The organism is Acinetobacter sp. AS167, from assembly GCF_037152175.1.
In the GTDB taxonomy this organism is placed as follows: Bacteria; Pseudomonadota; Gammaproteobacteria; order Pseudomonadales; family Moraxellaceae; genus Acinetobacter.
The window spans coordinates 115,343-173,013 of sequence record NZ_JBBCMP010000008.1; the positions used below are offsets into that span (position 1 = coordinate 115,343).

Annotated in this window: 41 protein-coding genes (2 of these 41 running past the window's edge); 21 read left to right on the forward strand and 20 right to left on the reverse strand. The window is 39.2% G+C overall.

The features are described 5' to 3' along the window. Positions 1 to 1,279 carry the 5' portion of a penicillin-binding protein PBP1a gene (gene ponA, locus WFN33_RS14110; protein ID WP_336953690.1) on the reverse strand. It extends 1,265 nt beyond the left edge of the window, so only the first 1,279 of its 2,544 coding nucleotides appear in the window; the start codon lies at positions 1,277 to 1,279; its stop codon lies off the left edge, out of view. Between the two features lie 163 nt (positions 1,280 to 1,442). On the opposite strand from ponA, the gene WFN33_RS14115 reads away from it, so the two are divergent. The 10 genes from WFN33_RS14115 to WFN33_RS14160 all read left to right on the forward strand — a co-directional run bounded on the left by WFN33_RS14115 (position 1,443) and on the right by WFN33_RS14160 (position 15,629). Then, entirely contained in the window at positions 1,443 to 2,501 is a 1,059-nt protein-coding gene (locus WFN33_RS14115; RefSeq protein WP_336953691.1) for a pilus assembly protein PilM, read from the forward strand. Continuing rightward, positions 2,501 to 3,142: a PilN domain-containing protein gene (locus tag WFN33_RS14120; protein ID WP_336953692.1), complete on the forward strand. Its 642-nt coding sequence runs from the start codon at positions 2,501 to 2,503 to the stop codon at positions 3,140 to 3,142. Before WFN33_RS14115 ends, WFN33_RS14120 begins: the two co-directional genes overlap by 1 nt. Further along, a complete protein-coding gene (locus tag WFN33_RS14125) occupies positions 3,139 to 3,888 on the forward strand; it encodes a type 4a pilus biogenesis protein PilO (protein ID WP_336953693.1) in 750 nt (249 codons plus the stop codon). The genes WFN33_RS14120 and WFN33_RS14125 overlap by 4 nt, the downstream gene beginning before the upstream one ends. After that, positions 3,885 to 4,415: a pilus assembly protein PilP gene (locus WFN33_RS14130; RefSeq protein WP_336953694.1), complete on the forward strand. Its 531-nt coding sequence runs from the start codon at positions 3,885 to 3,887 to the stop codon at positions 4,413 to 4,415. Before WFN33_RS14125 ends, WFN33_RS14130 begins: the two co-directional genes overlap by 4 nt. A 21-nt stretch (positions 4,416 to 4,436) precedes the next feature. Then, on the forward strand, positions 4,437 to 6,638 hold the full coding sequence (gene pilQ / locus WFN33_RS14135) for a type IV pilus secretin PilQ family protein (protein ID WP_336953695.1): 2,202 nt from the start codon (positions 4,437 to 4,439) through the stop codon (positions 6,636 to 6,638). 36 nt (positions 6,639 to 6,674) lie between these two features. Next, complete coding sequence (gene aroK / locus WFN33_RS14140) at positions 6,675 to 7,217, forward strand: shikimate kinase AroK (protein ID WP_004725433.1); 543 nt, start codon at positions 6,675 to 6,677, stop codon at positions 7,215 to 7,217. A gap of 36 nt (positions 7,218 to 7,253) precedes the next feature. Then, positions 7,254 to 8,333, forward strand: coding sequence for a 3-dehydroquinate synthase (gene aroB / locus WFN33_RS14145; RefSeq protein ID WP_336953696.1), 1,080 nt, complete (start codon positions 7,254 to 7,256; stop codon positions 8,331 to 8,333). 16 nt (positions 8,334 to 8,349) lie between these two features. Next, on the forward strand, positions 8,350 to 9,216 hold the full coding sequence (locus WFN33_RS14150) for a hypothetical protein (protein WP_336953697.1): 867 nt from the start codon (positions 8,350 to 8,352) through the stop codon (positions 9,214 to 9,216). Between the two features lie 425 nt (positions 9,217 to 9,641). After that, positions 9,642 to 14,117, forward strand: coding sequence for a glutamate synthase large subunit (gene gltB, locus WFN33_RS14155; RefSeq protein WP_336953698.1), 4,476 nt, complete (start codon positions 9,642 to 9,644; stop codon positions 14,115 to 14,117). Positions 14,118 to 14,207: 90 nt separating this feature from the next. Beyond that, on the forward strand, positions 14,208 to 15,629 hold the full coding sequence (locus WFN33_RS14160) for an FAD-dependent oxidoreductase (protein ID WP_004725441.1): 1,422 nt from the start codon (positions 14,208 to 14,210) through the stop codon (positions 15,627 to 15,629). A gap of 74 nt (positions 15,630 to 15,703) precedes the next feature. Here the strand turns inward: WFN33_RS14160 and WFN33_RS14165 are convergent, their stop codons facing one another. Further along, positions 15,704 to 16,252 (reverse strand): NAD(P)H-dependent oxidoreductase, encoded by a 549-nt coding sequence (locus WFN33_RS14165; protein WP_336953699.1) that lies wholly within the window; start codon positions 16,250 to 16,252, stop codon positions 15,704 to 15,706. Positions 16,253 to 16,343: 91 nt separating this feature from the next. Between WFN33_RS14165 and WFN33_RS14170 the strand changes: the two genes are divergently transcribed. Next, positions 16,344 to 16,697, forward strand: coding sequence for a winged helix-turn-helix transcriptional regulator (locus WFN33_RS14170; RefSeq protein WP_336953700.1), 354 nt, complete (start codon positions 16,344 to 16,346; stop codon positions 16,695 to 16,697). 565 nt (positions 16,698 to 17,262) lie between these two features. Then, a complete protein-coding gene (locus WFN33_RS14175) occupies positions 17,263 to 18,153 on the forward strand; it encodes a metal-dependent hydrolase (RefSeq protein WP_336953701.1) in 891 nt (296 codons plus the stop codon). A gap of 44 nt (positions 18,154 to 18,197) precedes the next feature. On the opposite strand, the gene WFN33_RS14180 is transcribed toward WFN33_RS14175, so the two are convergent. From WFN33_RS14180 to WFN33_RS14220, 9 genes are all read right to left on the reverse strand, one after another. Continuing rightward, entirely contained in the window at positions 18,198 to 18,824 is a 627-nt protein-coding gene (locus WFN33_RS14180; protein ID WP_336953702.1) for a riboflavin synthase subunit alpha, read from the reverse strand. Between the two features lie 311 nt (positions 18,825 to 19,135). Then, the gene (locus WFN33_RS14185) at positions 19,136 to 19,516 is read right to left on the reverse strand and encodes a Na+/H+ antiporter subunit G (protein ID WP_034615073.1); all 381 of its coding nucleotides are present in this window, start codon (positions 19,514 to 19,516) and stop codon (positions 19,136 to 19,138) included. A gap of 23 nt (positions 19,517 to 19,539) precedes the next feature. Beyond that, the gene (locus tag WFN33_RS14190) at positions 19,540 to 19,815 is read right to left on the reverse strand and encodes a monovalent cation/H+ antiporter subunit F (RefSeq protein ID WP_004816687.1); all 276 of its coding nucleotides are present in this window, start codon (positions 19,813 to 19,815) and stop codon (positions 19,540 to 19,542) included. After that, positions 19,812 to 20,333, reverse strand: coding sequence for a Na+/H+ antiporter subunit E (locus WFN33_RS14195; RefSeq protein WP_336953703.1), 522 nt, complete (start codon positions 20,331 to 20,333; stop codon positions 19,812 to 19,814). Before WFN33_RS14195 ends, WFN33_RS14190 begins: the two co-directional genes overlap by 4 nt. Then, positions 20,334 to 22,136 carry a monovalent cation/H+ antiporter subunit D gene (locus tag WFN33_RS14200; RefSeq protein WP_336953704.1) on the reverse strand — a complete coding sequence of 601 codons (1,803 nt, stop codon included), beginning with the start codon at positions 22,134 to 22,136 and terminating at the stop codon, positions 20,334 to 20,336. It abuts the gene before it with no gap. Then, complete coding sequence (locus WFN33_RS14205) at positions 22,136 to 22,501, reverse strand: Na+/H+ antiporter subunit C (protein WP_336953705.1); 366 nt, start codon at positions 22,499 to 22,501, stop codon at positions 22,136 to 22,138. Before WFN33_RS14205 ends, WFN33_RS14200 begins: the two co-directional genes overlap by 1 nt. Before the next feature lie 3 nt (positions 22,502 to 22,504). Further along, the gene (locus tag WFN33_RS14210) at positions 22,505 to 25,342 is read right to left on the reverse strand and encodes a monovalent cation/H+ antiporter subunit A (RefSeq protein WP_336953706.1); all 2,838 of its coding nucleotides are present in this window, start codon (positions 25,340 to 25,342) and stop codon (positions 22,505 to 22,507) included. Between the two features lie 451 nt (positions 25,343 to 25,793). Further along, positions 25,794 to 27,167 carry an ATP-binding protein gene (locus WFN33_RS14215; RefSeq protein WP_336953707.1) on the reverse strand — a complete coding sequence of 458 codons (1,374 nt, stop codon included), beginning with the start codon at positions 27,165 to 27,167 and terminating at the stop codon, positions 25,794 to 25,796. A 93-nt stretch (positions 27,168 to 27,260) separates the two neighbouring features. Further along, positions 27,261 to 28,754, reverse strand: coding sequence for a UvrD-helicase domain-containing protein (locus tag WFN33_RS14220; protein WP_004725463.1), 1,494 nt, complete (start codon positions 28,752 to 28,754; stop codon positions 27,261 to 27,263). 261 nt (positions 28,755 to 29,015) lie between these two features. Here WFN33_RS14220 and WFN33_RS14225 point away from each other — a divergent pair, with 261 nt between their 5' ends. Continuing rightward, on the forward strand, positions 29,016 to 31,013 hold the full coding sequence (locus tag WFN33_RS14225) for a PhoX family protein (protein WP_336953708.1): 1,998 nt from the start codon (positions 29,016 to 29,018) through the stop codon (positions 31,011 to 31,013). Positions 31,014 to 31,070: 57 nt separating this feature from the next. On the opposite strand, the gene hisIE is transcribed toward WFN33_RS14225, so the two are convergent. From hisIE to WFN33_RS14260, 7 genes are all read right to left on the reverse strand, one after another. Next, positions 31,071 to 31,856, reverse strand: coding sequence for a bifunctional phosphoribosyl-AMP cyclohydrolase/phosphoribosyl-ATP diphosphatase HisIE (gene hisIE, locus WFN33_RS14230; protein WP_336953709.1), 786 nt, complete (start codon positions 31,854 to 31,856; stop codon positions 31,071 to 31,073). Between the two features lie 166 nt (positions 31,857 to 32,022). Beyond that, positions 32,023 to 33,312 carry an FAD-dependent oxidoreductase gene (locus WFN33_RS14235; RefSeq protein ID WP_336953710.1) on the reverse strand — a complete coding sequence of 430 codons (1,290 nt, stop codon included), beginning with the start codon at positions 33,310 to 33,312 and terminating at the stop codon, positions 32,023 to 32,025. A gap of 310 nt (positions 33,313 to 33,622) precedes the next feature. After that, positions 33,623 to 34,705 carry a patatin-like phospholipase family protein gene (locus WFN33_RS14240; RefSeq protein WP_336953711.1) on the reverse strand — a complete coding sequence of 361 codons (1,083 nt, stop codon included), beginning with the start codon at positions 34,703 to 34,705 and terminating at the stop codon, positions 33,623 to 33,625. 129 nt (positions 34,706 to 34,834) lie between these two features. Further along, on the reverse strand, positions 34,835 to 36,454 hold the full coding sequence (locus WFN33_RS14245; protein WP_336953712.1) for an ABC1 kinase family protein: 1,620 nt from the start codon (positions 36,452 to 36,454) through the stop codon (positions 34,835 to 34,837). Between the two features lie 3 nt (positions 36,455 to 36,457). Continuing rightward, complete coding sequence (locus WFN33_RS14250) at positions 36,458 to 37,123, reverse strand: ubiquinone biosynthesis accessory factor UbiJ (RefSeq protein WP_336953713.1); 666 nt, start codon at positions 37,121 to 37,123, stop codon at positions 36,458 to 36,460. A 32-nt stretch (positions 37,124 to 37,155) separates the two neighbouring features. Further along, complete coding sequence (gene ubiE, locus WFN33_RS14255; protein WP_336953714.1) at positions 37,156 to 38,100, reverse strand: bifunctional demethylmenaquinone methyltransferase/2-methoxy-6-polyprenyl-1,4-benzoquinol methylase UbiE; 945 nt, start codon at positions 38,098 to 38,100, stop codon at positions 37,156 to 37,158. A 152-nt stretch (positions 38,101 to 38,252) separates the two neighbouring features. After that, entirely contained in the window at positions 38,253 to 38,960 is a 708-nt protein-coding gene (locus WFN33_RS14260; protein WP_336953715.1) for an FFLEELY motif protein, read from the reverse strand. Between the two features lie 199 nt (positions 38,961 to 39,159). Here WFN33_RS14260 and pap point away from each other — a divergent pair, with 199 nt between their 5' ends. Both pap and WFN33_RS14270 read left to right on the forward strand, forming a co-directional pair. Next, complete coding sequence (gene pap, locus WFN33_RS14265) at positions 39,160 to 40,578, forward strand: polyphosphate:AMP phosphotransferase (protein ID WP_336953716.1); 1,419 nt, start codon at positions 39,160 to 39,162, stop codon at positions 40,576 to 40,578. A 21-nt stretch (positions 40,579 to 40,599) separates the two neighbouring features. Next, positions 40,600 to 41,478 (forward strand): hypothetical protein, encoded by an 879-nt coding sequence (locus tag WFN33_RS14270; protein ID WP_336953717.1) that lies wholly within the window; start codon positions 40,600 to 40,602, stop codon positions 41,476 to 41,478. Between the two features lie 77 nt (positions 41,479 to 41,555). On the opposite strand, the gene WFN33_RS14275 is transcribed toward WFN33_RS14270, so the two are convergent. Beyond that, positions 41,556 to 42,062, reverse strand: coding sequence for a hypothetical protein (locus WFN33_RS14275; RefSeq protein WP_336953718.1), 507 nt, complete (start codon positions 42,060 to 42,062; stop codon positions 41,556 to 41,558). 184 nt (positions 42,063 to 42,246) lie between these two features. Between WFN33_RS14275 and WFN33_RS14280 the strand changes: the two genes are divergently transcribed. The 3 genes from WFN33_RS14280 (at position 42,247) to recD (ending at position 51,644) form a co-directional block, all read left to right on the forward strand. Continuing rightward, entirely contained in the window at positions 42,247 to 46,011 is a 3,765-nt protein-coding gene (locus WFN33_RS14280; protein WP_336953719.1) for an exodeoxyribonuclease V subunit gamma, read from the forward strand. A gap of 2 nt (positions 46,012 to 46,013) precedes the next feature. Continuing rightward, positions 46,014 to 49,802, forward strand: coding sequence for a UvrD-helicase domain-containing protein (locus tag WFN33_RS14285; protein WP_336953720.1), 3,789 nt, complete (start codon positions 46,014 to 46,016; stop codon positions 49,800 to 49,802). A 96-nt stretch (positions 49,803 to 49,898) separates the two neighbouring features. After that, positions 49,899 to 51,644 carry an exodeoxyribonuclease V subunit alpha gene (gene recD, locus WFN33_RS14290; protein ID WP_336953739.1) on the forward strand — a complete coding sequence of 582 codons (1,746 nt, stop codon included), beginning with the start codon at positions 49,899 to 49,901 and terminating at the stop codon, positions 51,642 to 51,644. A 1,094-nt stretch (positions 51,645 to 52,738) separates the two neighbouring features. Here the strand turns inward: recD and WFN33_RS14295 are convergent. Beyond that, on the reverse strand, positions 52,739 to 54,037 hold the full coding sequence (locus tag WFN33_RS14295) for a serine hydrolase domain-containing protein (protein ID WP_336953721.1): 1,299 nt from the start codon (positions 54,035 to 54,037) through the stop codon (positions 52,739 to 52,741). A 269-nt stretch (positions 54,038 to 54,306) separates the two neighbouring features. On the opposite strand from WFN33_RS14295, the gene rpsO reads away from it, so the two are divergent. The 3 genes from rpsO to WFN33_RS14310 form a co-directional block, all read left to right on the forward strand. After that, positions 54,307 to 54,576 carry a 30S ribosomal protein S15 gene (gene rpsO / locus WFN33_RS14300; RefSeq protein ID WP_004725514.1) on the forward strand — a complete coding sequence of 90 codons (270 nt, stop codon included), beginning with the start codon at positions 54,307 to 54,309 and terminating at the stop codon, positions 54,574 to 54,576. A 255-nt stretch (positions 54,577 to 54,831) separates the two neighbouring features. After that, the gene (pnp, locus tag WFN33_RS14305) at positions 54,832 to 56,919 is read left to right on the forward strand and encodes a polyribonucleotide nucleotidyltransferase (RefSeq protein WP_336953740.1); all 2,088 of its coding nucleotides are present in this window, start codon (positions 54,832 to 54,834) and stop codon (positions 56,917 to 56,919) included. 148 nt (positions 56,920 to 57,067) lie between these two features. Then, a protein-coding gene (locus tag WFN33_RS14310; RefSeq protein WP_336953741.1) for a magnesium transporter CorA family protein crosses the window boundary here: on the forward strand, positions 57,068 to 57,671 show its beginning. The gene runs 620 nt beyond the window's last position; only the first 604 of its 1,224 coding nucleotides appear in the window; its start codon is at positions 57,068 to 57,070; the stop codon falls past the right edge of the window.

Sequence of the window (57,671 nt, forward strand, 5' to 3'; positions counted from 1 at the left end):
TGATAGCGATGAGTTGACCCTGTGCTTTCGGCGTTTGAACCAATGACCACGCTGTTTTACTATCATTGGGACGTAAACGAATAATATCTTTGACGTTTACAATCTGTGAAGCACGGCTTGGTGCTCCACCCACTGCATTGGCATTGATATATTTTCTTGCCCAAGACATACCAGACCAAGGTACTGTCACTGTTGAACCATCTTGCATTTTGGCATCAAAACTATTGCTGCCTACTTTGATGACTTCAGCAGGGTAGGTATTGGCATAAGGAATAAATTCTTTTAACGGTTTGTCATGAGCTTCAGCACCGCGCCATCCATGACGCCGATCATAATCTTCCAAGCCTTTTTGTACAGCATCTTCCGCATATTGTTGGCGTTGGCTGTTTACAGTTGTATAAACTTTATAACCTGAATCAATTGCTTGATCGCCAAATTTTTCTACCAGTTCTGACCGAACCATTTCTCCTACATAGGGAAATCGATTACTTAGGCCTCGATCAGGCATACTCAAATTAATTGGTTCAGCTACGGCTTTTTCATATTCTACTTGTTTGAGATAGCCGAGTTGTAACATACGACCTAGAATCCAGTTACGACGTTCTAATGCACGTTCAGGATTGACCACAGGATTATATTTTGACGGTGCTTTAGGTAGACCTGCAATCATGGCCATTTGAGCAACACTGAGTTGATCTAAACTTTTGTCATAGTAAATTTTTGCAGCAGCAGCAATACCATACGCATTTTTACCTAAAAAGATTTTATTGACATATAAAGACAAAATTTCTTCTTTCGATAGATTTTGTTCTATTTTACGTGCCAAAAATACTTCTGTAAGTTTGCGTTTTAGCGTCCGTTCAGGTGATAAATAATAATTTTTAGCAACCTGCATGGTAATTGTTGAGCCACCTGTTTGTACATTTGACCCAGTTACACTTTCACTCACTGCTCGACCTAAGCCTTTAAAGCTAATCCCGCTATGTTCGAAGAAAGAAGAGTCTTCGGCAGCAAGGAAGGCGTGAATGAAATGAGGAGGGATCTGATTGTACTCAACAGGGACCGAAAGCTTGCCACCATATTCAGCGATCAGCTGATTATCTGCTGAATAAACTTGCAAAGGTTTAAGCAATGGCGCCTTTTTTAAAGAGCTCATTTCTGGTAGTGATGGCGCGATATATAGATACATTCCATAAAAGCCCATCGGAATTGCGACTAAAATAATGATAATCAGCAAAAAAAAGGGATGAATATAACCTGAACAAGATAGCTTTTTCATAACAAGTAAGTTTTAATAATAGCTAATGGCAAACTAATTGCGTTCAGTATAGCTTCTCATGTGACGGATTGTTAGATGGGATATTGTATCTGTAAAAAATTAAGACCAAATGCAGTCAGTTTGTGTTATTTATTGGGGATAAAAAAATAATAGGAATTCAATCGTGCTTAGACTATATCGTAAGCCAAATAAGGGGTTAATAGGAGTAGATATTAGTTCTACTACTGTAAAGATTTTAGAGCTCTCTGTTAAGAACGGTCGTTACTGGGTTGAAAGTTATGGGTTAAGCCCTCTGCTGGATGGGAGTGTTGTTGAAAAAAACATTCTTAATCCTGAAGCAGTGGCTGATGCGTTGGAAAGGGCAGTCAATATTGCCAATCCTCAATCACAAAATGTCGCGGTTGCTGTACCTACTTCTATGGTGATTCACAAAATCATTGAAATGGATGCAGATATGTCGGATGAGGAGAGAGAAGTTCAGATCCGAATGGATGCTGAACAATATATTCCTTTTCCATTAGATGAAGTCAGTTTAGATTTTGAAGTTTTAAAAGATAAGCTAGCAAATCCAAATCGAGTCAATGTATTACTCGTTGCAACACGTGCAGAAAATATCGATTCTCGTGTTGAAGTTTTAGAAATCGCAGGCTTGTCACCCAAAATCGCAGATGTAGAAAGCTATGCAATTGAGCGTGCTTTTGATGTCTTTTCTGATACCTTGCCAATTGGTGTAAATCTTGTGGGTATTCTAGATATTGGTCATACCATGACGACTTTGTCTGTGATGCAAAATGGCAAGATCATTTATACCCGAGAACAAGTTTTTGGTGGCAAGCAGCTGACTCAAGATGTACAGAACCGTTATGGTTTGTCTTATGACGAAGCTGGTCGTGCCAAAAAAGATCGGACTTTACCTGATGATTTTGAAACAGAAGTTTTAATGCCGTTTTTAGAAGCAGTTGTACAACAAGCTGCTCGTTCATTACAGTTTTTCTTTTCATCTTCTCAGTTTAATGAGATTGATCATATTTTACTGGCTGGTGGGAATGCTAATATTCCTGGTTTGGCAAAATTATTACAACAAAAACTAGGCTATCGCGTCACGATTGCAAATCCTTTCTTGCAGATGGGATTTTCACCACAAATTGACTTAAGAAAAATAGAAAATGATGCACCTTCTCTAATGGTTGCGTGTGGTTTGGCGTTAAGGAGTTTTGATTAATGGCAAAGATTAACTTACTCCCTTGGCGTGATGAGCTAAGAGAACAGAAGAAAAAGCAATTTGTTGCGATATGTGTTGGGGTTGCACTGATTGGTTTAGTTTCCGTGTTATTGGCATGGTTCTATTTTGATCATAAGTTACAAGATCAAGAGCAGGCTAATCAATTGGTGACCAGTACCAATCAAAATTTAGATACGCAACTCAAAACTTTAGATGGTTTGCAAGAGCGCCGTAATGCAATTATTGAGCGTATGAAACTTATTCAAGGCTTACAGGGTCAGCGTCCTGTGATTGTTCGCTTAGTTGATGAATTAGTCCGTATTGTTCCTGCACAAATGTACATCACAAAATTTAGTCGTGTAGGTGATAAGTTTACGATTGAAGGAAAAGCAGAGAGCCCAAACACAGTTGCTGAATTGCTACGTGGCTTAGAAGCTTCTGAATGGTATCGAAATGCGTTTATGAACTCGTTCTTAGCCGCAGATGAAAATAAAAATAAAGGGCAAACTTCGGTTATTCCTCGTGTGGAAGAATCATATGGAAGTTTTGTTGTGACTGTAGATATCGGTGAAATAGCTGCAACTACAGATGCAGATACAACTAAAGCTGAACAAGTTCCAGCTGCTGGGGGGGCAAAATGAGTCGAGAAGATTTTGAGCAATTAGATTCATCTGTAAATGATGCTCCAAAAAAGAACAAGATGACTTTTGAGAAATTTTTACAACAATTCAATACTTTGGATATGAATAACTATGGCACTTGGCCCTTATCCGTTAAAGTAACATGTTGGGTCTTCTTATTTTTCTTGGTTTGTGCAATTGGTTATTTTTTAGCAATTAGACCTAAATTAGAGGCAATTGACCAAGCACGTACAGTTGAACAAAACTTATTAAATGAGTTTAAAGAAAAAGATTCCAAATTACGAAATTTGCAGCAATATCAAGCGCAATTACAACAAATGGAAGCGAACTTCAATCAGCAATTAGAACAGCTTCCCAAAGAAACTGAAATTCCAAGTCTGGTTGAAGATATTAACGTGACAGGGGTGAGTTCTGGTTTGAAATTTAAAAATATCAAATTAGAACCAGAAGTGAAGCAGGAGTTCTTTATTGAGCAGCCGATTTCGATTGATGCAACAGGGGATTATCATTCATTTGGCAGTTTTGTAAGTAGTCTGGCGGCATTACCTCGTATTGTGACTTTGCATGATTTCACAATTACAGGAACACCAAGTCAAGATAATAAATCTGATGTGCCGGTGATTGACTATACCATTAAAGCAAAAACGTATCGTTATATTGGAGCCGATGAGCAGAAAACAAATAAATCTTCGAATGCTGTTGCACAGAAGACAACGACACCTCAGCAAGGAGGGAAGCCACAATGAAGCAGCTCATTAAAATAGTTTGTGGAATCTCATGTGCGGTGCTGTTGGTGGGGTGTGATTCTCGAATTGATGCCGTAAATCAAGAGATGGCAAATATTCGAAATCAGCAACCATTACCGATTGAGCCTGCGCCAGTATTTAATCCGGTACCAAGTTTTAATTATTCAGCTCAACAATTACGTAGCCCATTTTTACCGAACTCATTGGCAAATGAGTTGAAAGTTAAGTCAGGTAAGCAAGTCTACCCTAATTTTTCAAGACAGCCACAACCACTTGAAAGTTATCCTTTAGAGTCATTAACACTAAAAGGAAGTATGAAAGGAACAGTTGGGCAGACAGTGGGTTTGATTAAAACACCTGATGGCGAGGTTGAGCGGGTACAACGTGGGAATTACATGGGGATGAATCAGGGGCGAATTATTGAAATTACGCCTACCCGTATTGATTTATTGGAAATTGTTCCAGATGGTCGAGACGGTTATATAGAAAGACCACGAAGTCTAGTTCTAATCGGTCCAATAGATTAAAAACGGAATAAAGGAATAAAAATGAAAAAGAGTTTGAAAAATATCTTTAACGGGGATGGTAAGTTTATGAATAGTCAACTTCGTCAATTTACTATGGCGGCAGTGTCAATTGCGATTATGCAGGTTGCAATAGCGCAAACAACTATGACCAATATTGTACCAATGAAAATACCAGGGCAAGGTACAGAAATTCGTGTCATGTTTAATGGTTTACCTCCACAGCCTCAAGCCTATCAATTGGACAATCCATCTCGACTGATTTTGGACTTTGATCAGGCGAAGCAAACGATCAATCAATCATCCATTGCTGTGGCAAGTGAAGAAGCGTCTACGGTGGATGTTGCGGCCGATGATCAACGTTCACGCTTAACCGTAAATTTAAAAAATAGTGGTTCTTTTACAACGCGTGTTGAAGGGAATACTTTTATTTTAAAAATTAATAATAATGCTAATCAAGCGACTGCATTACCCACTTATGCTGCATCTTCGCTGAATAAGCAAAATCAAGGCATTGCAGATATCGGTTTTCAGCGTGGGGCTTCTGGAGAAGGACAGGTTATTGTGAATCTCTCAGGTGCAAATACGCCTGTAGATGTACAACAACAAGGCAGTAAAGTTGTTATTCGAACTTTGGGAAATAAAATCCCAGCGCATTTAATCCGTCGTTTAAATGTGAATGATTTTGCAACGCCAGTTTCTTCTGTAGATGCTTATAATGACGGTTCAAATGGCGTCATTACCATTCAATCAAGTGGTAGCTATGAATATATGGCTTTCCAAGCTGAAAACAAATTGACAGTGAGTTTAAAGCGTCCCGCAGAAAGCAAAACAAATCGTCCAAATTCAAGTCAGTCTTATACGGGTAAGAAAATCTCGCTTGATTTTCAAGATATAGAAGTACGACGTGTTCTACAGCTACTTGCTGATTTTACTAGTATCAATATGGTGGCAGCAGATTCAGTTCAAGGTAATATTACTTTGCGTCTAAAAGACGTACCTTGGGATCAGGCCTTAGATATCATTTTGAAAACAAAAAACTTGGATAAGCGTCGCAATGGCAGCGTAATTTGGATTGCACCTGTAACTGAGCTAATTAAGGCAGAAGAAGATGAAGCAAAGGCTTTAGCTCAAAGTGTTAAATTAGCACCAATCCAAACTGAATATATTCAGTTGAATTATGCTAAAGCTACGGATATCGAGAAATTAATCACAGAAGGTAAAAATTCTAAAAATACAAATAATTCAAATACAAATAGTTCTAATAGTTTGGATTTAAATAATTTAGATCCATATGGAAATAATGTAGGAAGTTTATTAAGTCCTCGAGGTACGGTTACTGTAGATGCTAGGACAAATACACTGATTATTACAGATACAGCCGTAAAAATTGACCAAATCCGTAAAATGGTTGATTTACTAGATATTTCCGTAAAACAAGTCATGGTTGAAGCGCGAATTGTTCGGGCAACAACAGATTTTACTAAAGAAATGGGGGTAAAGTGGGGGATTTTATCTCAAGGGGTTACCAAGAATAATGACTTACTTGTTGGGGGAAGTGATCAAACACTTTGGGATTTAAAAACCCCAGATAGTAATGGCAAATATACTATTACACGCCCTGATAATTTAAATGTAGATCTTGGCGTGACGACTCCCGGTGCAAGTAAAATTGCATTTGGTCTAATTAGTCTTTCTGATTTTATGTTGGATCTAGAGTTATCAGCATTACAGGCTGATGGTTATGGTGAAGTGATTTCAACGCCAAAAGTAATGACTGCGGATAAACAAAAGGCCAAAGTGGCATCTGGTCAACAAATTCCGTATCAATCAACTCAAACAGCAGGGGGGAGTGCAGTTGCAACGACTGAATTTAAAGATGCTTTGTTAAGTCTAGATGTGACACCGAGTATTACCCCGGATGGAAAAATCCAAATGCAGCTCAACGTCACAAGCGATTCAGCAGGTCAAGTAGTAAATGGAAATGTTGCAATTAATAAAAATGAAATTAATACCAATGTATTGGTTGATAATGGCGAAACAGTGGTGCTAGGGGGGATTTTTGAACAAGAAACTAAAAATAGCCAAACCAAAGTTCCATTTTTAGGAGATATTCCATATCTTGGTCGATTATTTAGAAAAGATGTTAAGTCTGATAATAAACGAGAATTACTAATCTTTGTGACACCAAGAATTGTTAATGACAGTCGTACGAGAAATCATTAATATACTTTCAATGAAAGCAATTCAATAGGTGACTCCTTGCCAAGCAAAGAGTTGGAAACCCTACCGAATATTTATTTGGTAGGGCCCATGGGAGCAGGAAAAACAACAGTTGGTCGGCATCTAGCGGAACTGTTAAGTCGTGAGTTTTTAGACAGCGATCATGAAATAGAAAGAAAAACTGGGGCATCTATTCCTTGGATTTTTGAAAAAGAAGGCGAACAAGGTTTCCGTACAAGAGAAACTATCGTGATTGATGAACTCACATCAAAAAAAAACTTAGTGGTTGCAACAGGTGGCGGTGCAGTGACTCAAGCCATGAATCGGGAATATCTCAAACATAGAGGTATTGTGATTTATTTATATACGCCTGTAGAAATCCAATTATTACGTACGCATCGAGATAAAAATCGCCCCTTATTACAAGTTGAGAATCCTGAGCAAAAGTTAAAGGATCTACTTAAAGCACGAGATCCACTGTATAGAGATGTCGCGCATTATATTATTGAAACGAATCAGGGAGCTGCGCGAGATTTAGCGCTGAGAATATTGCAGTTAATCGTTTCAAAAGAAATTATTTAGTCAGTAAATTATCATTCATTGTTATTTGGCAGAATCATGCAAACTTTACATGTTGAACTGGGTGAACGTCGTTATCCAATTTTTATTGGTAGTCATTTGAATCCGCAAGAATTGCTTGAACCTTATATTAAGGGACATCAAGTTATGATTGTTACAAATACCACAGTTCAGCCCTTATATTTATCGCACTATGTTGATGCAATTCAACAACTGGGTAAGCAGGTTACAACATGTGTTTTGCCTGATGGTGAAAAATATAAAGATATTCAGCACCTCAATTTGATTTTTGATGCTTTGCTTCAAGCTGGTTTTAATCGTGATTGTACGGTTTTAGCTCTAGGTGGTGGAGTGATTGGTGACATGGCAGGTTTTGCATCAGCTTGTTTCCAGCGAGGCGTATATTTTATTCAAGTTCCGACCACATTATTATCTCAAGTTGATTCGAGTGTTGGTGGAAAAACAGGAATTAATCACCCATTAGGTAAGAATATGATTGGTGCATTTCAGCAACCTCAAGTGGTTTTGGCTGATATGGCACAACTCAGAACACTGCCTGAACGTGAGCTTTCAGCTGGTTTGGCAGAGGTGATTAAATATGCGCTATTGGGTGATTTAGAATTTTTAACATGGTTAGAAGATCATATGGATGGGCTGATTGCCCAAGATCCAGAATTCTTGGCTGAAGCGGTTTATCGTTCTTGTGCACATAAAGCAAGAATTGTGGCTAATGATGAGAAAGAACAAGGCGAACGCGCTTTATTGAATTTAGGTCATACTTTTGGGCATGCTATTGAATCGTATCTAGGCTATGGAGTTTGGTTGCATGGAGAAGCGATTGCAACGGGTATGGTGATGGCTGCTGATTTATCTTATCGTATGGGGTGGATTTCACACGATGATCTGGAACGTACAAAAAAAATCATACAACGTGCCCAATTACCTGTAGCATGTCCTAAAATTCCGCTTGATGAATTTTTGGCATATATGTCACATGATAAAAAAGTATTAAATGGTCAACTTCGTTTAATATTGATAAAACAACTCGGACAAGCCATCATAACCAAAGATTTTGATGTCGAGTTGATGAAACAAGCGATTCTCGCGAATCAGATATAGAAAAGGTTAGTTCCAAATGGCAGCAATTCGTACAAATTGGCAAAATATTCGACAATATATTTGGTTGGTTGGTGGATTAATCTGTCTTTTGGTAGCACTGATTTTTTGGGTAGTGACTGACACGAAAGATCTAGTCACTGTCGTCAATCCTATCGAAGAGGCACAAGTTCAAATTCAGCCTGAAAAAGTTGCTGCGACATCGCACTTAGGTGCTTTGATGGATGAGGTGCGCCCACTTGAAATGACCACACGTATCGTGACTGCAGGTAACCATGATGTAGAGTTTCGTGGTACAAAATTTTTTCAAGAAAATAAGAAAGCTTGGATGATAGAACTATTTAAAACCTCAGATGAAGATGTCATTCTTGGGTTTTTACAAAAACAAGCGGATCGTAAAAATTTTATTTATTTTCGTTTAAGTGGTGAAGATCAAACAGAGCAATATGTTTTAGCCTATGGCGTATTTAAAAGTGATGAGCAGGCGAAAAATCAGTTACGACAGTTAAATTTAAAATTACCAGCATCTATACATCCGCAGGCCATTCAGTTTGAAAAATACATTCCTTTAGTCAATGATCTAGGCTCAGATGAAATGGCAGGTACAAATAAACTCTATCAAGTGAAGTTAAAGTCTGCACCTTTGCCTGTTGTTGATGAAACACTACTGGCGCAAGCAAAATCGGCATTGTCATCTTTAACAGGTTCAACTCCTACGAACCAGACCACCAAAACTACAATCACTCGTCGTGATGCATCTGGCAATGTAGTGGATGTACAAAAGTCGCAATCTCATGCACAGACTTCAGGCAATACAAAAGAGCCAGCAGGCAATTCTTCTGATAAAAAGCCAACTGAGCATGAGGTAAGTGACCCTTTTAATTAAAATAAGCTCTAAAATGAAGCGAAATTAATTATTTAATTTTATATTTGCACAAAAATGGTGCTATATATGCCTTTATAAGAAGCTTAGAATTTTAAAGAATATCTTTATTTCACTATCTTTTAGTGATTTGGTGAACAAAAATAAAATTTGGCATATTTTTTGCTTTATTGTTGCGCTAATTGAGTTGATTGTCCCTGTTTTGGAGCGAAATGATTCAGTTGGTGTGCGATTTAAGTCTGGTTGAGTGCTTTATTTCAGTGCGGAAGTTGTAAAACAATCTTGCAATTAAAGTAAAAACAGACTGGTATTCGATTCTGTCTAAGTGGTTTACTTGGGATAAGAAAATACTTAAAAATCGTAATTTAGTGTTCGAATGTTTTTCGCCCTCCCATGGGCCTATGTAGAAAGAAGGGTACGCTATGCACATGCCATCGCCTAACACTGTAGCTCCCGCTCAAGGTTTATACCAACCGGATGAGTTTAAAGATAACTGTGGTTTCGGCTTGATTGCCCATATGCAGGGTGATGCGAGTCATGACTTAGTCAAGACCGCAATTCATAGTCTAAGCTGTATGACGCACCGTGGTGGTATTGCCGCAGATGGTAAGACCGGTGATGGTTGTGGTTTGCTCTTGGCTATGCCTAAAGCATTTTTCCGTGAAGAAGCAAAAAAAATCAGTGACATTACACTGAGTGAAATTTTTGCAGTAGGGACTATATTTTTAAATTTAGATCCAGCACTTGCGGCCCATGCAAAGCAAATTCTAACCCATGAAATTGAAGAAGAAGGTTGTCGAGTCATTGGTTGGCGTGTAGTTCCTACCAATAATGATGCATTGGGTTCAATCGCAATGCAGTCTTTACCTGCATTTGAACAAATTTTTGTAAATTGCCCAATGGGTGTGACTGAGGTTGAATTTAACCGTAAGTTACTTATGGCACGTCGTCGTGCAGAACAACAATTAACAACAGATCCATATTTTTATGTGACAACACTGTGCTCTACAGTGATTACATATAAAGGCTTAATGATGCCTGCATATATTGCAGAATTCTATACAGATCTTGCCGATGAACGTTTAGATTCACACATTGTGGTATTCCATCAGCGTTTCTCGACCAATACTTTACCACGTTGGCCATTGGCACAGCCTTTCCGTTATTTGGCACATAATGGTGAAATTAATACCATTACTGCAAACCGTAACTGGGCAGTAGCACGTACACCAAAATTTGAAAACCCATTATTACCAGGCATTACTGAGTTGAATCCGATTGTAAATCGTACTGGTTCAGATTCATCAAGTATGGACAATATGCTTGAGCTACTTGTGGGTGGTGGCATGGATCTATTCCGTGCATTACGTATGCTTGTTCCACCAGCGTGGCAAAACGTTGAAACATTAGATGCGGATTTACGTGCATTTTATGAATTTAACTCTAAGCATATGGAAGCTTGGGATGGTCCAGCAGGTCTGGTGATCCAAGATGGTCGTCATGCAATTTGTATGCTAGACCGTAATGGCTTACGCCCTGCACGTTGGGTGATTACTAAAAATGGTTATATCACTTTGGCATCAGAAATTGGTGTGTGGGGTTATGAACCTGAAGATGTGATCTCTAAAGGCCGTGTGGGCCCTGGTCAAATTCTTGTAATTGATACGTTGACTGGAAAATTGCTGGATACCAAAGATGTGAGTAATCATCTGAAAAAAATGCGTCCTTACCGTGAATGGTTACGTGAAAACTCAGTTCGCTTGCAAGGTAGTCCAGAGCTTGAAGAATATTTATGTGATCAAGGCTTAAAAGGCGATGACCTAAAAGCAGCTCAAAAAATGTTCATGGTCACATTTGAAGAGCGTGATCAACTGCTTCGTCCAATCGCTGAAAGTGGACAGGAAGCGGTAGGTTCAATGGGTGATGATACACCAATGGCGGTATTGTCTCGTCAAGTACGTCATGTGACAGATTATTTCCGTCAGCAATTTGCGCAAGTGACTAATCCACCGATTGACCCATTACGTGAATCAATAGTCATGTCATTGGAAACATGTTTTGGGCGTGAGCAAAATGTATTTGAACAAGGCCCAGAGCACGCAGATCGTTTAATTGTATCGAGCCCAGTCCTTTCAAATTCTAAAATGCATCAGATTCGTACCCTTGGCCGTAAAGGTTACGAAATTGCAGATATCGATTTGAATTACCCTGTGGCTGAAGGTCTTGAAGCCGCAATCTCACGTATTTGTGAAGAAGCAGCACAGGCGATTCGCGATGGCAAAACCTTATTGGTCATTTCAGATCGTAAAATCCGTGAAGGCTTTTTACCCGCAAATGCTGCAATGGTGACTGGTGCAATTCATCACTTCTTGATTAATGCTGGTTTACGTACCGATGCAAACATCATTGTTGAAACAGCACTTGCCCGTGATGCGCATCAGTTTGCCGTAATCTTAGGTTTTGGTGCAACTGCGATTTATCCATATTTGGCTTACGATGTGATCAATGATTTGATTGCTAAAGGTGAATTATTAGGTGATCCAATTCATGCCCAAGCGAACTTCCGTAAAGGTATTGATAAAGGTTTACTTAAAGTCCTTTCAAAAATGGGGATTTCAACAGTCGCATCTTATCGTGGTGGGCAGTTATTTGAAGCAGTAGGTTTATCTGAAGAAGTTGTTAGTAAGTGCTTTACAGGGGTGCCAAGCCGTATTAAAGGTGCAACATTTATTGACCTTGAAAATGACTTGAAAAAACTAGCAGACATTGCTTGGAAAGCACGTAAGCCAATTGAACAAGGTGGTTTGCTCAAGTTTGTGTTTGATAAGGAATACCATGCATTTAATCCTGATGTGATCAATGCGTTGCATAAATCTGTACGTTCAGGTAATTATGCTGACTTTAAAGAATACGCAGAATTGGTGAATACACGTCCAATTGCGACGATTCGTGACTTATTGAAACTAAAAACTGATCATTCTATTCCTTTAGAAGCAGTTGAATCAGTTGAAGAAATCCTGCCACGTTTTGACTCTGCTGGTATGTCTTTAGGTGCATTGTCACCAGAGGCACATGAAGCCATTGCGATCGCAATGAATACGATCGGTGGTCGTTCGAACTCAGGTGAGGGCGGTGAAGATCCTGCACGTTATGGTACCATCCGTAACTCTAAAATTAAGCAAATTGCTTCAGGTCGTTTTGGTGTAACACCAGCATATTTAACCTCTGCTGAAGTGTTACAGATCAAAGTAGCGCAAGGTGCAAAACCTGGTGAAGGCGGTCAGTTACCTGGCGGTAAAGTGAATGGATTAATTGCACGTTTACGCTACTCGGTTCCAGGGGTGACTTTGATTTCACCACCACCGCACCATGATATTTATTCTATTGAAGATTTATCGCAGCTGATCTTTGACTTAAAGCAAGTCAATCCACAAGCCATGGTATCTGTAAAACTAGTATCGGAGCCAGGAGTGGGGACAATTGCAGCAGGTGTTGCAAAAGCCTATGCAGACTTCATTACCATTTCTGGATATGACGGTGGTACAGCTGCTTCACCTTTATCGTCTATTCACCATGCTGGTTCGCCATGGGAATTGGGTCTTTCAGAAGCGCATCAAGCACTTCGTGTTAATGACCTGCGCGGTAAAGTACGTGTACAAACCGATGGTGGCTTGAAAACCGGTTTAGATGTAGTAAAAGCTGCGATTCTGGGTGCGGAGAGCTTTGGTTTTGGTTCTACCCCAATGATCGCGCTTGGATGTAAATATCTGCGTATTTGTCACTTAAATAACTGTGCAACAGGTGTGGCAACTCAGCAAGATCATTTACGTCAAGAACATTATATTGGCGAGCCAGAAATGCTGATTAATTTCTTCCACTTTATTGCGGAAGAAACACGTGAATGGTTGGCGGCTTTAGGTGTTGCATCATTGAAAGATTTGATCGGTCGTACTGATCTACTTGAGATGTTGCCGGGTGAAACGGATAAACATGCGCATTTAGATTTAAGTGCATTGTTAGAATCACACCCATCTGCGGAAGGCAAAGCGCAATATTGCCAAGTACAAGGCAATGAACCATTTGATAAGGGTATTCTTGCCGAAAAAATGGTGGCAGAAATGCTACCAGCGATTGAAGCAAGTACTGGTGGTGAGTTCCATTTTACCGTGGGTAACTGTGACCGTTCAATTGGTGCGCGTCTCTCAGGTGAAATTGCCAAACGTTATGGCAACCTCAGTATGGAAGCACATCCTGTTAAAGTGAATTTAAAAGGAACTGCGGGTCAGTCATTGGGTGTATGGAATGCTGGTGGTTTGCATATCAGCCTTGAAGGTGATGCAAACGACTATGTGGGCAAAGGTATGGCAGGTGGTCGAGTATCGATCTTCCCACCAAAAGGTTCACCATTCCAAACTCAAGAAACGGCAATTATCGGCAATACCTGTTTGTATGGTGCAACAGGCGGTAAATTATTTGCTGCGGGTACAGCGGGCGAGCGTTTTGCTGTACGTAACTCTGGCGCGTTTGCCGTCATTGAAGGTGCAGGCGACCATTGCTGTGAATATATGACAGGCGGTATCGTGACTGTACTGGGTAAAGTTGGACACAATTTTGGTGCAGGTATGACCGGTGGTTTTGCTTATGTACTTGACTTGGATAACGACTTTGTTGATTACTACAACCACGAATTGATTGAATTAAACCGTATTTCTACAGAAGCGATGGAAGAACATCAAGAATTCTTACTTCGTATCTTAGATGAACACATTGCTGAAACAGGTAGTGCTTGGGCGTACAAGATTCGCAACGAGTTTGATTTCTATAGCCGTAAATTCTGGCTTGTGAAACCAAAAGCGGCTAATTTACAAACGCTTTTGAAAACAACTCAAGCAGATCCACAATAATTCCACTACTCAAATTTTAGGTAGGTGTGGATAACTTCGCAGATATACACAAGCGAATGAAGTTATCCACGCTCACCCACGGAGAGAGACATGGCTGAACGCCTGAATAATGACTTTCAATTTCTGGATGTAGCACGCCAAGATCCAGAGAAAAAAGATATTAATGTCCGCAAAGCAGAGTTTGTGGAAATTTATAAACCTTTTACAGCGGAAGTTGCAGCAAACCAGACCCACCGTTGTTTAGGCTGTGGTAACCCATATTGTGAATGGAAATGTCCTGTACATAATTATATTCCAAACTGGTTAAAACTGATTGCAGAAGGACGTATTTTCCAAGCGGCTGAGCTTTGCCATCAAACCAATACCTTGCCAGAAGTATGTGGTCGGGTATGTCCACAAGACCGTTTATGTGAGGGTGCTTGTACCCTGAATGATGGTTTTGGTGCTGTGACCATTGGTAATGCAGAAAAATATATCAATGATACCGCCTTTGCTTTGGGCTGGCGTCCAGATATGTCATCGGTAAAATGGACCAACAAAAAAGTTGCCATTATCGGTGCAGGTCCAGCAGGCTTAGGGTGTGCAGATATTTTAGTGCGTAATGGGGTAAAACCTGTTGTATTTGACAAGCGTCCTGAAATTGGTGGATTGCTTACTTTTGGTATTCCAGAATTTAAAATGGAAAAAGACGTGATGAAACGCCGCCGTGAAATTTTCACAGGTATGGGGGTTGAATTCCGCTTAAATACTGAAATTGGTACAGATATTACGATTGACCAACTGCTTGCAGACTATGATGCTGTATTCATGGGTATGGGAACTTATACCTATATGAAAGGTGGTTTTGCAGGTGAAGATTTTGATGGTGTTTATGATGCACTTGATTTCTTAATTGCAAATGTTAACCGCACACAAGGATGGGAAAAAGACCCGTCTGAATACATCAGTGTTCAGGGCAAAAAAGTCATCGTTCTAGGCGGTGGTGATACGGCAATGGACTGTAACCGTACTTCAATCCGTCAGGGCGCAGAATCAGTAACCTGTGCTTACCGTCGTGATGAAGAAAATATGCCAGGCTCACGTCGAGAAGTGAAGAATGCGCGTGAAGAAGGGGTGGACTTCCAGTTCAACCGTCAGCCGATCGAAATCGTCGGTGAAAATGGTAAAGTGACGGGTGTAAAAGTTGTGACTACCCAGTTGGGTGACCCAGATAGCCGTGGTCGTCGTAGTCCTGAGCCGATTCCAGGATCTGAAGAAGTTTTACCCGCAGATGCGGTATTACTGGCTTTTGGTTTCCGTACTAGCCCAGCAGAATGGTTTGCTGGTGCAAATATTGGGCTAGATGGTTCTGGCCGAGTCATTGCTGCTGAAAAACAACAATTCAAATTCCAAACCTCTAATCCAAAAATCTTTGCGGGTGGAGATATGGTACGTGGTTCTGATTTGGTGGTGACTGCAATCTGGGAAGGTCGTGAAGCTGCTGAAGGGATTTTGGATTATCTTGATGTTTAATTTTTAGATACTAAATAACAGCTATTTAAGAGCCCGCAGTCATGCGGGCTTTTTAATGCAGCAAACTCAAAAAATTAATTTGAGTCAATCATTTGCAGATAATGATTTAACTTTAAGCTATGTTGTTTTGCTCGAGTTCTTATTTCAGCATGTGTATGCCCTAAAACAGTTGAAATATTATATAAGAACACGGGTTTTAAATATTCCATTCCGGTATAAAGCGCTGATTTTTGAATTGGAGATAAAAAGTCCTCCAATAATGAATGCTGTTGTTCCGTATTAAAATTCTGCTCAGGTTGACCAATGGTCATACTCAGCAAAAGCTTTTTATGTTTAAGCTTGTCTCCTTTAGAACCATAGGCAAATTGATGTGTAAATACCTGATCAAACCAAATTTTTAAAATGGCAGGTATACTGAACCAGTACATAGGACATTGTAAAATAATCAGCTCATGTCTTAATAGCGCGCTTTGTTCAGCAGCAATATCAATTTGATAATCTGGATATAAATCATGAATATGACGAATTTCTAAATCAGTTTGAGTTCTTGATAATTCATCGACAATGGTTTTATTTGCGACAGATTCAGTAAAACTGGGATGCGCTAAAATCAGTAATGCCATCTTGGTTTTTCCAACTATAAAAATTATAGTGAATATAAATATTATAGTTTTTATGTACAATAACTATCCATTTTGATAGCTGGATGAAAAAATGAATACTGAGCAAAATACATGTGAAGTGACCTTTCACGATAAGACTTATCACTGTCCGATTAGCATGGTGATGGATTTAATCGGTGGGAAATGGAAAACCGTGATTCTCTATTACTTAAAAGAGCAATCAAAACGCTTTAATCAACTTAAGCGTGATATGCCAGATATCACAGAAATGACCTTAAGTTTGCAACTTAAGCAACTGGAAAAGAATGGTTTTATTTCCAGAACCGTATTTGGTGACAAGCCTCCAGTCAAAGTGGTGTATGAATTAACTGCATTTGGTCAAACATTTATTCCTGTACTGGATGCTTTATCTGCTTGGGCACATGGTTTTTCAGCGCAAAGCTAATTCAAAGTGATGGCGTTAAAAGAAGCAGTTTTAAAGATTAAATCAGCTATAAAAGGCGATGAGTAGAGTGGTTTGGTCATAAAATTTGCCAATCACACTAAAGCAACAATTTGTTTTTTATACAAAAAATTCCTAGACGAATCCTGTTTGTTTGAGTTCTATAAAACACATGCTTTTTTGAATGTTTATATGACGTTGCAAGCATAAATATTTATAAATTGAGTTCTAATTTTGAATGGATCCTATGTGATTGTTTTAAAAATTAAAACATAATTCAATCTGATTGAAAAATGTCATTTAAGTCAATAAAAGCATGCTTATAAATCTCGATTTTAGGCTTTGTGTAAACGATAAAGCACTTTTTGTGAAGATAATAAATATATTTATTTTTAATAAATTTAATTTTATCAATATCTTATATTTTTAATTTTTTTGGATTTTTAATTGAGCCATGTGTTTTCTTGAAAATGATATTTTAGGTCAACTGTGTGGATGATTCTGCAATATACAAATATTGAGATTGTGCCAATATAGCTTAAATTCAGACAAATGTAGGATTATCCTTATGTCAACAGTTCAAGCGACGGCAGAAAAATCATATTTAAATCGTCCTAAAGCTATTGGTATCAAAGTCCGTAAACCAAGCTTTAACCCAAAAGCAATTCGCAGACATTTTTTTGCCAATTCTCCTGTGATGTCACATTTATTGACTGCGCTTTCTTCAACATTTCCGATTGGTGAGCAGTTCTTTGTACATAGTGTGCGTAATGTACGTGACAAAATCACGGATGAAAAATTGCAAGCGCAAATTGCAGCATTTATTGGTCAAGAGGCCATGCACTCCAAAGCCCATACGGAATTCAATGATGCATGGCGCCGTGATGATTATAACTTAGACAGTTTCCAAGCATGGTTGGCGCGTCGAGATACACTGATTAAAAGTGTACATCCGAAATTACAACTTGCTGTTACCGCAGCTTTTGAACATTTTACTGCATTATTGGGCGGCTATATTCTTCGTCACCCTGAAGTTTTAAGCACTCTAGATGATGATGCCGTTAAGCTTTGGGTATGGCATGCAATCGAAGAAATTGAGCATCGTGCAGTGGCATTTGATGTATATCAGGCGATTTATAAAGATGATCGTACTCGTCGTACAGTAATGCGTAATGTGACTACGGGTTTTGCAAGTTTAACGTTTTATTCGGCTACCCGTTTGTTTATGCAAGACTGGAGAAAAAGTCTACCAAAAGTGCCGCAAAATATCTTTGGAGTATATATGATTTCTAAAATGTTGATTTCACTGATTCCTGAATATTTATCTTATTACAAATCTGACTTTCATCCTGATGAAATTGATTATTCGAAGATTGTGGCGTACTGGAAAGAAAAGCTGGCAGATGATTATGGAATGGAAAGTTTCCAAGAAGAAGTTCATCTGCCGTTATATAGTTAAGACAATGCTTTAGATCAAAGGGCTAATTTATATGATTGGCTCTTTTAGTTTTCTTGCTGACGTTGATGGATACTTTCTAAAGTATCGACCATAGTGCGGGTCATTTGGTCAATTTCATAATTGAGTTTGCCACCAATTTGGACATGTTTAAATGTCGTCAAACGTAAGGTTTCTGGGATTAAATCCACTGAAATTTCATTGGTTTTCCGATCCACACGATTGACTGTTAAACTACAACCTTGCAGTCCAATAAAGCCTTTTTTAAAGAAGTATTTGATATTGTCATCTGGAATAACGATATCAATGTGTAGTGTTTCACCGGTATGAACCACATCTTTAATGGTTGCCATACCTTCGATATGCCCAAAAATATTGTGCCCACCGTTTTCCATGCCAGCTTTGATAGATCTTTCGATATTGACTTCATCACCAATTTTTAAAAATTGTAATGTGGTGAGAGACGTGGTCAATGCTGAAACATCGAATGAGGCTATATTTGCAACAGCATCAAAACTTGTTGCGGTTAGGCATGTACCATCGATTGCGACACTGGCGCCAATAAAAACATCATTTAAAAAGCCATTTTCATTGGAAATATAAAGGGTTGTAAAATTATCACCTTGTTGGATGTTTACAACTTTTTCTAAGCCTTGAACGATACCTGTATACATCGCTGATCTCTTTTATTTAGCTGATTTTTATTGTACAGATTTCATTGAAGAGGACTAGGGCTGAATTTTAGATTTATGTTGTATAGAAGAGTCTAACATCATACTTAGATGACTTTTTAAAAGAGAATGAATATAGCAGTAAGGATTGCAAAGACTTATTTTATAGTGAAAAGTTTATATAGTTTGATGATAATGTATTTCAGACGATCTAAGCTTGATTGTGGCTTAAATTGGACTAAGTCAGTATGTACCTAGACTCAGTCCAATTTAATTTAGCCAACCAACCAATCAACAATCAGTCAGAAAATGAATTAAATCTTATCTTTAAACTGTTTTATGATTTTTTGACGTTGCCATGGTAAAGGACGATTAATCGCTTCAGGTACATCACCAGAGGTTGAACGTAGACGTAAATGAATTGCCGCCTGCGCAATCAAATTTGCCGATACGGGAGCTGTAATAAAGGCAAGCAGTGTGATCAATAACTCTGCAAAACCTAAACGACTGTTAAATGCTGCGTAAATCATTCCTGCAATTAAAAAACTGCCTAAACCCAAGGTACTGGATTTGGTCGGTGCATGTAGACGCATAAATAAGTCTGGTAATTTGACCATACCTATGCCACCCACCAAAGTAAAAAACGCACCAACAATCAAGAAGAATGAAACGATGATTTCCATGACAATTTGCATATTATTTTCCATGTACTTTCTCCTTAATCAACCACATGACCCGTTGTAAAATAACGAGCCAGTGCAGCAGTTGAAACAAAGCCCAGCATTGCAACCAATAATGCGCCTTCAAACATTGAGGTACTTGCCCAATAAATGCCAAGAATGACAACTAAGCAGGTTGCATTTAAAAACAATGTATCCAATGCCAGTAATCGATCTACGATAGAAGGGCCCATCACCAAACGGACCAAACATAACAACATGGAGATGGTCACTGCGAGCAGGCAAATACCAAGTGCATAAGGTAAAATACTCATGAACGTGCTCCTCGTTGCAGGTCAAAGATTTCGATTAAAGGAACTTCATAGCGGGCTTTAATCGCTTGAATTTCTGCGTCTACATCATCACAACTTAGTGCATGAACCAAAATATCACCACGTTCTTGATCAATCCCAGCACTGACTGTACCTGGGGTCGTGGTAATGATCATCGCCAATAAAGTATTAACATGTTCATGGTCGGTTTCCAAAGGAACTCGAAACCATTTCGGGGTGAGATTTTTGGTTGGACCTAAGACTTGTTTAGCAACTTTGATATTACTGATGACGATGTCCCATAGCACCACAAAAAATAATTGAATGGCGCTTTTCCAATGAATATTGGGCGTATGAATGATAAAAGGTTGAATCAGTTTAGGGATGAGTAATCCCAAGCTAATCGCTACAACAATATCAAAACTTTCAGCGCTATGATTCAACATGAGCCAACTCATTGCCACAATTACCGACACAAAAGGATGGGGCAAAATACGAGCGAATAATGATTTATTTTGCATTTATTGCTCCATTGGCTTAAGTTGAGTATTTTCAACATGTTGTTGCTGTTCTTGTCCCTGAATTTGACGTTGTTTAAATTCAGAAATATGTTCACCTTTTAAGGTTTCAGGGCTAATAATATACGGAATATAGTGTGCATTTTGATCAATCATTTCACCGTTGTATTTTGTTTCAGGGACATAGTTTGGATCGAAGGGCTGTACACTAATGGTTTCCCCATGCCCATCCATTTTTAAAATACTGTGTTGATAAATAGATGTATCAGAAATTTGCAACGCTGTTTTTTCAATATAATTTAAAATCGGAGCTGCACAAACCACATAGGCAATCAGTCCTGCCAGTAATAGGTAAACGCTTTTGTCGTTACGTACAGGGGCTTGCTCGGGTAAAGCTTGATAGGCTTTATAAGCATCTTCTTTCGGATTGTCTTCAGGTGTTGTTGCTCGCCAAAATAAGATAAATCCGACGCGTGTAAATGCAACAATACTTAAAAAACTCACAATCAAGATAATTGCAATAATCCAACCTTGCGCAGCCAAATTTGCAGTTGCCTGTAAGATTAAGACTTTACCTAAAAAACCGCTAAATGGTGGTAAACCTGCCATTATCAAAGCGATGAGGAAGAACGTTATGGCAATGACTTTATCTTGCTTCATCTTCGGCGCCACTTTGAGATGATCTTTGAATGCGCCACGCTGTGAGGTAATCCAACCACAAAGCAAATAGAATGAGGCCGCAATGATGGTACTGTGAACGAGGTAATATAACCCAGCCGTCCATGCTTTTATGTTAAACATGGCAATGGCAACTAAAATAGTTCCGACTGAGGATAACACCATAAAGCCAACAAAGCGGCGTAAGCGTTCAGCTGCAAGCGCACCAATCACACCATATAATGAAGTTACTAAACCAATTGGTAATAAGTAATTGCTAAAGATCGTTTGACCAAGTTCATCATTAAAGACAGTGCCATTGACCCGTAAAATTGCATACACACCTACTTTGGTCATAATAGTGAAAATAGCAGCAACGGGTGTCGCGGCAACAGCATAGGTTTTTGGTAACCAGAAACCCACAGGTAACATCGCTGCTTTGATGCCAAATACAACAAATAGAAGCAAACCACCTGCTATAGCAAGACGATGTTGATCATGTTCCAAGGTTGGTAATAAACGGCCGACATCCGCCATATTCAAACTGCCCACACTGCCATAAATCATGCCTAAACCGATGAGGAATAGGGCAGAAGCCAGTAAGTTGATGGTGACGTAGTGAATACCTAATTGAAAACGGGCTTTACCTTGACCATGTAACAGTAAGACATAAGATGCCATTAGTAATATTTCAAAAAATACAAAGAGGTTAAATAAGTCACCTGTTAAGAATGCACCACTCAACCCCATTAACAGAAGATGAAACATGGCATGAAAATAACGACCACGTTCGTCCCATTCTTTGCTGGCAAACCATAATACAGGCGCTGCAAGAGTGTAGGTGAGCACCAACATTAACGCGGATAAGCGATCCAGTACCAAGACAATCCCAAAAGGTGCCGACCACTCAGCGAGTTGATAAACAAAGATTTTCCCTGTATTGGCTTGAATAAGATAAGCAATAGCAGTGGCAAGTCCAAGGATAACCGAAATTAAGCTAATGCCACGACGCCAAGGTTGGCGCCAATCATGTTTTAAAGCACCAGAACCAGGATTGCCTAATAAAATCAGCAAAAAGCCTGTAAATGCAGGAATCAAAATACTCAGGATTGGAGAGTGAGCATACCAAAAATCTAAAAAGCTGGTCATTATGGCTCATCCTCACGTGGGTCAAAATTACTCGGTTCCTCTTTGGTATCGACATGGTCTGTTCCTGACTCATAACGACTGCGTAATGCTAACTGAACAATAAAAGCAGTTGTCGCAAAGCCAATAACAATTGCAGTTAATACCAAGGCTTGGGGCAAAGGGTCAGTGACTTTGGTCGCTTGAGTTAAAATTGCAGGTGAACTGATTTGTATTCTTCCCATTGCAAACAGGAAAATATTGACTGCATAGCCAATCATTGCCAATCCAAGAACAACAGGAAAGGTACGGGCACGAAGAATGAGATAAATTCCTGAGGCAACCAATAATCCAATCGCAGATGCAATTAAAAATTCTAAACTGATCATGCATTACTCCTTGGGTACTGGACCAGACATACTTGAATGTCTGGAGTCGCCTAAAACAGAAATGAGAAGCATTGCTGCACCAACAACCGTGACGTATACGCCAAGATCAAAACCAGCAGCAGAGGCAAAATGGAATTTGCCAAACAGTCCTGATTCCACATAAACATGTGCACTGGTGAGAAATGGACGTGCCCAGAACCAAGATGCAAGGCCTGAAATTCCAGCAATGATCAGCCCTAAACCAATCCAGATTTCATATAAACGACCCGATTGAGCACGTAGCATTTTTTCAGCATGATCTTGTCCCATCGCAATATATTGAATGACCAATGCCATAGAGGTAATCAAGCCTGCAATGAAACCACCACCAGGATAATTATGTCCTCGTAGGAAGATATACAGACTTACCACAAGCGCAACCGGTAGTACCCATGAAGCCGTCATACGGAACATCAACGGAGATGGATTGAAGCGATAGCTCAGACCTTGAGTGATGGTGGTGCCATGTGCCCGCATTCCATCCATCATACATAGTGCACCAATGGCTGCGATGCCCAATACAGCAATTTCACCAAATGTATCAAAACCACGGAAATCAACCAAAATGACATTGACGATGTTTGAGCCGCCACCTAAAGGAATGGACTGCTGAACAAAGAACCATGAAATCGAATTATGATCACGTGTCATGATCAACCATGTAATCCAACCGATACCAATACCACCACCAATTGCAATGATTGCGTCACGCCAACGACGTGTTTGGCTGGACTCATAAGGGGTTAATTGAGGAAGTAGTGATAAACTCATCAATAGCAGAACTGTTGTGACAACATCCACGGTAATTTGTGTCAGTGCTAAGTCTGGCGCAGAGAGAGTGATGAAAATCATTGTCACGACCAAACCAATTGCACCACTAATCAGAACCGCTTTGATACGTTCATGGTGAAACCACAGCATCATCCAGCAGGCAGAGAACAATAACAACCACAGCACGATTGCAGTAAAGGGTGCATGTGTGAGTTCACGTGTTCCTGTCGTTAAATTTTGGTTGATCAATGGTGTGGCAACCACGGCAATACTTAAGGCCAAAATCCACAATAAATAGTTCTGTAATGAGCCAGTTTCAGTTTTTTTCTTAATTTTGCGTGAAATCAGCAGGAGATTTTTAAGGAAATCTTCAAATAATAATTTGCCTTGGAAACGACCTAAGCGTGGATCAAGATCAATTTCACGAATTCGCCCGCCTTTGGCCATGGCGAAATAGAAAATTACGCCACCAATTAAGGCAATTGCGCTCATCAGTAACGGTAAATTAAAGCCATGCCAGATGGCTAAATGAACCCCTTCAAAACTTGCAATTTGTGTTGATGCGCGTGTTCCGGCATTGACAATGTTTTCAACCAACAGCGCAGGAATGATCCCCACTAAAATACATAAAGTTGCCAATATGATTGCTGGAATTCGCATACCGATTGGCGGCTCATGGGCATTTTTATTGGGAACATCACGCCCCACATCACCATCAAAAAACACACCATGTACCAAACGAACTGAATAAGCAACCGCAAATAAACCTGCCAATGTAGCGATAATCGCTGCCAACACAACATAGCCACCAGATAAGTTTGCCAATAGCTCAGTAAAGAACATTTCTTTCGAGATAAAGCCATTGGTCAAAGGTACACCGGCCATACTTGCAGCGGTAATCATGGTTAATGTTGCTGTAAATGGAAGAAATTGCCATAGTCCACTTAACTTTCTTAAATCACGTGTACCAGACTCATGGTCAATGATCCCCGCCAGCATAAATAATGCCGCTTTAAAGGTTGCATGATTGATGATATGGAAAACTGCAGCAGCCACGGCTAAAGGTGAACCTATACCCAAAAGGCACATGATCAAGCCTAAATGACTGATGGTTGAATAAGCCAGTAAGCCTTTTAAATCTTCTTTAAAGATGGCAAAAAATGCCGCCATACATAAGGTCAGCAGACCAATTGTGGTGACAAGATTATGGAACAATGCCGAGCCAACAAAGATTGGCAATAAGCGTGCAACCAGAAAAATCCCTGCTTTTACCATAGTTGCTGAATGCAGATAGGCGGATACAGGGGTTGGTGCTGCCATGGCATTGGGGAGCCAGAAATGGAAGGGAAATTGCGCACTTTTAGTAAACGCACCCAATAAAATCAACAATAAAGCGGGAACAAATAAACCACTATTTTGAATTGTACTCGCCATCATGGTGAGTTGGTCAATTTGATAGGTTCCTGCGATTTGACCAATCAGAATAAAGCCACCCAGCATGGCTAAGCCACCCATACCAGTGATGGTCAGCGCCATCCGTGCACCACGTTGCGCAGCGTCGTAGTTACTCCAATAGCCCACCAGCAAGAACGATGAAATACTGGTCAATTCCCAAAAAACCAATAAAATAATTAAATTATTCGACAAAGAAATGCCCAACATTGCGGCCATAAACAGCATCAACAATGCATAGAGCTTACTCAGAGAATTTTTCGGGTTTAGATAATAATAGGCATAGATATAAATCAGTGTACCGATCCCCGTGATCAGCAATGAAAAAATTAAACTTAAAGCATCTAATCGGAAACTAAAATCAATACCAATTTGAGGTAGCCATTGCCACTGCTCTAAAACGGCTTGTCCACTTAATACTGTTTTCGCTTGAGTCAGTAGCAGGATAAAACTGCTTAAACTGACCCCGATTGCCCCTAAAGCTGTTACCCCGCGAGAGAATTGCTTCAGCCACAGAACAACGATAGTGCCAAGTATTAATGGTAAAAGAATAATAATCGGAAGCACACGCGTATCCATTGTCGTGAATAGGTCGTGAAACCTATGTGAATCTTATCTTTCAAGGATTTGAGGAATGCAAGGAACAGTCCAATAACTTAAATCTTGAAAGCCGAATTAAATTAGTAATTAAAAAATGAGTTGTGTTGCGCAACTTGAGAAAGCGATTAGAAAATCAATTTGCATTGAAAAATCTAATTTAAATTGATTTTTTCATCTTATTACATGAGTAGAATAACATCAATTTATTTTGTCGTTTTTTACGCAAACATTTGTAATTATACGCTTCATATGACTTTTTGCTGCTTGAAAATCATGCTGTAACAATCAATCTATGTTGTATTGAATTTTATACAACAATGAATATGAACGTGAATATATTCATGATTTGAGAAAGGAGTATAAAAGACAGTGTCATGCGATTAATGATCATTCATTGTCTGATATTGACGTCTTTAGGCTGAGTTATTTCTTATAATAAGAACTTATGTGAAGCTTGGTCATCACCAGATTGGATTAAACGTTTTAATTCGGTTTTTTGTTCTTCAGTAAGGTGTTTAAACTGCTCAAAAAGTTGTTGAACATTGACTGGCAGATTGGGTTCGGGTTCAAGTAAATCTTGTTCAGAGGTTTCTGGGATTTCTTTGAGCAAGTTTGCATAAATATCTTGGTATTCTTGCCATACTTTATTGTTCTGAATTTCATAAAGCTTTTTATTGTCCAATTTAAAACATTGATATTCGTCGGCTTGCTCAAGCAGTTCTTCATGACTGGCTGTGGCAATGATCTGTAAACGAGGAAAGGCTTGATTTAAACGATCGAGAATTAACTGAAGGCCAAATTGGTCTAAATCAACATCAATTTGATCAATCAGTAAGATGCCTTCACCTTCTTCACAAGGATAAAGACTTAAAGGATTGAGTATGCACATACGACGCACCAAATCACCGACTAAGGCCAGCCAATTTTTAACCGTATTCGACAGTTGTGAGTAAGTCAGACTTTGATTTTTATAAGTGACCATCAGTTGTAATTTGGGCTGATACTCTAAATAGAGATCTGTGACTTCAGGAAGGACAATACTCAAGCTTTGCTTTAAGGCTTTTAAGCTGGGTGCATGTAACTGAGCACGGGCTTGAAATAAAATACTTTGAAAATCCTCATCGCTTTGATTTGAAGATTCTTTTTGCGCTAAAACACTTTGAAAAAGTTGTGCGATTTGTGCATTTTCAATATCACTGATTTCGCGAAACCATTCGAAAAATCGTGCAAAGGTGGTATATGGAATCGGTACTAATTCATAGGCATAGTGCGCTTGTAAAATAATAGGATTATTTTTATTGAGAATATTCACTTCATTTACAAATCGTTCAGCAGGGTAGTAGGCAATTAAAGGTAAGCCTTGAACAGGATCTTTTTTGAGTACTAGATTATAACGTTCTACCAGCTGTTCGAGTTGTGCTAAGTCAACTTTACTCAGACCAACACCAGAACTATTTAAGGTTTTATATAGTTGCCAATGACAAGTTTGCGGATCTTGTTCTGCTGTTGCAGTGCTTTCTGCAAGTTGACCAAACTCTATTGGGAATTTGATTTTAACATCTATTTTGGATTGTACTCGATCTTGCATAATGTCTTGGTCGAGCATTACCACACCAGGGGTGCGCAAATCTTTTAGACGTGCAGGAAACCAAGTCAAAGCTTGGTAAATATTTTTAATAATTGCCGTTTTACCACTGGCTTGTTCGCCAACAATTAAACTGATTGGTTTGTTTTTATAATTAAAGTCTATTTTTAAATCAGCAAAATGGTATGTGTGGCGAAAATGAATTGCTGCTAGTTTCATAGGATACCTGAAAATTGACTGACAGCATAAAAAGCTGTTGATATTTTCACCTTGCGATTTTTTTCGCTGATACAGATGAGTGAGTCAAAAACCTTATGCTGTTGCTTTATTTTTAAATGGCGCTTTTACTTTCAATTGTTGCACGAGATCATAGATGTGATGAATATTTAAGCTGACCTTTGCCCGTGTACAGGCGACATATAACAGCCTTAATTCTTCATCGCTGATTTTATGTTCTAAACCGTTTATTTTAAATTGGTAATCATCTTCGATATGTACACGATTCCATTCTAGCCCTTTGGCCTTATGTGCAGTTGAAATCACATAATCAGCTTGCTCTATTGGGGTTATTTTAGCAAGTGCTTTTTTGAGAGGTTCCGTACCGTGATCGTCAACCAATTTGACTAAGGGTTTGATATCACTGCCATCGTTGGTTTCACAGTATTCATGTACATCATGCCAAGAGTTAAACCAAGCCAGTTCAGGCACATCAACAACACGTTTGCCTTGTTTAAGCAAACTTGCCGCATCAACAAAACGGTTGAGTTTTGCATGATCGGCTTGTAATCCAACCTTATCGCCTTGCACGAGACCAGAAAGTAGTAACTCCATTGCGCGTGCATTGGTACGACATAAAATCGCATCACGCATTTTGGTATGTGGTTTATTGACCACACTCGATTTCATTTCAGGGTTGCCCAATAAAGGCACAGTTTCATCCAATGCACCGAGCAAATGATTGGCCACATCTGCAATCGCATCACCAAAACGGAATGAAGTGGTTAAACGAGATTCAGGAAGTGGCATTTGTTGCATGGCATTGACCGCACCACGCCACGCATAAATTTGTTGATGTGCATCACCCACATAAATCACTTGAGTATTACGCTGGCGCAATAAAATACCAAGCATTAATGGATCGGCATCTTGTGCTTCATCAAAGAGTACATAATCTGCTGGAATAAATGGGTCTGATAATGCCCAGAGTTTTAAATAAATATCATGACCTATGCCTGCTTGATGATTGGTATCAATCGACTCTAACCAACGTCTTTCTACAGCAGGGTAAAGGTGTTTTTGTAAAGACTCGATATCATCTGCATGCAGCCAACTTGGTGCTTGGATATGACGTGGTGCTGGATATTGTGAGCTGGTCGAGCAGAAATAACTTACAGCATTGGCCACTAAACTCGCTAAACGACTGGGCATTAGCACATATTTTTCATAACGCCCGCCCATTAAACGTCTAAGTGTGATGGGTTCGAGGCGATATTCTTTGGCAATAAAACTGGGACTTAAACGCGGCAGGCGTAATTTATCGGTGACTCCACGCGACACACTACGAAACGCCAAAGAGTGGAAGGTGCGGCAATCTACATTTTGATGAAATTTATTCTGTGCTTCTGTGGCAATTGCCTTATTAAAGGCCAAATACATCCCACGGCGCTCCGTCATCGCATCACTGATTAACTGCAAAGTCGTGGTTTTACCTGTGCCAGCATAGGCAATCACTTTAAATGATTGTCCTTTTTTCGCTTCTGCGATTGCAAAGCTTTGCTCAGATGTGGGTGTAAAAGAATAAGGCACAGTATTTATAAAATCTTATTAGCTTGAAAATTCAATATGGGACAGAGTATAGCAAAAATTGCTCAGCACTAGGGTGAAATCTAACAAGATGTTATTTAAACGACTGTGCTAAGAATCTGTGGAGCGTATCCTGATCATTTTTATCATAATATGAGGTATTGGGGCTTTTGTCTTTAAAATGACTTAAAAGTGAAACTAGATTGTCATAACTGCTTTCTAAACTGAGCAGGGGAAAATTCTAAAACATATTCGGATAAAGTTATGACAAATTCAGCCAGCCGACATACACGCCGTGAAGTGCTTACTTGGTTAGCCAGCATTCCATTTCTTCCACTTGGGGCAATGGCAACTTCAGCCACACTAGCAGGATGTAACGATGATGATAAAAATACTGCAGTTAAACCGCCGATCAATCCAGCTAAATTAAAATCTGCAACATTTACGCCGATGGATGCACCAACATTGGCAAATGCAGCAGCAATGGCAACAACAACAGTTGCTTCAGGCTTGGCTGTAACTTGGGATGACAATACCAAGACTGACTACAAACTTGCCTATAAAACCTTCTTCCAAACAGGCGATATGATCAATGATGGAAAAGGTGGGAAGATCTTGGCTGGTGGTTATTATGATATCAAAAACCAACCAATTATGGATAAATCTGTAGCAGGCAAAGAACGTCAATTCTTTTCAGATTGCCCAGATGGTACTTCATTATTGACAGTCAAAGATGCCAAGGTTGATGGTGTAAAAGGCAACCCTGTATTTGCGGTGGTGCAATTTGAATATACGACTCGTGATTTAGCTGGCAATGATATGTATGGTAAATTGCCATCACCGATTGGGGTAATTTCACTGGATCAAGATCCGAAAACAGGTCATTTAACTTTAGTTAAATATCATAATGTCGATATGTCTAAAGCACATGGTTTATGGATTACGTGTGGTGCGAGTTTATCACCTTGGGGAACACACCTTTCAAGTGAAGAATACGAGCCAGATGCATTTGGTCAGGGCTTAGGCACGGATATGGCAACAATGAAAGCCTATAGTAAAAACGTCTATGGTGATGAAACCTCTGCAAAACCTTATAACTATGGACATTTGCCTGAAATTACAGTGAACAAAGATGGTACAGGTACTGCAAAAAAACATTATTGTTTAGGTCGTATCTCACATGAACTAATCCAAGTTATGCCAGATAATCGTACTGCGTTAATGGGTGATGACTATACCAATGGTGGCTTGTTTATGTTTGTTGCAGATAAAGAAAAAGACTTATCTGCGGGAACATTGTATGTGGCGAAGTATTTGAATGAGTTAAATGAAACCTCAACAGCACAAATTCAATGGATTAAGTTGGGTCATGCAACTAGCCAAGAAATTGAAGATTTGGTGAATGTTAGAAATATTCAACCAACAGAGATCATGGAAAGCTTGGACAAAGATCCACAAGATGTAAGCTATACTAAAATTATTCTGCAAAAGAAAACCATTTGGGTGAAAGTTAAACCTGGAATGGAAAAAGCAGCAGCATTCTTAGAAACCCATCGTTACGCTGCTTTGATGGGCGGTAGTATGGCATTTACAAAAATGGAAGGCACAACAGTCAATGCCAAAGACAAAGTTGCTTATTCTGCTTTAGCCAATATTCAAGATTCAATGATCAAAGGCAATGCGGCTTGGGTCGATACGCATAACGTGTCATTCGCTAAGAAAATTTCAGCAGGTGGAATTGTTGCACATGATCTAGCAGGGTCTAAGAGTGATAAATCAGGTAGTCCAATCGTCAGTGAGTGGGTACCTTATCAATCGCATATGCTGTTAATCGGGAAGGATATTGATGCAGCTGCTGATCCACTAGGTATTGGTAACACTTCTGATCCAAACACGATTGCAAGTGCGGATAACTTAAAGTTCTCTGAAACATTCCGTACCTTATTCATTGGTGAAGACAGTGGTAACCATGTGAATAACTACTTATGGGCGTATAATGTAGATACCAAGAAATTAGATCGTATTCTTTCTTGCCCAGCAGGTGCTGAATCTACAGGTTTACATGCAGTCGATTCAATCAATGGTTGGACTTATATTATGAGTAACTTCCAGCATGCAGGGGATTGGGGTTCTTTACATAGTAAGGTTCAAGCAACTTTAGATCCTTTGATTCGAGCGAATTATAAAGATCGTTTTGCAGCAGCAGTGGGTTATTTAACAGCAGACCCAGTTGCACCTTCGGTTGAGAAAAAATCTTCATAATTTTAGTTTTAAATAAAAAAGCAGCGATATTTCGCTGCTTTTTTTATAAATACCCAATTAATGATCTCGATTGGCTTTTTCAACTAGGCCAGAAAGCCCTTGACGGCGTGCAAGTTCGTTGAGTACCAATTGCACATCCAACTCAAAATAACCAAGCATCACAATGGTATGGAACCATAGATCTGCAACTTCATAGATCAGATCATTTTTATGATCTTCACACGCTTCAGATTTAAAATCTTTTGCAGCAATGATGGTTTCGATACTTTCTTCACCAATTTTCTCTAAGATTTTATTTAAACCTTTGTGGTAAAGCTTTGCCACATAAGAAGAATCTGGATCAGCTGCTTTACGTTCAGCCATCATTTTGCCTAAATAACCCAAGACTTCTAGCTGTTCAGCCTGCGCATTGGAGCTATTCATGGCAATGCTATGTGGATTTGATGAAAGTTTTTCACCGTATATTGCATTTGGATCTTTTAATTGTGCATCGACAGTTTCCCAACCAGTTGCAGTGAGCTTACGATAGAAGCAAGACTCTCGACCTGTATGGCAGGAGATTCCACCATGCTGTTCAATTTGTAAGACGATGACATCGGCATCACAGTCTAAACGGATTTCATAAACGGTTTGAAAATGGCCTGACTCTTCGCCTTTGAACCATAACTTATTTCGTGAACGAGAAAAATAAACGCCCTGCATTTTTTCAGCAGTCAGTTGTAATGCTTCACGGTTCATCCATGCCACCATCAAAATACGTCCAGTTTGATGATGTTGTGCAATAGCAGGAATAAGTCCTTGTTCGTTAAATTTTACTTCATCGAGCCATTGCAGATTGTTCATAGGATTTCACCAAGTTATAAAAAGAAAGAGTGCTACGTTGACATGCTAGCGGTTGTATAGTGTACGTTATTTCTAGCATTTTAGGAAAATATTGATTATGGATTGAGTCGAGATAAAAACGCTTGTTCACACTTTAAAATTACAGAATTGGCAACTTGAGTGCACATTATTTTCCTCTTACCAAAGACGATCGAGCAATATCCTCATACTTCATTTGACTAAACATACCCGATTTTAATCCCGACACGGTGATTGCCATTTCTTTACGAAAATAAGGGATACGATACATCCACGAGAAGCTTAGATCTCGTAAACCACCTGCCCACCAAAGATCAGATTGATATAAAGGCGTCAGTAAACGGCTTAAAAATTGATAAAATGCGGATGAGCTTTTGCGATGTTGATGATAGTTTTGCCACAGCTTCGAATAATCGATCGTTTCATTGTTCCGTGCCACATGGACTGCTTGTCCTAAAGCCCATGCATCTAAAAGTGCCATATTTGCACCTTGCCCAAGCTGTGGGCTCATAGCATGTGCAGCATCTCCAATAATGCCTATACGTCTTTCACCAAACTTAGATAAAACCACATCACGATAATGGGCAGAAAACCATTGCTGTTTTTGTTCAGGATTGACAATGACTTGCTCTAACCATTCTGCAGCGGGCTTCCAGCGTTTAGATACTTCTTTTAACCATTCTAAGCGGGCCTGTTGATGAGGTAAAAAATTTCCAAGCTGATCTGTTGGAAGACTCCAGAAGATACTGGAAAGTCGTTGATCTGATTGGGATGGAATCGCACCTGTCGGTAATATTCCCATCATGATCTTGGAGCGGTCATAAAATTGATGCAGAATTTGAGTGTTGAGCTGTAAGCATTCGGGAACAATGGTCCATTTGGCGCCCCAAGGATAGGCTTGATCGACTTTAACCCATGCGTTTGGTCTCAGTTGGCTTCGCGCGCCGTTGGCAATAATAACGCTATCAAAGACCTCATCAAAAGACTCAGCATTGACCGTACCCAAAACTCTAATTTCATAAATAGATTCTTCAAGCTTTTGAATATCGGCATTCATTTGCCAAGTGATCAGATCAGGGTATTCATGACATTTCTTTGCCAAGACATGGCATAAGCTGGCTCGATGGATACCTAAACCATAAAAATCAGGATCGGCTTGAGCATAATGACTATCTACCAATTTAAAACCATTGGCGAGTTGTCCCTCTAAGCCTGTGACCATTGCACCGAGTTTAACCGCATCATCAAGCACATCTAAGTGCTCAAAAACTGCAAGTCCAGACGGTTGAAGTAATAAGCCCGCACCGACAGGTTTAAGCTCAGATACTTTCTCAAAAATGGTGACCTGAATATCTTGTTGTGCGAGTAAAATTGCTGCAGCAAGCCCTGCTGTTCCTGCACCGACGATGGCAAATTTTGGAATTTTAGTTTGATTCATTATTAGAGTAAGTGCTTTGAATAATTTAAATTTAACAAAAAGCAAGAAATTAACAAGGGATAATTTGAATCAAGCTCTTTATTCCTTGATTGGGCTTAGCCAAAAATCAACGCATATAGACGAGGCCAGACACTGATTAAATTCAGTGAAAAATACATGATGTAAAGCTTGAGCTATGACTGGCTCATGTCTCAGACTTATATCTCACGTCATTTATCCCAAGTCATCAAGAATGCTGTTTTGGTAAATTTAAATTATTGAAAATCATATTAATTGAACGCTGGATGAGGTGAATAATGCGGTTTAATAATTATAAATCTAGCATCACTTCAGTAAAATTTTGTTTCTCCAGCATTTCTAAAAATTCATCACCCAGCCGCTGACTTTCTGCTACAGACTGCTTCCACAATTGTTTTCGCTTCTGATCATCCAGACCTTTCATCACAAAATCTTTACGATCTGGTAAACGTCCTAAAGGTAAAGATTTTAAATAGTCTTGAGAAGGCGAGATCAGTAAAGTCCGTGCTTGGTTTTCAGGATTGGCAGTGCGAGATTTAAACATTTTGTCAAACCAGCCTGGAATGATGCTGTCGGAAAAATGTGGATATAAAACAATCCCTTTACTCTCAAAAGGCAAATCGATGTGATAGTCGATCAAACCACCATCTCGATACGCGCCTTGTGGCGCATCGGAAATATTTCTTACCGCAGGTGTAATTGCTGGAATCGAACCTGAGGCCATCAGCCAATCCGCAACATTGTGCTGATTAAAATTTAAATAATGGGTTTTAAAAGCGTCATCTTGAATTTTAAATTGAGGGAACTGGGCTGGCTGACAGATGACCCGTTGCATAAATTTATTCAGATGGTTTCTTGAAATTGCATTACTGCCGATAATGCCGAGTAAGGAGCTATACAGTGCAAGCTTTTGGTCACTTTGAAATAAATGTTCTGCTTTTGCAGCGATAATTGTGAGGTGATACTCGGGATGTTCGACCAGTTTTTGGCTGTGTTGGTCTAAAATGTTGGACAACATGTCGCGAGATATTTTCTCAATCTCTGCAATGTTCATCTTTTTATGAAAGGGTAAGTTAATATATAACTCTGCCAAACGCTCAGGACCGACTTGTTCACCTTGCGCTAAAATTCCAGCAAAGCGCCATGCACCGACGGATGAACCGATTAAAAAGCGTCTTTGTTTTGCCCGTTGGAGAAAATCCCCGAAAATTGCTTGATCTAGCCCCATTAAACCAATACCTTTGGGGCCGCCAGCTGCACCAGGAATCATATCTACTTGATGTGCAGATAATCCTTCTTGTTGTATGCGTTGTTTGGCAAGTGAGCCTGCACGTAAGACAATTCCTGCAGGGCGTTTTTGTAGAATTTGGGTCATGATTTCACTCACTCAAACGGATATTTTTATTGTAGAGTGAGTGATATATTGAACAATGGCGAGAGATGTCACTCAGTGACTTAGCAGTCATAGACAAAAAAGCCTATTCATTGAATAGGCTGAATTGCGTTATTTGGCAATCCGCCAAACTGCTAAAACAGTGGACAAGATAATCAAAACAATTGAAATATACCACGGTGCAATGATCGCAATAGAAAGTAAAATCGCCATGATACTTCCGAAAATCCAGCTACGTTTTTGTTGTTGTTCCACTTCCAAACGCATCATTTGCAATTCATGTAATTGTTTAGCATGCCATGCAGATTGATTTTTTAAACCATTTAAACTATCAACCATTAAAGTTGGAAAATCCTGTGCACCTAAAAGTAAATCAGGAATTTTTTGTCCTAACTCTTTTAAGTTTTTCTGAGGATTCATTTGCGCTTTTACCCATTCAGTGAGAATCGGTTTTGCCAGCTTCCAAATGTCAAGTTCAGGATATAAATCAGTACCTAAACCTTCCACATGTACCAACGTTTTGAGTAATAACATCAATTGTGGTGGAATTTCTAAATGGAAACGACGTGCAATGTCCATGACTTGAATCAAAATACCCGCAAAATCCAATTCATGCATCGGTTTAGACACCATTGGTCCAACGGTACGGCGCATTTCACGGGATAACGCATCTTGATCGGTGCCCGGTGGAATCCAGCCTGCCTGATGCACAATTTGAATCAGTTGCAAGAAATCACTGTTCATGACCGCAAGCAACATACGTGCAACGGTCATCTGATCTTGTTTAGATAGCTCACCCATAATTGCACAGTCAAGGGCAATATAACGAGGGTGGCTTGGATTCAATGTTTCAACAAAAACGTTTCCAGGATGCATATCTGCATGGAAGAAATTGTCACGAAATACTTGGGTAAAGAAAATAGTCAAACCTTTTTCAGCAAGGTCTTTTCGATCCATACCAAGTTTTTCAAAGGTTTCAATATCCGAAATTGGAACCCCTGTGATCCGTTCAGCAACCATGACATCCTTACTATCCATATAGACTTCAGGCACATACATCATGCTTGAACCTGTGAAGTAATGGCGCATACGACGGGTATTGTCTGCTTCTAGCGTAAGATCCAGTTCATTTAAGATGACTTGACGATAATTCTGGATGATTTCAGACAAATGCACTGCACGAGCTGCTTCAAGCCGTTTTTCTAAACTTGATCCTAGCCACTGCAGAATTTCAAAATCCTGTAGAATCTGACTGCGAATATCTGGACGAGTGACTTTAACCACCACTTCACGACCATCATGTAGCGCAGCAGTATGGACTTGTGCAATAGATGCAGCAGCCAAAGGTTGTTCATCAAAACGAGCAAAAATTGTAGAAATTTTGGCTTTCAGAGATTGCTCAATACGCTCTTTTGCAATATTGACATCGAAGGGTTTAACCCGATCTTGTAATAAAACCAATTGCTGTAAAATTTCAGGTGGAATTAAGTCACGACGCGTGGAAAGTAATTGGCCCAGCTTAATTGCCAAAGGCCCCATTTCCTCTAAGGCTTCTTTAAGCTTGAGCGGGTTTTTACGTTCTTTACTTGACCATGCCGCAGGGTGTAGCCGAATTAAAGCTAAAGCATGCCGAGCTTTCTCAGGTAATTCTTCCGCAGGGACCAGTGTGTCGAGTCTATAGTGCGCGGCGATGCGCCAAAGTTCGAATAAACGGGCAATATGCGGAATCATATATTAAATTACCTGATTTTGAGTAAAGTGAGATTGAAGTTGCTGAATTTTTGCTTCAAGTCGGTCAATATTTTGGTTAAGTTGACGGGTATCTTGTTGCAGGTCATCCATTTGCCAACGCGGAGCCAATACACCAGTATCTTCTTTTAAAAAGTCTTCTACAAAAAATAAATGACTTTGCAGTGAGCGTTTGAGATACTTTGGCGCCAGTTGGATTTTGCCAATTTCATGTGCGAGTGCAGGACCAATCCACGGGCTAAGCTGGGCCGCCAAATCAGGCTCAAGCTGTTGGATAATATTTTGAATATCCTGTAACAGGTGATAATCACCTTGTAGGGGAATATTGCCAATATCATCCGCAACAAATAATTTAGCCAATTCAACAACATTCTTTACATGTAATGTTGCTGTCGCTTCTGCAATCGCAACATTTTTGTCAAAAGGACGTTGTTCAAAAATTGAAGGTGTTTTGCTTTTACCAGTCACAGTCGGTTCAAGACGGATTTTATTTTGATCAAAGTAAACATCGACAGAAAGCTGTGGCGTATCCATCACGACACGTAACAGTTTGCCTTGTAACTGATTAAATTGGATGCGGGTAATTGCATCCAAATTAATAAACTGATTGATTAATCGTTCAACTGCACCGAGTGCCAGAATTGACCACATAATTCAACCTTGCTTGTTATATCTTGGGGAAATTACAGTTTAAAGCCACGGTGTACCGCCACAATACCACCGGTTAAATTGTGGTAATCACAGTTTTGGAAACCGGCACTTTCCATCATACCTTTTAAGGTACGTTGGTCTGGATGCATACGAATAGATTCAGCCAAATACTTATAACTTTCCGCATCATTGGCAACAACTTTACCCATAAATGGTAAAGCCGTGAATGAATAGAAATCATAGAGCTTTGAAAATGGTTCAAATACTGGTTTTGAAAACTCAAGAATCAGTAAACGACCACCTGGCTTTAATACACGATACATCGCTTGGAGTGCAGCATCTTTATCAGTCACATTACGTAGACCAAAACTGATGGTGAGCAAGTCAAAACTATTGTCTGCAAATGGCTCTAAGGTTTCAGCATTGGCCAATACAAAATCAACATTGGTACAGCCAGCATCAATCAAACGATCACGACCAACATTCAACATGGACTCGTTAATATCGGATAAAACCACATGACCTGTTGGACCAACTTCACGGCTGAAAACTTTGGCTAAGTCACCTGTACCGCCTGCAATATCAAGCACGTGCTGACCACGACGTACACCTGACATATTGATCGCAAAGCGTTTCCAGAGGCGGTGAATACCGAATGACATTAAATCATTCATAATGTCGTATTTGCTTGCTACAGAATGGAAGACTTCAGCGACTTTTTGCGCTTTTTCTTCACTATTAACAGTTTTGTAGCCGAAATGCGTGGTTGCGCCGACATTACCTGTATTGGCACCACGTGGGAGGTTGTATTTTGGCACAGTCCCAGAAACTGGCGTATCTACCTGTTGTTGCTGTAAAGACTGTTGCTGACCTTGTGGAGTACCTTGTGGTAATGGTTCTGTTAGAAATGGACTCACTTTGTCTGTATTCGTTGCCGTTTCAGCAGGGGCTGTAGGCTTTTGGTTTTCATTCGACATTTGAGTCACTCCTGAACACAAAAATGGGAAATTTTATATTGCTCTGCATAATGACAGATTCTGCATAATTTTGCAGTCCTCATCATGAAATTGTTATGAATAATATACAAAAACCGATCTTAGAGATCGGTTTGATACAGCCAAAAATTAAATTAATCTTGAAATGGATTGGGATCTCCAGCATGCACTTTTTCGACAATATCACGTTCTTTTAGGGTAAATGCATGGATAAAATCAGCTGCAGATTTCATTGGCTTCATCGCAATAAAACCCTCTCCAATAAAGTCATACATCAATTCAAATTTATATTTTGTTGCAGTACCTTTACACATTTTAAATGCAGTATGCATAATGAATGAACGCATGTATTTGTCTAGTGCTCCACCCAAATCATCCAATAAAGCTAGCTGTTGTTGACGGGCTTTTGCTTGATCTAATTTTAGTAAGGTCAGTCGCATCATTTCATCATCAATCACTTGATCAACAGGGTAATCCTTAAGTAATTGTGCAGCAACCTGCTCATCAAGTTGCATGGCCAGTACCGCCAATCCAACGGATTTTAAGCCAGTCTTAATGGCATTTTCAGGAAGAATTTTTTCTGCTTTGTGCGCATATTTTAGCAAACGTTCAATCTGTATTGCCAAATCATCAAATTCAGGACCACCATATAAACGGTTGATGAAATATTTTGCCATCAATTGATTTTCTTTTTGATTGAATAGCGCATGATGGGTCTTTTCAATACGCATTTTTAACCAGTCCTGCGCTTCATGCAGGCGTTTTTCTAGAATTGGGTCACTGTGATAACTCAATTGTTGATATTGTTCTAAAAGCTGATCAAGTGCAGCAAGTTTTGACATACAGAAACTCTGGATTTCGTTTAGCAACAGCATAAAGGCAGTTGCTAGGTATCACTATGACAAAAGTAAAAAAACAATAGAGAAATATAGTCAGTGGATTTTTAAATAGACAATATCAAAGATTTTATACAGAAAATAATATAACTCTGTTTTTGGGAATAGGTATACTCAATTGAAGTTTCAGACCATAGAGAAGCAGATGATTGAAGAACAATTAGCGTTTGCGTTGCGTGATGAAGAAGAATTATCCGTTGATCTGATTGAGGCACAATATGCCTTAAAGAATTCTAAAGATAAAAATAATGCCAAAAGCCTGGTCATTTTAGTCAGTGGTATCGAGCTTGCGGGGAAAGGGGAAGCGGTTAAACAATTACGAGAATGGGTTGATCCTCGTTATTTACGTGTTAAAGCAGACCCACCAAGTTTATTTAGCAATAAACAAAGTTTTTGGCAGCCTTATGCACGGCATATTCCATCAGAAGGGCAAATCCAGCTGTTCTTTGGTAATTGGTACAGTGATTTATTGTCAACAGCCATGCATGTTTCTAAACCCTTAGATGAAACTTTGTTCGATACCTATATCGAAAATATGCGCGCTTATGAACAAGACCTAAAAAATAATCATGTCGATGTGATCAAAATTTGGTTTGATTTACCCTGGAAAAGCTTACAAAAGCGTTTAGATGCGATGGATGCATCAGAACAGCATTGGCATAAGCTAATGGGCTTGGATTGGCGGAATAAAAAACAATATGATATTGTGCAAAAATTACGTCAGCGTTTTACCGATGATTGGTATGTGATTGACTGTGAAGATTGTGTTGCCCGAGACCAACAATTTGCTCAGTATATTCTGCAAGCGTTAAAGCAGTTGCCTCGACATAAAACAACGGTAAGAACCAAGTGGAAACAGGCAACTGTACCTGAGTGTTTATTGCAACCCGCCACAGAAGAACTGGATAAAGACCGATACAAAACTGAATTAAAGAAATTAACAAAAAAAGTATCGGAAGCGCTACGGAATGATTCACGCAATGTCATCATTACCTTTGAAGGCATGGATGCAGCTGGTAAAGGTGGGGCAATCAAGCGTATTGTGAAAAATCTTGATCCGCGTGAATACGAGATTTATACCATTGCTGCACCAGAACAGTATGAATTGCGTCGACCCTATTTATGGCGTTTTTGGACCAAGATTCAACCCGAGGAAAAAATCAGCATTTTTGATCGTACTTGGTATGGCCGAGTATTGGTTGAACGTATTGAAGGCTTTGCCAAGCCTGCGGAATGGCAACGTGCCTATGATGAAATTAATCGCTTTGAAAAAGATTTAACGGATAATCAAACGGTGTTGGTTAAATTCTGGTTGGCAATCAGCAAAGATGAACAAGAAGCACGTTTTAAAGCACGCGAACAAACACCGCATAAACGCTTTAAAATCACCCCTGATGACTGGCGAAATCGTGGACATTGGGATGATTATTTAAATGCTGCTGCGGATATGTTTGAGCGAACTGATACCGAGTCTGCGCCGTGGCATGTGGTTGCGACCAATGATAAGTACACGGCACGTATTCAAATCCTCAAAACGATTTTAAAGCAGTTAAAAGCGGATTAAATGTTTTAAGCGTTGGTTCCTATGAGCTCATTACAAAAGATTTTGCTCGATCATAAACAGTACTTAACTCAGCCGAGTGAAAAGTTAGTTAATCAGTTGATTCGAAAACTAGACAATGATTCATATTTACCTGATCGTAAAAATGTTCATAAATTACATATGCTTTCTACCAGCGAAGTAGATAAGTTTTTGCTCAATTGTTTAGCTAAATATCAACTGAGAAATGAGCTTTATGATTTAAGCAATCATGATATAGGAAATTTAAGAGCAGTCTGGTCTGTATTAAGTTTCTCTAAAAATCCTGAAGTTATTCAATATTTTGATGATTTTATTTTAGAAAATATTCGTCATCAGCCTGTGTATTTAGCAAATCTTTTTGAAGTTTTTAATTTCTTGGAAGAGTTACATCCTTCTGTTGAGCAGATTCAACAGTATTATGATCAACGCTTACCTGAGTTGCCTGCTTATCAATTATTGAAGCGATTAGATATTCATCCAGTTGATCCATTCAATTGGTCAATTTCATTTACTTTAACAACCGATGGTGAATGGTTGACTCCAAGAGAACTTACTGATGAAGAAAAGAACCGTCGTTATATACTAGAAATTAGATTAAATTCGCCTGAAGCATTGAATGATACATATTTAATCGATATTTATAACGATTCTTCATCAGAAAGAAAGCGGATAAAGATGAGGGAAAGCCATATATTCACTATCGATATTGAGCCGGATAAATTACCAGAAGTTGATTTATTATATTTAAACCTGTTTTTGACAAATATTGAGCAAGTGCTCAATGTTCAATTTAATTTAGAGAAAATTGCGTATATAACTGTCACTAAGGGTATTAATCGTAAGAAAATAGAAACATGGATCAGAAATCGTTTTTTAATTTAATTGATTATTTTTTCTGTTACATATAAAAAATAAAGCGGATTAAGAATCCGCTTTATACATATTCAAATTAGGAATATTTAGCTCACTAACTTTTGAGTTTGTTTGTTTTGAATATCTTTCGCTAATTTATAGCATTCCTCTACATGTGCTTCCGCAACTTTCTTCATTACGATATAGCCTAGACTTGCAGCAATGATTGAACCACCTAGCGGGATAAACTTAGTCACCTGTTTAGTAATGATTTTAGCGGCCATATTATTCAATGATGCTTTTACTGCAGTACGTGCAACCACCAAACCTGAAAATTCAAAACCACGTTTGCGCAGTTCATTCCAATGAATTTTCTTGGTTGCAGGGTCATAAACACTGATTTGATCTGGCGCTAAACCAAAACGGGCATTGATTTCAGGGATGAGAAGAGACAGCATACCCACATCAATCACAACATCTAAAAACGGAACAGGAATCACGGCGACTCCAGCAGATACGTAAGAGCGCTTTTTAACTTGCTCCAAACATTCATCACGAATCTGTTCTAAATTTAAGCTTGGATCGATTGAGTCTGGAAGTTTATCAATTTTCATAAAACAATTACCTTTGTTTCAAGCTTTTTCTCATATTTTTGAAAACGCATGTTTAAGCTTGAAATTGTGAAGTTATTTCCAAATAATGTTTTAAAAATGCCATAGTATGATGGTGTTGTATAGTGGCGAATGTTTATGTTTTGTGCATAAACGTAGACAGTTAAATATTGACAGTTGAGGATATATGGCAATTCATGTGATTCAAAGCCAACGCATTGATGTCTTGGTGCAAGGACTTTTGCAAAATACCATTAAGCCATCCAAAAAACCTTTTGCTGTCTTGCAAACGCAACATTTTATTGTTCCAAGTCCTGCTGTACAGGAATGGTTGAGCCAACGTATTGCTGAACAACAAGGCATTAGTGCGAATAGCCAATTTCATCAGCGGATTCGTGGTTTTCAGTGGTTTGCTTATCAGCAAGTTTTAGATGACAAAGATAAAGTCCGTAAAGCCAATATTCCGCGTTTGATTATGAAGTGGCGAATTTATCAAACGTTGAAAAGTTTTATAGAGCAGGATGAAAATAGCTTAGCCCAAGATCATCCTTTGCATGGCATTATCCAACGTATTTATGATGCAGCCTCGCAACTAGAGCAAGGTTTAGAGAAGCAACTCAAAAAACAAAGTATGTTGTATTGGGTCTCTGAACAAGTGTCAAAATTATTCAGTCATTACATGTTGTATCGTGGGGACTGTCAACGCGGTTGCCAACTGAACAATGGACAGTCATGTAGCTGCCCAAGCAATTGGTTAGGGCAGTGGGGACATGGTCAAGCACTTAACCTAGAACAGCAATTTTTTAAAACCAATCAACAAGTTTCAGCATTTACTTTAAATCAAGCACAAGAGTTGGAAACTTGGCAACGTTGGCTGTGGCAACATACATTTCATGATGATTTTATTGAAATGCAAAGTATTGATCATGATTTTTGGCAAATCATGGATGATGATCTTCAACGTCCTCAAGCTTTAAAGAAATTACCTAGCCAGCTGATTATATTTACTTTATTGGACTTGCCACCGAGTCAATTACAGTTTTTAAGACGATTGGGACAATATTTGGATGTGGTAATTTTACATTACAACCCATCACAAGAATATTGGGCCGACAGTGTCGATCCAAACTGGAAAAAACAATATGATTTGCGGGTAAAGGCGCGTTTTGTCAGCAAATATCCTAAAGCGACCGATGCAGATATTCAAAAGTTTTTTGATGAATTTACTTTAAATTTTAATGCGGAAATTCGTGAATCACGGCATCCATTATTAACCCGTTTTGGTAAGCAAGCTCGTGACCATTTTTCGATCTTGTCCAATTTATCTTCAGGTGAAGAAGGACAATGGGTGGATGCGTTTGTGGATGAAGAACCGACTCATTTATTAAGCAAATTACAATCAGATATTCTGTATTTGGTTGAGCCTGAACCACATGCTTACCCAATTGCTAAAACGGATGACTCGATTCAAATCCATGTGTGTCATTCGTCTTTACGACAGCTTGAAGTGTTAAAAGACCAATTGGTTGCTTGGTTGATGAAAAATACTGCTGAACGGCCACATCGACCAAGTGATGTTTTGGTTTTAGTACCAGATTTAAAACAAATTGAACCGCTTATTCGCAGTGTATTTCCGCATACACCAAACCAAGACAGTATTTATCTACCCGCGAAGATTGCTGGAGTAACGCAACTGGATGCCAATAATGCTTGGCGTGCTGTTTTAGGCCGTATTCAACTGGTGGAAGGTCGTTTTAGTGTTGAGAATTTTGCAGATTGGTTAAGTTTAAATGCTACGCAATTACGTTACGGTTTGGATATTTCAAATACAGAAAGAATGATTGAGTTATTGATCAATGCAGGGTTTAAACGTGGTCTAGATGCACAACATTTACGACGATCGTTAAGCCAGGATGATGAAGATTTCCGTTTTAGTTTTAAATTTGCCCTTGATCGTTTGGCTTTAGGTATTGCGATTCCAGAACATACGATTTTTGAAAATACCCTTAGTTATGCACAAATTTTGCAAAGTGATTTTGAGTTAGTGGCTAAACTGATTCAGATTTATCAAGATTTTGATGCTCGCCGTGACTGGATGATTGCGCATGAGTTGGGAAAAAATACTGCTTTAAAATGCAATGTTGAGGCATGGTTAAAACTACTGATGCAAGACATTGTTGAGTTTGAACAAGCCGGTGTTGAGTCGTTAAAAGTCGTACGTGAAATTGTCAAAAAACAAGAGCGGATGCTGACATTAGCCAGTTTTTATGATGAACACGCACAACCTATTCTTAAAAATATTTATTTACCTTTACCTTATCTATTGAATGAAATTCAAAATTTATTAGAAGGTCAAATTGATCAGGCTTTACCGACAGGTCAGATTACCTTTAGCCAAATTGGTCAGATTCGTCCTTTGCCTTATAAGTTGATCGTCCTGTTAAATTTGGATGGGGGTAAGTTTCCAGATCGAAATGTGCATTTACCCTTTGATTTAATGAAAATTCTCAAGCCACAATTGGGGGATCGTTCACGTCTTGATGATGATCAAGGGGCTTTCTTAGATGCTTTGTTATTGGCGCAGGAAAATCTATGGTTATTTTATAATGGCTTTGATGTGAGTGATGGTGAAGTTCGTGAGCCATCTAGCGTTTTACAGGAATTGGTCAATCATATTGCCCTGATTGCCCAATCTGAAACAGCATTATCTACGGACAATAAAGATATCAGTCCTGTTGATCATATGATTGAACTTAACGGGATTCAGGTCCCTGAACATTTGCAGTGTTTATTTCAAATTCACAGCTTACAGCCTTTTGATCCAACTGGTTTTGAATCAACAACACCGCTTCGTTTTCAAGACCAATGGTTCAATGTTGCACAACAAATCCGTCAAGCGGAAATGCTTGCTAAACGTGGGGCTTGGGCAAATACACAATACCCTGTTGTTCAAGAAGAGCTCACTGTTTTGGATGCGCGACAATGGATTCAAGATGTCACTTTCCCAGCACAATTATATTTAAAAACTTTAGGTGTAGAGAATCTGCGCGCAGAAGATATCCCTGCAATGAATGAACCCTTAATTTTGGATGGTTTGGCACGTTATCAGATTCGAGATTTCTTACAGAAACAATCAGCTCATTCCGCTGAAGATTCTTGGTCTCAAGAGATTGGATTACTGCAAAATCAATTACCCATTGGCAAGGTTCAGCACAGCGCATGGCAAATCAGTTTGGCGGAACAAGACAGTTTAAAAGAGCGTTTACAGCGTTATGCTACTGATGTGACGTTGACAACGCAACGCCAATGGCGAATTGACGCTGGTTTGATTATGAATATTACAGTACCTCAGCAAGCAGGACAGCATTGGGTAAGTTTGGATGCGTCAAGTGGTCGTGCTAAACGTCGTGCCAAAGTTTGGTTAGAATATTTACTCTGGTTAAGCTATTTAAATGTAGATGCTGAAAAGTCCAAAACGCTACAACGTATTGCGGTATTTAGTGATGTCACGATCATCAGTACAGGTTTAAGTTCAGAACAGGCAAAAGTATATTTATTGCCGTGGTTTAAAGCATTTGCTTATGCCCAATCGGAACCTCTAGTTCTGCCTGCGGGTTTGTTATTAAAACCCGCTGAAAATAATAAGCAGTTGGAATGGTCACTCGGGACTGTTGAAGGTGGCTTAGCTGGACATGGTTTAAATGCGGATACACAACATCATGTGGAAAGCATGTTAATCAATAACTTTGCAGATCTTTTAACTGAATGGAATAAAAGTGATGCGTTTTTACCTTATGATTTGACTGAAATGGAATGGAGTAAAAAACATCGGGACTGGCAATTTATTTTGCAAGAACAAGATGCAACCGCATTGTTAAAACATGCCTGTGATCACTTCGCCTATGCGTTGTATCAGCCGATTTATCAGCATCAATTTGTTGCGGAGGAATAAACATGACTTCCGTAAATTCACAGTTGCCGACAGCACAAAATCACACAGCCAAAAGAGTTTCGATTCATCCAATTGAGGATATGCAATTTGCTGGATTGCACTGGATCGAAGCTTCAGCAGGCACAGGTAAAACCTATACGCTTTCAAGCTTGATGGTGCGAATATTTTTAGAAAAATACTTACCTAGTCAAGTCATTGCGACCACATTTACCCGTAAAGCTGCAGCGGAATTGAAAACACGTATTCGCTTACGATTACAAGAAACATACCGCTATTTTGACTCGTGTCGTGAATTAACCGAAGCGCAAGTCTTGACTAAAGCAATCCAAGAGTCAGATCCATTATTTTCTAAAGTATTAAAAATGTTTGCTTCACGGGTTGCTTATGCCTGTGAACGGTTGAAATTGGTGATTGATCAGCTGGATGAACTTTTTGTCGGGACTTTGGATAGTTTTAGTCAGAAATTACTGCGTGAGTTCGCTTTTGAAAGTGGCAAAATTGAGCGAGCTGAAATTACTGATGATGCGAAAAGTTATAGTCAGCAATTGATTCACGATGTACTTCGCGCATGGATTCAAAAACAACCCCAAGATATTGTGGACAGTTTGATGTTTGCTGGGGAGTTATATAGTGTAGATTATTATGTTGCAACAGTTGAACAAAGTTTAAATTTTGCCTCAGCAAATTTTATTGAACCCAAATTCTCCAATGCTGATGCTCTGGTATTCCAACAAGCCACTGAACAGCTTGCTCAGATTCAACTTGCTCAATTACAGACTTTGCAAAATTATTATTTATTGGATGGTGAGTTTTATAAATTTGTGAATGGGACAAAATTTAGAAATGATCGATTGAATCGTATTTTTGCCAAGAGCTTGCCACGAATTATTCAAACCCTACAACAGCATGACTATAAGCATTATTTAAGTTCAAAGCTGAGTGTTGAAAAGTCCGACTTTGCAACCTTGATTAAGGTGATTCGCGAGCAGCAAATTTTTAAAAAAGCTGCACCTGAAAACGTACAATCCGATTTTTATCATCATCCCCTTATTCAACAATTACTCACTATTTATGCGCAGATTGAAAATTTTGAAAATCAATTACTTGGTACGAATACATTCTTAAAATATTACTTAGCAAAAGAAGTTAAAACACGTTTGCCTCAAGTGTTGCAACAAAAAGGCGAAACCACCTTTGCACAACAAATTCGGACCCTTGCAGATGCTTTGCAAGGTGAACAAGGTCAGCGTTTTGCGACCTTTGTCCATGCTCGTTATCCCCTGATTTTGGTTGATGAATTTCAGGATACCAACCAAGATCAAGATGATATGTTGGCACAAATTTGGCGTCATCCAAGTCGTGTCAAACAGGGGTGTATGATTATGGTTGGTGACCGTAAGCAGGCAATTTATGGTTTTCGTGGCGGGGATATGTTGACCTTTTTAAAAGCACATCAGGACGTGTTTGGTAAAGAAGGGCATGAATATAATCTGATTTATAATCACCGTTCGGTAAAGCCTTTGGTTGAAGTTGTTGATGCTTTATTTCAACAGCAAATGGATTTTGGTGAACAGGTGATATATACACCAGTGCAAGCTGGTTCTCGTCCGCATCCAGATTTGATTGATCAAACCCATGTTAATCCACTGCCTTTAAGGTGGATAAAGCTCGAAGATAAAAACCAAGAAGCTGAACAAGTAGCATGGAAAATTCGTGAGCTACTGAATCAAGGGATTCAAGGCAGTTTATATTTTATTGAAAAATCAGTGCATCGTGCAGTAGATGAAAACGATATCGCCATCCTCTCGAAAAACCATGATGGCTTAGATAAAGCACAATCCACGTTGGAATTTTTAGGGATTCGAACCAGTCGACCATCGAAAAAAAGTGTCTTTGAATGTCAGATTGCACGAGATGTTGGGGCTGTGCTAGCTGCAATTTTGCATCCTTATCATGAAGCCAAAGTAAAACGCGCTTTGTTAAGTCGTTTGATCGGCTTTGATCTAAAAGCGTTGATTGCCTTGGAACAGCATGCCGATGGTCTGAGTGTCTATATTGAACTGTTCGATCAGATTCGTGAGATGTGGCTCAATCAAGGGTTTTTAACAGCTTGGCAATATCTGCTCAATCAATTTTCTGCCTGGACAAAATTGGTGGAAAAACACAGTCGTGACAATGAACGTGTGGTGGTGAATTTACGTCATTTAACTGAGTTATTGAGTCAGCACAGTGAAGATTATCAAGGTGCACAAAATCTTTATCATTGGTATTTAAAACAACTCACTTCGCCAATGGAACGAGAGTGGGAGATGGAAAGGAAACTGTCCAATGAGGCAGGGGTTCAGTTGATGACCATTCACCAATCCAAAGGGCTCGAATTTAAGTTTGTGTTTTTATTGGGAGCCGATAAAGAGTTTAAAGAGATCAATAAAACGCTGAATTTCTCGACCGTTGAACAACTGAATGTACGAACAGGACAGAATGAACAACAACGTGTAGTCGCTATCAATGATGCCAATCTTCTCGATAAAAAAGATATTGAGCAGCACAATGAGCGTGCATTAGCAGAGCATCACCGTTTGTGGTATGTGGCACTGACACGTGCCAGTTATCGCGTTTATGCGATGCTGAGTGATGTAAAGGAAAAATCAACAACTGGATTGGCATTTTGGCGAGGTCAGGGTACAAACACTTTTCAACATGCTGGAAGTGCTATGGAGGCGTTGTTGACTGAATGCCCATCGCATTTAGAAAAGGCCAAGAGCGACGTTCAATTGCCTTTACTTGCACAAGCCTTTCCTACTCAACGTTTTTATCCTCGTGGCAAAACCAGTTTTAGTGCTTTGGCCCAGCATTTAACTCGGCAACAAATTCAAGATGCGTTAGCGGTTTCTGAACAAAAGTTAGAACCAGCAGAAGATGAAATTCAACAGCCTATTGCTGAAACCACATCAGATGAAATTTCAACTCAGCCTATTGCTTGGATCAAAGCCAATTTTCCAATGGGGACGGTTGCAGGCAATTTTTTGCATGAAATTTTTGAACATATTGATTTCAAAGATACGCATTACTGGCGTTTGGAAATACGCCGTCGCTTTAAAAATGATTATTCAAGTTTATGGACGGAGTTACTGGAAAAATATCAGCAGGCTTTTCTCAACGACAATTCGAGTGAGGGCGTTTCTCAAACAGAACACGCTGTAGAAGAGAAGCTGATTGACTGGATGGCTGAGTGGTTACAGGATGTTTTATCGACTCCGATTCTCAGTCATTTTAAAATGGAGCAACTTGAACCACACGAACATTTAGCTGAGTTTCCATTTTATCTGGCCCTTTCAGATCGAGTTTTGGCAATTAAACGTATACATCAATTGTTTGATGAGCATGCCATTGCAATGCCTGAGTTTAAAGATGCCAATTCAGCACGTTATTTAAATGGGTCAATTGATTTGGTGTTTTTTGATGGTCAGCAATATCATATTGCCGATTATAAAAGTAATTTTTTGGGTGTAGATCAGCAAAGTTATTCATTTGAAGCTGTTCAGGACAGCATGTCGCATGCCAGTTATTGGCTACAGGCATCTTTGTATTTGGTGGCATTGCATCGTTATTTGAAAATCCAGCTCGAAGATTATCAAATTGATCGTGATCTGGGAGGCGCAACCTATTTGTATTTACGTGGTATGAATGGTCAAAGCGGACAAGGTTACTACTTCTGGCGACCCACCACGGAATTTATTTTAAGACTTGATGCCATATTGGGCTATTTTACTGAGGATAAATCCAGTTGAATCGTGTGAATAGTTGCTTGAACATCTTTGCAAACAATAAGTTATTCTGTGGATAACTCTGTTGAAAACCTTGTAGATAACTCTGAGGATAACCGTGTGGAAAATAAACAGGATTTAGAAAGTCAAGTCCCGCAATGGATTGAGGTATGGAGTAAATATGTTTTATCACAGTATTCCACAGCTTTAGAATTAGACGAATATGCAGTTGAATTAGTGCAAGAGATTTTGTTGGCGACGACTCAAGGGGATAGCTGCATCTCAGCAGAGGATCAAAATATAGTCCTATTAAAGCCACTAATTGTTGACCATGATGTGGCCGAAACAACGATTGCACCATTTGTTCAACAGCATGGGTTGATTTATCTGTACCGCTATTGGCAACTTGAGCGACGTTTATCTGTACAAGTCGAAAGGTTAAAACAGTCTGAAATTCAACAAATTGATATTGTAGGGTTTGATCATCTTCTTAATGATCCGCATCAAAGCGCTGCTTTGAAGATGGTGGCGGGTAACGCTTTCAATATCATTACAGGCGGGCCAGGAACGGGGAAAACTTATACTTTGGCAAGAATAATTGCAGTATTACAGCAAACCATTCCTGATATTCGTATTGCAATGGCTGCGCCCACAGGTAAAGCCGCACAAAGAATGGGCGAAGCACTACAAAAATCTTTAAGTGATCCAAAATTACAAAGCTTTGGATTAAATCAAAATCAATTCAACCCCATGACTTTACATCGGTTATTGGGTTTGGGAAATCAGCATATTCCACGTTTTAATCTGAGACAGCGATTACCTTATGATGTGGTCATAGTCGATGAAGCATCGATGTTGGATTTAAATTTAGCCACGATGTTGTTTGAGGCGATTCCTGAGCATTGCCGTTTAATTCTTTTGGGCGATGCCAATCAATTGGCTTCTGTGGATGTCGGTTCGGTATTGGCAGATTTACAGAATGTACAATCATTACAGTACAATCGGGTCAATCTACAGACCAGTCAACGCTTTAAAGAGGGTGCCTTAATTGGAAAAATGGCACAGTTTATTCAATCACAGAAAAATCAAAGTATAGCCCGTGCAGAATTATTGGCGAATTTTGAGCAAGAGATTGTTGCGGCTAGTGCGCTTAAACCAGTTGAACTCAAAGCAAATATGCAAGATGTGATTCAGCTTGAATATCTGCCTGAAAAGATTTTTCCAGCAGATCTAATGCAGTATTACCAAAAACTCAGTTTAGGTTTTCAAGCTTATTTTCAAAGTTTAAGCAACTATCTGATCGCCGACGACTCTCATCATCAGATTGAAGCGGTGACACAAGCATTTGACCTATATCGTATTTTAACGGCTGTTCGGCACGGTGCATTGGGATTGAATAGCTTAAACCATGAAATGGAAAAAGCATTATTTGAATATCTTCCAACATTGGCTCGTTATGGTGACTGGTATGTTGGGCGTCCTGTGATGATGAGCTATAACGATTATCAACTTGGTCTTTCCAATGGAGATATCGGAATTTGTCTAAAAAATCGCCAGCATGTTGATCAATTTGAAGTCTATTTCCCCAGTTTAGACAAATGGATTGCTGCAACACGTTTGCCTAAATCGATGCAAACCGCTTTTGTTTTAACCATTCATAAATCTCAGGGTTCAGAATTCACCCATACTGCAGTAGTTTTGGATGTTACAGCAACACGCTTATTGAGCCAAGAGTTGATTTATACTGCTATTACACGGGCTAAATCAGTGGTGAGTTTACTGGTTGATCAACAAGCATTTATCCACGCTTTAGACACCACCACAACTAGAATGAGTGGATTGGTTAGCATGATTAACACGGCATAGTTATTTTGTAGTTTTTGTTGATAATTTGCCTCTATGTACGAAATTGCTTACATGAATTCGAGAGATTTGCGCATAGAGCTTCTTGTTACTTTTTGAGATGATGAAGACATAAAGAACTCAGCAAGGATCGTTGAGTAAAATCGCAAAATAATAATAATTTAAAGTCGTGAGACTGCGAACTTACAGGAAAGTAAGTGATAAGAGGAAACTTACAGCCGCTAAGCCTTGTAGTTTTGGGAGAGACTACAGGGCTTTTTTATTAAAATTAAATGCTGAATTTTACCTCAAAGAGAATCAATCTATTTTTTAAATTAAGTTTTAAATTTGGGTCTAGTCAAACCACCTTATTAATCATACAAGTGGTTTCTATCAAATCATTAGTCAGAAATAAAACTTCTATTTTTGTATGAACTTTTAGAATCTGTTAGTTATCAATTCAATTTTTGTACTATTGAACCCTAGATGGTGATCCTATCGTGTGGCGACATGGATGTCTCCATGTTGGGTGGAGCTACAGGACACCCCCTCGCCCATGAGCAAAAAAAAGCAGTGCTTTGTTTGTAGCGCAAGGTTTGGCAACCCTTACGAAAAGTGGGGCATCGCTAACGCAAAGGTATTTAAACTTTGAATATAAGGTGTGTTATTGCAAACTTTTTATAATTAAATAATTTACTTATTCCTGTATTTGATTTAATTGAAGATCTTAATTGATGATAATTATATTCTTGAGTCTGAATTTTTTGACAGGTCACCTATAAATATAAAGTGATTTTGCAAATGGTTAAAATTTACAAGGTTTTTTTAAAAGGTTACAGCCATTGCCTCTATGTACGTTATTTCTCACATAATCTTGCGGTAAATGCGACTTCTGTTCAATGTCTGTCACAGGCATAATAAGTCACATAAGGACATAATTGGTCACATGGTTGTGAAATGAGTGTCATGTACAAAAACAAAAACTGCTTAGGGTACAAGCAAATACTATAAATAAGATAAGCACAATAATTAAACAAGAAACTACAGCGCAAAGGAAAAGCCCTAAGAGTGATCTTAGGGCTTTTTCATGTATTATCTGTCGCGTTTAAAGCTGTTATTTAAACCAATTCGGTTTCTGTTCGATCTGTGCCAAATAAAGCTCTACGTTGTGTTTTAGGAATTTTAGGACACTGGCTAGAAATTTGATAAAGCGTTTGTGCCAGAGCAGGAATATGTGTTCCAACCACAGCTTTTCCTGTATTTAAAATACTGACGCTAATATCACGTTCTGGATCGGCCCAGCAGAGAATGTTGGAAAAGCCTAAATGCCCAAAAGCTTGCCCCGTCATTGGTCCAAATATACCTACTGGGTTACTGCCGAGCATAGGCCCCAAAGCATAGCGCATCGGTGCAAGCAAGGTTCGGTCTATGTTGGTGGTTGAAGTGGGCAAAGTTGCACGAAATACAGTTTCAGGACTCATGATTTGCTTGCCGTTATATTGACCACCATTCAATAACATCTCAAAGAAGCGATTGGCTTGTTCAGCACTAGTGTAAATATTGCCAGCAGGACATACCGTATCCATAAAACGTGGATCATTAGTCACATCGACAGCAAGCTGTAAGCCACCACCGAGCACATGGTTTAAATATAAGTCTGTACCGAGTTTAGGGTGTACACCAGTCGGATAATTTAAAGCAACTTGATCTCTATATTCTGGTTCTAAGCCATAGTTAAAAAACTGCATATCCATCGGTTTTTCAATGTGCTCATGTAAAAACTGACGAATATCTTGTCCTGTTACCCGTTCAACCAATTCACCTAAGATATACCCCGCAGTAACAGCGTGATAAGCCAAATGCGTACCAGCTGGTGAAATGGGCTGCGCAGCGTAAAGGTGTTGCAAAATACGATCTTTATCAAAAAGCAGTTCTGGGGTGACTTCCATTTCTATCCGTGGAATTCCACCACGATGGGACAACAAATGGAAAATTGTTGCACGGCGCTTCCCATTTTGTGCATATTCAGGAATGTAATAACTGATCGGATCTAATAGATTGATTGCACCTGTTTCATCTAACATGTGAATCAGCATTGCTGTAATTATTTTTGATGCTGAAAATAGACAAATCGGGGTGTCTGGATTGGCAAGTACTGCATTTGAAGCGAGACCATCGGCAGAATTACCTGACGCATAACCCAGACTACGATTGAGAATAATCTTGCCTTTGCGTCTTAGGCACATGGTGATCAGGGGATGATTGCCTGTTTGATACAGATTTTCAATACTTTGCCAAATCTTTTCAACTTGTTGTTGGTTCATCCCTCCCAGTTCTGGAGACACTTCATTTTTGCGCTGAGTGATACTGCTTAAGTCCTTAGGTACATAGCAGGTATTGGTTGAAAACAATTTCACAATCTTTTTCCATGATTATTTTTATTCCACGGCAGTGTGAACTGAGTTGAGCATGATGTCAGTGTCCCAATTGCCATGCTATCTGTAAAAAAATTGCAATAGTCTTGTAGTTAAGCCTTATGGAATATGGTTGTACGATATTTTTGCAATCTCACCCCAGTTCCTTTAAAATAGGCGACTGCTGTAGTGATGCACGGCAGTTAAATTGATTTTGAAGAGTCAATTTGATTTGTATCAAATATTTAAATTAAGCATCTCGGAGAAATCGAATGGCTTTAACAAACGCAGATCGCGCAGAGATCGTTGCAAAATTCGCTCGTGCTGAAAATGACACTGGTTCACCTGAAGTACAAGTTGCTTTATTGACTGCTCAAATCAATGATTTGCAAGGTCACTTTAAAGAACACAAACACGATCATCATAGCCGTCGTGGTTTGATCCGTATGGTTAACCAACGTCGTAAGCTTCTTGACTATCTTAAAGGTAAAGATGCTACTCGTTACAGCGATTTGATTGCTGCTTTAGGTTTACGTCGTTAATTCGATTTAAACTTTTATTTTCGGATTATTGCATGCTGAATGCTGTACTGATGAAAACTAAAGTCTATCCAGTATTTACTGGATAAAAGGGAAGGGGCGAATATTCGCTCCTTCTTCGTGTTTAAAATTAGTCTAACTAAAGATTTATTGTCTAGTGAGGTCGGCTTCTAAGCTTTGTCATTTATGCGGTTGATGTGAATGCCAAACCTTAGGGGTCTCCACTAGAATAAAATTAGGAAACAAAAATACATGTCAATGTTTAATGTTATTCGTAAAGAATTTCAATATGGTCAACATCAAGTTGTGCTAGAAACAGGTCGTGTTGCTCGTCAAGCAAACACGGTTTTTATTACAATGGGCGGCGTAACAGTACTGGTTGCTGTTGTTGCACAACCTACTGCTAAAGCGGGTCAAGATTTCTTCCCACTTACAGTTAACTATCAAGAAAAACAATATGCTGCGGGTCGTATCCCAGGTGGTTATGGTAAGCGTGAAGGCCGTGCTTCAGAAGCAGAAACTTTAATTTCTCGTTTAATTGACCGTCCAATTCGTCCGTTGTTCCCAGAAGGTTATTTCAACGAGATCCAAGTTACTGCAACAGTTGTGTCTTCAGACAAAACCATGGATGCTGACATTGCTGCAATGTTAGGTACTTCTGCTGCACTTGCAATCGCTGGTACACCTTTCCGTGGTCCAATCGGTGGTGCGCGCGTTGGTTTGATCAATGGCGAATATGTCCTTAACCCAAATTTAGAACAACTTGCTCAATCTGACCTTGACCTTGTAGTTGCAGGTACAGAATCTGCTGTATTGATGGTTGAGTCTGAAGCAAAAGAACTTTCAGAAGACCAAATGTTAGGCGCTGTGCTTTTCGGTCATGACGAAATGCAAATTGCAATCCAAGCGATTAAAGAGTTTGCTGCTGCCGCTGGTGCAACAGAATCAACTTGGACTGCTCCAGTTAAAAACGAAGATCTTCGTGCAAAATTAAAAGACGCATTTGAAGCTAAAATCTCTGAAGCGTATACCATTGCTGTTAAGCATGACCGTTATGCTGCCTTAGATGCCCTTCAAGCTGAAGCAACTGCTCAATTCGTTCCTGAAAATGACGAATCTGGCATTGCAGATGACTTAAACGAATTATTCGAAGATCTTAAATACCGTACTGTACGTGACAACATCCTTTCAGGAAAACCACGTATCGATGGTCGTGATACTAAAACTGTTCGTGGATTAGATGTACAAGTGGGCGTGTTAGATCGTGCTCATGGTTCATCATTATTTACACGTGGTGAAACTCAGGCGTTGGTTACAACGACTTTGGGTAATACACGTGATGCGTTGATGGTGGATACCTTGTCTGGTACAAAAACTGACAACTTCATGTTGCATTACAACTTCCCTGCATATTCTGTAGGCGAAACAGGTCGTGAATCTGGTCCTAAGCGTCGTGAAATTGGTCATGGTCGTTTAGCACGTCGTGGTGTACAAGCTGTTCTTCCACCAGCTGATCGCTTCCCGTATGTGATTCGTATTGTATCTGACATTACTGAATCAAATGGTTCATCTTCAATGGCTTCTGTATGTGGTGCTTCATTATCACTTATGGATGCAGGTGTTCCTCTTAAAGCGCCAGTTGCGGGTATCGCAATGGGTCTAGTAAAAGAAGGCGAGCGTTTTGCTGTTCTTTCTGACATCTTAGGTGATGAAGATCACTTAGGTGATATGGACTTTAAAGTTGCTGGTTCTGCAAACGGTATTACTGCGCTTCAAATGGATATCAAAATCGAAGGTATCACAGAAGAAATTATGGAAGTTGCGTTGAATCAAGCCTATGCAGGTCGTATGCATATTCTTAATGCAATGAACCAAGTGATTTCACGTGCACGTCCTGAAATTTCTATGCATGCACCAACATTCCAAGTGATCAACATCAATCCAGATAAGATCCGTGATGTGATTGGTAAAGGTGGTGCGACAATCCGTCAAATCACAGAAGAAACAAAAGCAGCGATTGATATCGAAGATAACGGTACTGTACGTGTATTTGGTGAAACGAAAGCGGCTGCTCAAGCAGCGATTGCAAAAATCCAAGCGCTTACTGCTGAAGTTGAACCAGGTAAAATCTATGCAGGTCGCGTGATTCGTATCGTTGAATTTGGTGCGTTTGTAAATATCATGCCAGGTACAGATGGTTTACTTCACATCTCGCAAATTTCAAACGAACGCGTTGCAAACGTGACTGATATCTTGGCTGAAGGTCAAGACGTTAAAGTTCAAGTTGCTGACGTAGATAACCGTGGTCGTATTAAATTAACTATGAAAGATGTAGACCAAGCATAATATTTGCAAGGTTTAAATCTTTTACAGTTTGATTAAAATTTAATAAAGAAAAGACTGCCTTGTGCTTTGCCAAAGTTACAACTTTGGCTTGCTCAGGGCTTTTTTTATGGCATGATGCATAACAAGAAAGACTAAAAATATCGTGGATATGCAAAGCTTTTATTTTTTTCAACACACAGATGAACCTTATACTTGTATACAAAAAGAGCCTGTTTTTAATGCAGAGCAACAATTTGTTTGGGTGGACTGTACCCGTGAAGATGTGGTCAATCGTGCTGAGCTATGGCAAAAAGAAGTCTATAATGCGACCGAGATTCACCTCAATGAATATCATATTCGAGATATTTTAAATATCGAACATCCATGCGCATTTGATGCAATGGAAGATTATGATTTATTGATTTTTCGTAAATTAATAACCCCAGATGATCAGATCGATAGTGGTGAAGATGCACTTGAACAGCATGATCATGTTTTTGGCTTAGCGTCTTCGCCAGTCAGTTTTATTATTACTTCACAAGCTTTAATCACCATTCATGAAAAAGGCAACCATGCCTTTGAAAGTTATCTTGCACGTATTTTCAATATCATGAATAAGAGTTTAGAAGAACAGAATAAACCACGTAAATTACCCACTACGCCTTTAGATTTAGCACTGCGCTTGCTAAATAGTATGATTGATGGCTATTTGGATTTACGTAATCCTTTGTCTCGTCGCGTTGAATTTTGGCAACAAGAACTTTTGCAAGGTA

Bases quoted from the DNA above. Each gene is read 5' to 3' on its own strand.
- WFN33_RS14120 (WP_336953692.1), top strand. From the start codon at position 2,501: ATGGCAAAGATTAACTTACTCCCTTGGCGTGATGAGCTAAGAGAACAG.
- WFN33_RS14125 (WP_336953693.1), top strand. From the start codon at position 3,139: ATGAGTCGAGAAGATTTTGAGCAATTAGATTCATCTGTAAATGATGCT.
- WFN33_RS14130 (WP_336953694.1), top strand. From the start codon at position 3,885: ATGAAGCAGCTCATTAAAATAGTTTGTGGAATCTCATGTGCGGTGCTG.
- pilQ (WP_336953695.1), top strand. From the start codon at position 4,437: ATGAAAAAGAGTTTGAAAAATATCTTTAACGGGGATGGTAAGTTTATG.
- aroB (WP_336953696.1), top strand. From the start codon at position 7,254: ATGCAAACTTTACATGTTGAACTGGGTGAACGTCGTTATCCAATTTTT.
- WFN33_RS14150 (WP_336953697.1), top strand. From the start codon at position 8,350: ATGGCAGCAATTCGTACAAATTGGCAAAATATTCGACAATATATTTGG.
- gltB (WP_336953698.1), top strand. From the start codon at position 9,642: ATGCCATCGCCTAACACTGTAGCTCCCGCTCAAGGTTTATACCAACCG.
- WFN33_RS14160 (WP_004725441.1), top strand. From the start codon at position 14,208: ATGGCTGAACGCCTGAATAATGACTTTCAATTTCTGGATGTAGCACGC.
- WFN33_RS14165 (WP_336953699.1), bottom strand. From the start codon at position 16,252: ATGGCATTACTGATTTTAGCGCATCCCAGTTTTACTGAATCTGTCGCA.
- WFN33_RS14170 (WP_336953700.1), top strand. From the start codon at position 16,344: ATGAATACTGAGCAAAATACATGTGAAGTGACCTTTCACGATAAGACT.
- WFN33_RS14175 (WP_336953701.1), top strand. From the start codon at position 17,263: ATGTCAACAGTTCAAGCGACGGCAGAAAAATCATATTTAAATCGTCCT.
- WFN33_RS14180 (WP_336953702.1), bottom strand. From the start codon at position 18,824: ATGTATACAGGTATCGTTCAAGGCTTAGAAAAAGTTGTAAACATCCAA.
- WFN33_RS14185 (WP_034615073.1), bottom strand. From the start codon at position 19,516: ATGCAAATTGTCATGGAAATCATCGTTTCATTCTTCTTGATTGTTGGT.
- WFN33_RS14190 (WP_004816687.1), bottom strand. From the start codon at position 19,815: ATGAGTATTTTACCTTATGCACTTGGTATTTGCCTGCTCGCAGTGACC.
- WFN33_RS14195 (WP_336953703.1), bottom strand. From the start codon at position 20,333: ATGCAAAATAAATCATTATTCGCTCGTATTTTGCCCCATCCTTTTGTG.
- WFN33_RS14200 (WP_336953704.1), bottom strand. From the start codon at position 22,136: ATGACCAGCTTTTTAGATTTTTGGTATGCTCACTCTCCAATCCTGAGT.
- WFN33_RS14205 (WP_336953705.1), bottom strand. From the start codon at position 22,501: ATGATCAGTTTAGAATTTTTAATTGCATCTGCGATTGGATTATTGGTT.
- WFN33_RS14210 (WP_336953706.1), bottom strand. From the start codon at position 25,342: ATGGATACGCGTGTGCTTCCGATTATTATTCTTTTACCATTAATACTT.
- WFN33_RS14215 (WP_336953707.1), bottom strand. From the start codon at position 27,167: ATGAAACTAGCAGCAATTCATTTTCGCCACACATACCATTTTGCTGAT.
- WFN33_RS14225 (WP_336953708.1), top strand. From the start codon at position 29,016: ATGACAAATTCAGCCAGCCGACATACACGCCGTGAAGTGCTTACTTGG.
- hisIE (WP_336953709.1), bottom strand. From the start codon at position 31,856: ATGAACAATCTGCAATGGCTCGATGAAGTAAAATTTAACGAACAAGGA.
- WFN33_RS14235 (WP_336953710.1), bottom strand. From the start codon at position 33,312: ATGAATCAAACTAAAATTCCAAAATTTGCCATCGTCGGTGCAGGAACA.
- WFN33_RS14240 (WP_336953711.1), bottom strand. From the start codon at position 34,705: ATGACCCAAATTCTACAAAAACGCCCTGCAGGAATTGTCTTACGTGCA.
- WFN33_RS14245 (WP_336953712.1), bottom strand. From the start codon at position 36,454: ATGATTCCGCATATTGCCCGTTTATTCGAACTTTGGCGCATCGCCGCG.
- WFN33_RS14250 (WP_336953713.1), bottom strand. From the start codon at position 37,123: ATGTGGTCAATTCTGGCACTCGGTGCAGTTGAACGATTAATCAATCAG.
- ubiE (WP_336953714.1), bottom strand. From the start codon at position 38,100: ATGTCGAATGAAAACCAAAAGCCTACAGCCCCTGCTGAAACGGCAACG.
- WFN33_RS14260 (WP_336953715.1), bottom strand. From the start codon at position 38,960: ATGTCAAAACTTGCTGCACTTGATCAGCTTTTAGAACAATATCAACAA.
- pap (WP_336953716.1), top strand. From the start codon at position 39,160: ATGATTGAAGAACAATTAGCGTTTGCGTTGCGTGATGAAGAAGAATTA.
- WFN33_RS14270 (WP_336953717.1), top strand. From the start codon at position 40,600: ATGAGCTCATTACAAAAGATTTTGCTCGATCATAAACAGTACTTAACT.
- WFN33_RS14275 (WP_336953718.1), bottom strand. From the start codon at position 42,062: ATGAAAATTGATAAACTTCCAGACTCAATCGATCCAAGCTTAAATTTA.
- WFN33_RS14280 (WP_336953719.1), top strand. From the start codon at position 42,247: ATGGCAATTCATGTGATTCAAAGCCAACGCATTGATGTCTTGGTGCAA.
- WFN33_RS14285 (WP_336953720.1), top strand. From the start codon at position 46,014: ATGACTTCCGTAAATTCACAGTTGCCGACAGCACAAAATCACACAGCC.
- rpsO (WP_004725514.1), top strand. From the start codon at position 54,307: ATGGCTTTAACAAACGCAGATCGCGCAGAGATCGTTGCAAAATTCGCT.
- pnp (WP_336953740.1), top strand. From the start codon at position 54,832: ATGTTTAATGTTATTCGTAAAGAATTTCAATATGGTCAACATCAAGTT.